Consider the following 57,352-nt stretch of genomic DNA (forward strand, 5'->3'; position numbering starts at 1 on the left):
TGCTGATCACCGGGTGCGTGGCCGACGGCGAAGGCGGCTATGAGCAGGAATGGCAGGCCACCGGTTTCGCCGGGCGCAACGGTTTCGCCCCCGCAGGCCGGATGTGGGAGAACACCTTGTTCTCGCCCACCGGTACCTTTACCGTCACCGAGGCGCTCGGCAGAAAGAACCCCGGAACTGAACTGGAGTACTACACCCTGAACGAGGCATCACGCTGGGGCGGGGAAAAAGGGCCGACCTACAACCAGTACTTCGAGGGGGCCGGCGGTCCGGTAGATGAAAACCTCTGGCGGTACATGAACAGTGGACTCTATGAGCAGGCCGCGGTGATCAACTGGAATCGTCCGCCGGACATGCCTGTCACCCAGGGCGCCTCATTCGCCATCTTCCTGCATGCCGGCAACGCCAGGACCTGGGGATGCATCTCCACGGACCTGCCGACCGTGGAGAGGTTCCTGCGTACCGCGGTCCCGGGCGACAGAATGGTCATGGGAATCCAACCGGACGTGTTTCTCGCTTCCACCGCCCGCTCCGACGCCGCCGCAGCGGCCCGGGAAGCGGAAGGACAGGCCGCCGAAGAACGCGCCGCCGAAGCACGCGCATCGGCTAAAGCCGCCGCCGGACGGGAGGGCGAGGCAGGGGAACCGCACTGGGAACCGTACGCCGTGGTGGGGTTTTCCGTTGCCCTCTTCGCTGCCTATCTGGCGGCCAAGCTGCGCTCCTCCCGGGCGGAGCGGGCGCAGCGGGAAACGCAGGTGCCCCAATAGCTACCTTCTGTGACCGGTCCAGGCGCCGGACGTTCGGCCTCCGGCCGCGCCGCCGCTAGACTTTCACATCATGGGAAACAGCTTCGGAGACCGCCCGGGAACGGGCGAGGGTGGCTCCAGGGTGGGTTACCCGGAGGGGAAAGCCCTGTATGAGGAACGGATGAAGCTGCTTCCGGGCCTCTGGATGCCCCCGGCTCCACCCTGGGACGAGCTCCCGGAAGACACCCGGGCCCGCTGGCAGCGCACCGCCGAAGAGGCCGACCGCCGGACCGGACAGCGGGATAACTAAGGCCGCTCCTACGGCTGACAAAACCGGGACATGATGGCAGGATCAGGCCGCATGCACGCCGCCGATCCGTCCTTCGCAAACTTCCAGCAAGCGCAGTCCCCTTCCAACGGCTATTCCGCCGGCCATGGCCACTGCGAATATGCGGTCTCCCGGTATGGACTAACGCTGGACTACTCAGTGACCGCCAACCTTCTCACCGGGACAGCTGATCTGGAGCTGGTGGCACTGGAGCCCCTGACCGGCGTCGTTCTGGACCTCCAATCTGAGCTGGCGGTCAGCCAGGTGGAAGCCGGCGGGCTGCAGCTTCCGTTCGCTCAGGGCCGGCAGCATCTGCGGATTACCCTGCCGGGGCAGCTGCCGGCGGGCGCCGCCTTTTCCCTGCAGATCCGCTACGCCGGGTTTCCCCAGCCACTGGACGGACCGTGGGGGAGCATCGGGTGGGAGGAACTGACCGACGGCGCACTGGCGGCCGGCCAGCCGGCCGGCGCACCCACCTGGTTTCCCTGCAACGATCACCCAGCGGACAAGGCTTCCTACCGGTTCTTGGTGACGGTGGAGGAGGAGTACCGGGTGGTCGCCAACGGTGCGTGCAGCGGCCAAACGGCGGAAGCAGGCCGGCGCACCTGGGTCTTCGAGCAGCCTGAGCCCATGGCGGCGTACCTCGCCACGGTGCAGATCGGCAGATATGAACAGGTACGGCTGGGGGCGCCGGGCCCGGAACAGGCGCCGGCCGCACCGGTGCAGCTGTTGGCCGCGCCGGCGCGGCTGCTGGCCAAGGCGCGGGCAGCTTTGATGGAGCAGGACCGGATCTTCGCGGCCTTTGAAAACTGGTTCGGTCCGTACCCCTTTGGCAGCTACACGGTGGTGGTGACGGAGGACAAACTGGAGATCCCGCTCGAAGCGCAGACCATCACCGTCCTCGGCCGGAATCACCTGGGCAGGAAATCCCGCCGGCTGCTGGCCCACGAACTGGCCCACCAATGGTTTGGCAACTCGGTCACCGCTTCGGAATGGCAGGACATCTGGCTTCACGAAGGATTCGCCACCTACGCGGAATGGCTGTGGTCTGAAGCCGCCGGACGGGAAACAGCCAACGAGCTGGGACAGGAAGCCTGGCACTGGCTCTCGCACCGGCCGGAGAATCTCTGCCTGGTTTCACCGGGGCCGGAGCGGATGTTCGATGACCGCTTGTACATCCGCGGCGGCCTGGCCCTGCACGCGCTGCGGCGGGTGGCTCCGGACAGCCTGTTCTTCGGCCTCCTGCGGACCTGGACCGCTCAGTTCCGGCACCGCAATGCCTCGACCGCCGACTTCCTGGAACTGGCAGGCCGGATCTATGCCGGCACCGGAATCGATCCCGCTGCGGTGCTGGAACCGTGGCTGGTGGACACGGCGCTGCCGCCCTGTCCCTGAGGGAGGGCTGGTCTGCCTGCCGGCAGGCCCGTTTACCCCGCAGGCGAACCATGGCATGATCCGGTAATGAAAATCAGCAGGCAGGTAGTAGTTTTTGATGCCCCGGACCTCGACGCGGATCCCGCCGGGCACCCGTTCTGTCTCTGCTGGGGCGGCTAGGGCCGCACCTCCGCCGCCTGGGTGCCGGCGTCCTCCGTGCCCGTTCGGGAAGCTCCGGTGGGGTCCAAACCGGTCTCATCGTCCAGGACGGCAGGTTCCCGCCCTGCTCCGCGGACCCACATCCGGTACGCGGCAAAGAGCAGGATAATCCAGACCACGCCCACAATCAGGGCGATCCTGGTCTCCGGCATGATGCCGAGCAGCACCACGATGAAGCCCATAAAGGCCAGGGCCGCGTAGGACGCCACCGGCCAGAACGGCACCCCGAACTCCGACGCCGGAAGACCGCGGCGCTTGATCTCGCGTTTCATGGCGATGTGGGACAGCAGGATCATCAGCCAGACCCAAACGGTCGCGAAGGTGGCGATGGAGGCGATCACCAGGAACAGCGACTCGGGCAGCACGGCATTAAGCACCACACCAACGAGCAGGACGGCGGCCATCACCAGGACTGTCATCCAGGGCACGCCGTGCCGGGAGATCCGCGCGAATCCCGCCGGTGCCTGGCCCTGCCTGGCCAGGGCGAACATCATCCGGCCCGCACCGAAAGTATCTGAGTTGATGGCCGACAGTGCCGCGGTGATCACCACCGCGTTGAGGATGTGCGCGGCCGCCGGAATGCCCAGGGCATCGAAGATCTGCACGAAGGGGCTGGTCTCGCCGTTGATCTGCTCCCACGGGAAGATCATCATCAGGACGGACAGGGCACCGACGTAGAAGAGCAGGATGCGCACCGGCACGGTGTTCACGGCGGCGGGAATGGCCTTCTTCGGGTTATCCGCCTCTCCGGCGGTAATCCCGATGGTCTCAATGCCGCCGAAGGCGAACATCACCACGGAGAAGGAGGCCAGCACGCCCCAGAATCCGTTGGCGAAGAAGCCTCCGGATCCCAGCAGGGTGTCCAGTCCCGGATCCGCGGCGTCCGGCAGCCCGAAGCCGAAGATGATGATCGCGGCGCCGCCGGCGATCATGGCGATGATCGCCGCGACCTTGATGATCGAGAGCCAGAACTCGGTCTCGCCGAACACCTTCACCCGCATCAGGTTCAAGGCGGCGATTAACAGCACGACGGCGAGAATCCAGATCCAGCGTGGAACGTCCGGGAACCAGAAGCCCATGTAGATGCCGAAGGCCGTGACATCGGCGATGGCGACGATGGCCATTTCGAACGCAAACGTCCACCCGGTGATGAATCCGGCGAACGGACCAAGGTAGCGGTTGGCGTACTGGCTGAAGGACCCGGAAACCGGATGCCGCACGGCCATCTCTCCGAGCGCCCGCATCACCAGGAAAACAGCTGCTCCACCGATGATGTAGGCGAGCAGCACAGCGGGGCCGGCCGCCTGGATGGCTGCGGCGGAACCGTAAAAGAGGCCCGTGCCGATGGCCGAGCCAAGTGCCATAAAACGGATGTGCCGGACGTTCAGCCCGCGGGCCAAAGCCTGGGCGAAGGAAGACATGCAAGAACACCTTGGGAGTGGAGGAGGCGCCGCAATGACGGCGCGTCCATTCTACGCCTTGCCCCGCCCCGGCCCTGATGACGCTGGACACAGCAGCGCCCAAAAAAGAGGTGGGGCTGGACGCCTGTGCGTCCAGCCCCACCCTCTGCCTGCCTGCTAAGCCGCAGCCGGTTCGCGGGATTCGTGCAGGAACCGGGCGTAGGCCGGAACGGTCAGGAAGGTGGGAAAGTGTTCGCCGCAGGCGACTTCCTCGAACAGCTCCAGGGCGTCGTCGAACCGGTCGCCGTCGAAGCGCTCCAGGCGGCCGAATTCTTCCTCCAACAGTTCCTGCACCCAGCCCGGGGTGACAATTTCTCCGTCGCTGGTGACGGCTGAGGAATGGATCCACTGCCAGATCTGCGAACGGGAGATTTCGGCCGTGGCGGCGTCTTCCATCAGGTTGTTGATCGCCGCTGCGCCGTTGCCGCGCAGCCAGGATTCGATGTAGCGGACGCCGACCTCGATGTTGCTGCGGATGCCCGCTTCGGTGATCATGCCCGGGGTGGCAGCGATGTTCAGCAGTTCCTTGTCGTTCGGGATCACGTCCTCACGCAGCCGCTCCAGCTGGTTCGGGCGCTCGCCGAGGACTCCGTCGAACACCTCCAGGGCCACCGGCACCAGGTCCGGGTGCGCCACCCAGGAGCCGTCAAAACCGTCGCCGGCTTCACGGGTCTTGTCCGCGCGCACCCGCTCCAGCGCGACGTCGTTCGCTGCCTTGTCTTTGCGGTTTGGGATGAAGGCGGCCATGCCGCCGATCGCGTGGGCGCCGCGGCGGTGGCAGGCCCGCACCAGCTGCTCGGTGTAGGAGCGCATGAACGGGGCCGTCATGGTCACCAGGTTGCGGTCCGGGAGGATGAAGCGCGGGCCGCGGGTGCGGAAGTTCTTGATCACGGAGAAGATGTAGTCCCAGCGCCCGGCGTTCAGTCCGGCGGCGTGGTCGCGCAGTTCGTAGAGGATCTCCTCCATCTCGAACGCGGCGGTGATCGTCTCGATCAGCACGGTGGCGCGGATGGTGCCCTGCGGGATGCCGAGCAGGTCCTGGGCCAGGATGAAGATGTCATTCCAGAGCCGGGCCTCGAGATGGTTCTCGATCTTTGGCAGGTAGAAGTACGGGCCGCGGCCTTCGGCGATGAGCCGGTGCGCGTTGTGGAAGAAGTACAGGCCGAAGTCCACGATCCCGCCGGCGATCGGGGTGTTGTTCACCAGCATGTGCTTCTCCGGGAGGTGCCACCCGCGCGGCCGCACCACAATGGTGGGCAGCTCCGTCAGCCGCGTACCGTTGACCTGGTATTCCTTGCCCTCGGGGGAGGTGAAGGACAACCGGTAGTCCAGGGCGTCGCGCAGGTTGAGCTGGCCGTTGATCACGTTGGACCACGACGGCGTGGAGGAGTCCTCCATGTCCGCCAGCCACACCTTGGCACCGGAGTTCAGTGCGTTGATGCTCATCTTCCGGTCCACCGGACCGGTGATTTCCACTCGGCGGTCTTCCAATCCCGGGGCGGTTGGAGCCACACGCCAGGAGTCATCCTCGCGGATGTGCCGGGTTTCGGCCAGGAACGCCGGGTCGGCACCGTTGGAGATCTGCTGCCGGCGGGCCTGGCGCTCCTGGAGCAGTTCCTGGCGGCGGGTATGCGTGGCCTGGTGCAGCGCCTTAACGAAGTCCAGGGCCTGCGGGGTGAGGATTTCCTCCTGGCGCCTGACCGGCGCTGCAGTGAGTGAAATGCCGTTCAGGGTGATGGGGTCGTTCATGGCGGGCTCCTTGGCGTGTTTCGGGTGGTGCTGGGTCCCTGACTCCCTCCCGGCGCGCTGGCCGGGAGGGAGTCAGGGGGTGATGTTTTTTAGTGGAACTGGGCGGTTTCGGTTGAGCCGGCCAGTGCCAGGGTGCTGCCCTCGGGGTTCAGGGCAGTGGCGATGGCGTCGAAGTAGCCGGTGCCGACTTCGCGCTGGTGCTTGGTGGCGGTGTAGCCGCGGTTTTCGGAACCGAATTCCTTCTCCTGCAGCTCCACGTAGGCGCTCATGCCGTTGCGGGCGTAGCCGTGGGCAAGGTCGAACATGGAGTAGTTCAGGGCGTGGAAGCCGGCGAGGGTGATGAACTGGAACTTGAAGCCCATGGCGCCGAGTTCACGCTGGAACTTGGCGATGGTGTCGTCGTCCAGGTGCTTCTTCCAGTTGAACGACGGCGAGCAGTTGTAGGCGAGCATCTGGTCCGGGAACTCGGAACGGACGGCTTCGGAGAACTTCCGGGCCAGCTCCAGGTCCGGGGTGCCGGTCTCCATCCAGATCAGGTCGGAGTACGGGGCGTAGGCCTTGGCCCGGGCGATGCAGGGTTCGATGCCGTTGCGGACCTTGTAGAAACCTTCCGCCGTGCGCTCGCCGGTGATGAATTCCTGGTCTCGCTCGTCGACGTCGGAAGTAATCAGGGTGGCCGCTTCGGCGTCGGTGCGGGCGATTACCACGGTGGGTGTGCCGGCGACGTCCGCTGCCAGGCGGGCGGCGTTCAGGGTGCGGATGTGCTGGCTGGTGGGGATGAGCACCTTGCCGCCGAGGTGGCCGCACTTCTTTTCCGAGGCGAGCTGGTCTTCCCAGTGCACGCCCGAGGCACCGGCCTGAATCATGGACTTCATCAGTTCGTAGGCGTTCAGCGGGCCGCCGAATCCGGCCTCGGCGTCGGCCACGATCGGCACCAGGTAGTCGTCCACAGTCTGGATGCCCTCGGCGAATTCGATCTGGTCCGCGCGGAGCAGGGCGTTGTTGATGCGGCGGACCACCGTGGGAACGGAGTTGGCCGGGTAGAGCGACTGGTCCGGGTAGGTGTGGCCGGAGTTGTTCGCATCGGCTGCCACCTGCCAGCCGGAGAGGTAGATGGCCTTCAGCCCGGCCTTGACCTGCTGCACGGCCTGGTTACCGGTGAGGGCGCCGAGGGCATTGGTGTAACCCTCATCGCCGGCGTTGCGCACCTGGTCCCACAGCTTCTCTGCGCCGCGGCGGGCCAACGTGTGCTCCTCCTGGACGCGGCCCCGGAGCTTGACGACGTCCTCGGCGGTGTAATCGCGCTCGATGCCGTCCCAGCGTGAATCAGTGGCCCATTCCTGGGTCAACTGCTCAGCGGTGCGTGCTGTGCTTGCGGGGCTGTGTTCCTGCGTCATGGCCGTTGATCTCCTCGGTTGCGGTGCGAGCCGGCTGCTGAAAGCCGGCGTTTCCTTGCTGTGGGATCAACCCTCCGGCAATAACAACCCCCTTTCTAGGGGTTTTCTATGGAAAGAAACGCAGTTCTTCGCTTATTGTGAAATTGTGACCAGTGCAACATGGAACCGGCCCTCTCCTGCCGGCATATCGGACGACGACGGCGCTGCAGGCTCCGCACTCGACGTCATCAGCCTGGGCCGCCGGGTACGCCACCTGCGCAAGGGAAAAGGGATGACGCTCGATGATCTGGGCGCCGCCGTCGGGACCGTGGCCTCACAGCTTTCACTGATTGAAAACGGCAAGCGGGAGCCGAAACTGGGGCTGCTGCAGTCCCTGGCCAAGGCGCTGGACGTGAGCATCGACCAACTGCTGGGATCCGAGCCGCCCAGCCGCCGGGCGGCCCTGGAAATCGAACTGGAACGGGCGCAGCGCGGGCCGCTGTACCAGTCCCTGGGCCTGCCGAAGGTTCGCGTTTCTTCGCGCCTGCCGCTCGATGTGCTCGAATCCTTGGTGGGCCTGCAGTCCGAACTGGAGCGCCGGCTCAACGAACAGGTAGCCACGCCGGAGGAGGCCCGGCGGGCAAACGGGGAGCTGCGGGCCATGATGCGCGAGCGGGACAACTACTTCCCGGAGTACGAGCAGGCGGCGCAGCAGGTCCTGGACTCCGTGGGGCATACCAACGGTCCGCTCTCCCAGCACGTGATTGCGGACATCGCCGCCCACCTGGGCTTCAGCCTGCACCACGTCTCCGACCTGCCGCACTCCACCCGCTCCGTCACGGACCTGAAGAACAAGCGGATCTACCTCACCCAGTCACAGCGCTCCGAGCACGATCCCCGCTCGGTGCTGCTGCAGGCGCTGGGGCATTTTGTGCTGGATCACCAGACGCCGCGCAGCTACGGCGAGTTCCTCAGCCAGCGGGTGGCGACCAACTACTTTGCCGCCGCGCTGCTGCTGCCGGAAAAGGCCACGGTGGAGTTCCTGCAGCGGGCCAAGGCCGCGAAGGAAATCGCCGTCGAGGACATCCGTGACGCGTTCGCCGTGTCCTATGAGACGGCGGCGCACCGGTTCACCAACCTGGCCACCCGGCACCTGGACATCCGGACGCACTTCCAGAAGGTGCACGAAAGCGGCATTGTCTACAAAGCCTATGAGAACGACGGCGTGACGTTCCCGTCCGACCACACCGGCGCCATTGAGGGCCAGCCGATCTGCCGGTACTGGACCAGCCGCGAAGTGTTCTCGGTGCCGGATAAGTTCAGTGCCTACAACCAGTACACGGACACCCCGGCCGGCACGTTCTGGTGCACGGCACGGACCGAGCGCAGCTCCGGCGGGCTGTTCTCGCTGAGCATTGGAGTGCCGTACGCGCATGTGAAATGGTTCCGCGGCCGGGACACCACCGAGCGGTCCAAGTCCCGCTGCCCGGATCCGGACTGCTGCCGCACACCGCCGCAGGAACTGGCCTCGGAATGGTCGGGCATGGCCTGGCCGAGCGCCCGGGCGCACTCGCACCTGCTCGCGGCCCTGCCACCAGGCGCGTTCCCGGGCGTGGATGAGACCGAGGTGTATTCGTTCCTGCAGGCGCACGCGGGGGACTGAACCGGCCCAAAATCTTCCGGAGCGTTCTTACCTGGAGGGCAGCGTGAGGATCTCCGCACCGTCCTCCGTGATGGCAATGGTGTGCTCGCTGTGCGCGCTCCGGGCACCCGTGGCGCTGCGGAGCGTCCATCCGTCCGGGTCCATGGCGAGTGTGGCGGTGTCGGCCATGACCCACGGTTCCAGGGCGAGCAGGAGTCCCGGGCGCAGTTCGTAGCCCCGGCCGGGACGTCCCGTGTTTGGCACGTGGGGGTCCTGGTGCATGGTGGAGCCGATGCCGTGGCCGCCGAACTCGGTGTTGATCGGGTAGCCCGCCTCGCTGAGGACCGAGCCGATGGCGTAGGAGAGATCGCCGATGCGGGCTCCGGGTTTTGCAGCGGCGATACCGGCGGCGAGGGCACGTTCGGTCGCGCTGATCATCGCGGTGCTCTCCGCCGGCTCTGAATCTCCCACGATGAAGCTGATGGCAGAGTCGGCCGCGAGGCCGCCCTTCAGGACCGCGAGGTCCAGGGACAGCAGGTCGCCGTCGGCCAGCGTGTAGTCGTGGGGCAGTCCGTGGAGCACGGCGTCGTTCACCGCTGTGCAGATGTAGTGGCCGAAGGGTCCGCGGCCGAAGGACGGCTCGTAGTCGACGTAGCAGGAGGTGGCGCCGGCGTCGTGGATCATCTCTTTGGCCCAGCGGTCGATATCCAGGAGATTGGTCCCGACCACCGCCCGCTGCTTCAGGGACTGCAGGATGTCAGCAACCAGGGCGCCGGTCTTGCGGGCCTTGGCTACTTCGGCTGGATTCAGGATTTCAATCATGCGCTCTCTTCCGCGTTGGGCCAATAACTATACCGGCCATATTATCCCGGTATGATGGGCGTCATGGTCAGACTGCCGCTTACAGCAGAAGAGGTCCAGCGCGGACAGCGTTTGGGGGCTCTGCTGCGCCGTGCCAGAGGCAGCCGCACGATGCTCGAAACTGCCCTCGACGCGGGTATCTCCCCGGAAACGCTGCGGAAGATCGAATCCGGCCGTGTGGCGACGCCGTCCTTCCCGTCAATTGCGGCGCTCGCCGACGTCCTGGGCCTTTCCCTCGACGCGGTGTGGGCCGAAGTGCGCCAGCCTGAAAACGGTGCCGAACCGGCGGACTCCGGTGTGCTGGTCCGCGGGATGCTGGCTTCCTAGGGCAAAGGGACGCCCCGGGCAAGGGGCCGGGCGGGCCGGGTTCCTGTCTGGATTCGCGCCGCAGCGTTTAGGGTGTAGCCATGCCTGAGATGCCCGAAGTGCAGGGACTCGCTGATTTCCTGCGGACCAAGCTCATCCCGGACGACGCCCCGCCCGCGGTCATATCCGACGTCGAGGTGCTGTCCTTCTCGGTTCTGAAGACCGCCGAGGTGCCGCTGGATGCCTTGACGGACGGGCCGGTGACCGGCGTCGAACGCCGCGGCAAATTCCTGATCATCACCGCCGGGGGAGTGCATCTGGTGATACACCTCGCCAAGGCCGGCTGGCTGCGCTGGTCAGATGCGCTGAAGCCCGGGCGGCTGCGTCCCGGCAAGGGCAGGATGGCGCTGCGGGTCCGGTTCGCGCCTGATCCGGACGGAAACGAGCCGGGCTTTGATCTCACCGAGGCCGGCACCAAAAAATCCCTGGCGGTCTACCTGGTCCGGGACCTTGCTGAGGTTCCCGGCATCGCACAGCTGGGACCGGAAGCGTTCGACGTCGACTATGAGACGTTCGCCGGACTGGTCGCCTCGCACCGTGCCCAGATCAAGGGCCTGCTGCGGGACCAGTCGGTGATTGCGGGCATCGGCAACGCCTACAGCGACGAAATCCTGCATGCCGCTCACCTCTCACCGTTCGCGAACGCTGCCAAACTCAAGCCGGAGGAAGTGCAGCGGCTGTACCAGGCGATGCGGGCCGTGCTGGAATCGGCCATGGCCAATGCCAGTGGACGGCCGGCGGTCGAGCTCAAGGACTCCAAGCGCCGGGCGATGCAGGTCCACGCCCGGACCGGCGAGCCCTGCCCTGTCTGCGGCGACACCGTCCGGGAGGTGTCCTTTGCCGACTCCTCGCTGCAGTACTGTCCCACCTGCCAGACCAACGGGAAGCTGCTCGCGGACCGCAGGATGTCGAAGCTGCTGAAATAGCCTCGATATCAACCACGCGAATACCTGGCATCAAAAAATACGCCTTCCTCGAATAGGTGACACAGGCCACAGTTGGATCAGATCAACTTGGCACCTATTCGAAGGCGAGCATTCCCCGTGGAAAAACTCCTCTCCCACCTGGCACATCTGGAAATCACCAGCCCCGACGTCGAAGCCTCCACCCGTTTCTACGTGGAGAAGTTCGGCATGCGGCTGGTCGACTCGATTGACGGCGCGTCCTATCTACGCTGCTGGGGCGACCACTACCGCTACAGCCTGGTGGTCCGCCACGGCGAGGAACCGACGCTGGCGAACATGGCCTGGCGCACAGCGTCGGCGGAAGCACTCGACGCCGCGGCGGCAGGCATCGAAGCTGCCGGTGTCCAGGGTGAATGGATCCCCGGCGGGCACGCCCACGGCAAGGCCTACCAGTTCACCGGCCCCTACGGACACCCGATGAAACTGTTCTATGAAGTGGACAAGTATGCGGCGGAGCCGGGATTCGAGTCGGTCTACCCGGACCGGCCCGAGCGCCGCAGCAGCCATGCAGCAGCACCGCGCTTCCTGGACCACGTCACCGTGGCCACCAGCGACGTCCGCGGATTCGCCGATTGGTACCACCGGGCCCTGGGCTTCCGCATTATGGCCTTCACCGATCTGGACGAAGCTCCCATCACGGTCTTCTCCGTGCTCACCACCAACGAGAAGTCACACGACCTCGGCGTTGTCCTGGACACCTCGGACCGGGCCGGCCGCGTCAACCACATCGCTTTCTGGGTCGATACCCACGAAGACCTGCTGCGCACCGCGGACGTGATGATGGAAAACGGCACCCCGATGGAATACGGACCCTCCATCCACGGCATCGGCGAGCAGAACTTCCTGTACTTCCGCGAACCCAGTGCCCTGCGGGTGGAGCTGAACTCCGGCGGATACCGCAACTACGTGCCGGACTGGGAAGCCAAGACCTGGAAGCCGTCGGAAGGCTCCAACAACTTCTACCGCAACGGAGCCATGCCGCATTCCATGACCGAATCCTTCCCACCCGCGGAAGGCTTCACCGCCACAGAGGAAGGTGCCTCGGAGGAAATGAAGCAGGCGCTGCTCAACCCGTACGCAGAGCAGGGCCGGGGCTAACCGATGACCTACTCACTGATTACCTTCGCCGACCCCGCCACGGGAGACGCCCGGACCGGACTGGAATCCAACGGCCGCGTCCTGCCACTGACAGCGGACAACCTGGACCTGCCGGAGAGCGCGCCGGTCACCCTGGATAGCCTTATTGGGCACTGGGACAAGGCTGAGGCACAGCTGGACCAGCTCGCGGAACAATCCACAGGGACCGCCGCGCCGGACTGGCTCGACCTCGCGGAACTGAAGGTACTGGTCCCGCTGCGGCCGCGGCAGATCATCCAGGCCGGAGCCAACTACCGCAAGCACGTGATTGACCTGGCCGTGGCACACCGCGACGGCGAAGGAACCGACGATGAAATCCGCGAACGGACCGCCGCGATGATGGATAAGCGGGCCGCCGAGGGCACGCCGTACTTCTTCATCGGCCTGCCGACCGCAATGGCCTCCGCCACCGAGGACCTGGTCCTCCCGGCCTACAGCAAGACCCACGACTGGGAACTGGAAGTCGCCGCCGTCATCGGCAAGCGGGCCTTCCGCGTGACACCGGAGGAAGCGCTCGACCACGTCTTCGGCTACACCATGGTCAACGACATCACCACCCGGGAATTCGTCTTCCGCAAGGACATGCCGGCCATCGGCAGCGACTGGTACCGGGCCAAGAACGCACCGGGTTTCCTCCCGACCGGGCCGCTGGTGCTGCCGGCGAAGTTCGTCGAGAATCCGCAGGACCTGATGGTCACGCTCCGGCTCAACGGCGACATCATGCAGGAGGAATCGACGTCGGACATGATCTTCACCGTGGCCCAGCTGGTGTCCCATGCCTCCGCGCAGATGCCGCTGCTGCCCGGTGACCTGATCCTGACCGGAAGCCCGTCCGGTAACGGCGCGCACTGGGGCCGGATGCTCCGCGATGGCGACGTGATGGAAGGCCAGATCACCGGACTGGGAACACAGCTGATCCACTGCCAGGACGAGGTGGCTCCGTGACCGATGTCCAGGACCAGTCCGGCGAGGTGGTTATCCGCCGAGGGGACACCTTGGCCAGCATTGAAGCCATGGCCGCGGCCCACAACAACTGGGGCCGCTGGGGCGCGGACGATGTGCTGGGGACGCTGAACTTCATCGACGAGGCGAAGCGGGTCGAGGCCGCCCGGCTGGTCCGCACCGGCCAGACCTTCTCCCTCTCCCAGCCCTTCGACACGAACGGGCCGCAAAAGGGCTGGCGGCGCCGCACCAATCCTGTGCACACCATGACCGATACCGGCACGGACGCGGAGTTCGGCGACCAGGGCTTCCCGCACGGCATCGGCGGTGCGGACGACGTCATTGCGATGCCGCTGCAGTGCTCCACCCAGTGGGACGGACTCGGCCACATTTTCGACCGCGGCAAGGCCTGGAACGGCCGCCGCGCCGGCCAGGTGGTGACCAGCGAGGGCGACCAGGTCACCGGCATCCAGACCGCGGCGTCGCGGATCGTTACCAGGGGTGTGCTGCTCGACGTTGGGCGCGCGCTGGGGCCGGAACTCGGATACAACAACGGCGAGCTGCCGGACGGGTTCGCGGTCACCGCGGAACACCTCGAGGCCACGATTCAGAAGCAGGGGGCCAGCTCCGCGGTCCGCCGCGGGGACGTCATAGTGCTGCGCACCGGTCAGTATGCCCGTACGCTGCGGGAAGGCTGGGGCGACTATGCCGGCGGAGCTGCACCCGGGCTCTCCTTCACCACCGCACCCTGGCTGCACCGCAGCGAAATCGCCGGGATCGCGACCGACACGTGGGGCTTCGAAGTCCGGCCGAACGAATTCGACGTCGCGTTCCAGCCGCTGCACCAGATCGCCATCCCGAACCTGGGTCTGTTCCTCGGGGAAATGTGGGATCCGGAAGGACTCGCAGCGTCCTGCGCCGCCGATGGACAGTACGACTTTCTGCTGACCGCCGCACCGCTGCCCATCACCGGCGCAGTGGGATCGCCGGTCAACCCGATCGCCGTCAAGTAAATCGCCAGACTGAAAACAAAGGAGTTTGCACCATGGCAGCTGTGAACACGGTAGGCATTGTTGGTTCGGGAGCGGCGGGGTTAACTGCGGCAGCACTGCTGGCCGACGCCGGCATCGACGTGGAAATCCTGGAAAAGGCCGACGGGCCGTCCCCGCTGGGCTCCGGCATCACCCTGCAGGGGAACGCGCTGCGGATTTTCCGGCAACTCGGTATCTGGGACGAGATCGCGGCCAAAGGGTTCGCCTTCAGCGAGTTGGGCCTGCGCGCCCCGGATCCGGCCGGAACGGTTCTGGCCGTCATGGATGATGCCCGCACCGGCGGTGAGGACCTGCCCGCGACGCTGGGCATGTACCGCCCGGATCTGGCCGACGCGCTCCGGCGCCGCGCTGTGGAGGCGGGCGCCCGGATCAGTTACGGCCGGACGGTTAAGGGTGTGGACCAGGACAGCGGGTCGGTCACCGTCATCACCGACGACGGCGAGCGGCTCAGCTATGACCTGCTGATCGGCGCGGACGGACTGCACTCGGTGGTGCGTACCGCGATCGGGATCGATGTTGCGCCGGAGCCTACCGGAATGGGCATCTGGCGGGCGTTCGTGGAACGGCCCGCCGAGGTGGTCCGCACGGACCTGACGTATGGCGGCCCCTGTTTCATTGCAGGCTACTGTCCGACCGGTCAGGACACCATGTATGCGTACCTGGTGGAAAATGCCCAGGACCGCAGCGTGGAAGACGGCCCGCAAATCATGGCCGGCCTCGCCGCCGCCTACGGTGGGCCGTGGAAGGAGATCCAGGCCAGCCTGGACCACAGCGCCCGGGTCAACTACACCCGGTTCACCAAGCACTTTGTGGATGGTCCGTGGAACCGCGGCCGGGCCGTGATCATTGGCGACGCCGCCCACAGCTGCCCTCCCACCATCGCCCAGGGGGCGGCCATGGCCGTTGAAGACGGTGCCGTGCTCGCGGAACTGCTGGTGGGGCGCGGGCAGCTGGATGACGCCCTCTGGGACGAGTTCACCGAACGCCGGATGGAGCGCGCCCGGACCGTCGTCGAAAGCTCTGTCCAGCTGGGCCAATGGATGCTGGATGGGCAGATCCGGAACGCCGATGTGCCAGGCCTCATGGGCAGGGTCGCCGCCACCGTGAGCTCTCCCGCATGAGCGATCCCCAGTTTTCGTCCGTACAGCCTGCGTCCGCAGCATCCGCGTCCGTGCAATCGGCAGCCGCACAGTCCGTGTCCCCTCAATCCGCAGCCAGTCAATCCACCGCCCCGGGCGCCGTCGTCGACGTCCATGCCCACGTACTGCTGCCCGCGCTGGCGCAGTTCGTGGCGGCGTCCGCTCCGGCGGACTTTGCCGCCGCTCAGCAACTGGATGCCCGGCGGCAGGGACCCGAATCTCTGACGAACTCCGGTGCCATGATCAAAGAACGCTGGCCGCAGCTGGTGGATCTGTCCCGCAGGCTCGCGGATATGGACGCCGCCGGTGTCGACGTTCAGCTGGTCTCGCCGTCGCCGTCGCACTATTACTACTTCGCCGGGCAGGAGTTGGCTGCGGATATTGCCCGCCACGCCAATACCGCGGTGCAGGGGCTGGTTGCCGCCGCTCCCGGACGGCTGGCCGGGCTGGGACTGGTTCCGCTGCAGCACCCGGAGCTGATGGTGGCTGCGCTGGAGCATGCGGTGCAGGACTGCGGGCTGCTCGGCGTGGAACTCGGTTCCTACGCCCCGGGTGAAGGTTCCGGCAGCGACGCCGGGACGGTCTCCGGTCCGAACGCCGGGACGGTCTCCGGTCCGAACGCCGGGACGGTCTCCGGTCCGAACGCCGGGACGGTGGAACTGTCCGATCCGCGGCTCGAACCGTTCTGGGCGCGGGCTGAAGAACTCGGGGCGCTCGTCTTCCTGCATCCCTTCGGCTGCTCGCTGGACGAACGGCTGGACCGGTTCTACCTTTCCAATACCGTGGCCCAGCCCGCCGAAAACGCCGTCGCGCTCTCCCATCTGATTTTCGCCGGGGTCCTGGACCGGCATCCCGGCCTCAAACTGATTGCCGCCCACGGCGGCGGCTACCTGCCCACCACGCTGGGGCGTTCCGACCGGGCCTGGAAGGTCCGGCCGGAGGCACGCGGGTGCGCCGCACCGCCGTCGTCCTATCTTCGGAAAATCTGGTTCGATTCGCTCATCCACAGCCCGTCCGAACTCCGGGCGCTGGCTGAGGCTGCCGGGGCGGACCGGGTTCTGCTTGGCTCCGACTACCCGTTCGACATGGGTTCGGAAGACCCGGTGGGTGAAGTCCGCGCAGCCGGCCTCACCGGCCAGGACGAGCAGCTGATCCTCGCCGGCAACGCCGCAGCCCTGGGCATCAGTGCCGGGCTGTCGGCTGAACACATCCCGGTTCCCTAAGCCGGGCAGGAAAGGAAAACGATGGTCAAGATTGCACGATGGAACGACGACGGCGAGGTCCGCTCCGGCTTTATCCACGCGGACCACGCATACCCGCTTCCCGCCGGGATGACCACCAACGACCTGCTGGCGGCAGGCCTGGAGGAAACCCTGCGGATTGCCGGGCAGATACTTCCGGGTCCGGCCGCGGGCGGCGGGGATACGGGCACGGACGACAGCGCACCCAGGCCGCTGTCCGGCGTCGTGCTGCTGGCACCGCTGGTGCCCGCCACGGTCCGCGACTTTGTGGCATTCGAAGAACATGTGGAGGGAATGCGGATCAGCATCGACGGTGCCGCCGGCGTTGTGGAGGAGTGGTACCAGGCACCCACGTTCTACTTCACCAACCCACACACCATCCGGGCCACGGGCGAGGAAATCCCAATCCCGGCCGGCTGCAGCCAGCTCGACTTCGAGACCGAAGTCGCCGCTGTCATCGGCCAGGTTCCGGGCAGCTCCGGCAGCGACCTCACCGCCGAGGAAGCCCACCGGCACATCTTCGGCTACACCGTTTTCAACGACTGGTCCGCCCGCGACCTGCAGCGCCGCGAAATGAAGGTCAGCCTGGGTCCGTGCAAGGGCAAGGACTTCGCCGGCACCCTGGGCCCGTGGATCGTGACCGCTGACGAATTCGCGGACCGCCACGACGCCGAGGGCTTCCTGGGCCTGCGGATGAGTGTGGAGGTCAACGGGGAGCGCATAGGGGAGGACCTGCTCTCCAACATGGGCTGGCCGTTCGCCGAGCTGGTGGCCTACGCCTCGCAGGACTCACGTGTGGTCCCGGGCGACGTGCTGGGCTCCGGCACCTGCGGCAGCGGCTGCCTGGCCGAGCTGTGGGGGCGCAACGGTGCGCAGACCCCGCCGCCGCTGAAGACCGGTGACACCGTGACCATGCACGTGGAGGGGATCGGGGCCATCACTAACACCGTGGGTGCCCGCCGCGAGGCCCAGACCCTGGTGAGGGCCCGCCCCCGGCCGCAGCTGCGGCGGGACTACGGCGCAGTGGTGGGCGGGGCCTGAGCCGCTTGGGCAGCAACCCATTCGCCCTGGAAGGCCGGGTAGTCGTGGTCACCGGTGCGGCGCAGGGCCAGGGTGCAGCGGCCGCGGGGATGCTGCACGCTTACGGGGCCCAGGTGGTGGCTGTGGACCTGGCCGGGGAACCTGCTCCGGAGCTCAGCGGGCTGGACTACCACCAGCTGGACGTGGCCGATGAAGCCGGGTGGGCTGCGCTCGCCGGGCACCTCCGCGGGCAGTATGGCCGGGTGGACGGCCTGGTCAATAATGCCGGTATCACCGAACGAAAGCGGCTGGGCGAACTCTCCGCGGCCGACCTGCACCGGGTCTACGACGTCAACGTGGCCGGCGCCCTGCTGGGAATCCAGTCCCTGGCGCCGCTGATGGAAGCCGGCGGCTCAATCGTTAATGTCGGGTCCGCCGCCGGACTGACCGCCCACTATCCGCTGGCTTACACCGCCAGCAAATGGGCGCTGCGCGGGCTGTCCAAGGTAGCAGCAGGGGAGCTCGGGCCGCGCGGCGTCCGCGTCAACATGGTTCACCCCGGCTTCATCGAAACGCCCATGACGGCCAGCGCCAAACCGGCCTTCCGGGAAGCGAACCTGGCCGAAACCCCACTGGGCCGCACCGGGCAGCCCGAAGAGGTGGCCAGCGTGGTCGCTTTCCTGCTCAGCCCGCTCTCCTCCTACGTCACCGGCGCTGAGATCCCGGTCGACGGCGGCCAGACCTCCCACGGCGGCGCCAAGTCCATCTCCGACGCGCTGCGCTGATTGCTGCTGCCGGAGCCCGGTTGGATCTCGAGAGAACTAAGTGGGGCCCTTTCCTCACGGAAGGGCCCCCCTTAGTTCGCAGCCTATGACTCAGTGGACACGGCCACCTGATCATCGAACCCGGCGCCGCCCGCCGGGACGCGGTCGAACCGGGGCAGCGTCAGCAGCACTGCTGAGCCGAGCACCAGGAAAGCCGCTGCAATGATCAGGGGAGTGTTGTAGGACTTCTGCGCGTCGAACAGGTATCCAGCCGCGACCGGGCCGAAGGCGCTGCCGATCATGAAGGCACTGTAGACGTAGCTGTAGAGCGCGCCGAAGTCCCGCTGGCCGAAGTAACGGGAACTGAGACAGGACATCAAATCGATCTCCGCGCCGAAGCCGATGCCAATCAGCACAGCCGTCAGCGGAGCGAATTCCGCCCCGCCCAGAAGCAGCAGCAGGCAGCCGGCGGCAGCTGTCAGGAACAGCGGGACGGCAACGTACGTGGCATAGAACCGATCGAGGAGCCAACCGACAATCGGCCGGCCGATGACTGTTCCAACACCGATAAGTGAGGACAGCAGCGCTGCTTGAACCGGTTCGATGCCGTTGTCGATGAGCATCGGCACGAAGTGGGGAACCATGGTCAGCAGCGCCCAGCCGAGGACGAAAAACGCGGCGATCAGGGTCCAGAATTCGCGGTTGCGCACCGCTTGGCCACGGGTAAGCCCTGGCAGGTGCCCCAGCTGGGAAGCGGGCGCAGGCCCGTTGGAGCTCTCTTCGGGACGTGGGAACCTGACGACAGCCAGGATGAGCAGCGGTGCGAGAGCTAGAACACTCATGGTGAGGTAGGCGCCGCGCCATCCGTAAGTGGCGATCACCGTTCCCATGAGCGGCGGCAGCAGCAGTCCCGCCGCCCCGAGCCCGGTGGCCATAATGCCCAATGCCAGTCCGCGGTGATTATGGAAGCGTTCCACTACGGCCTTGGAATAGGTGACGGCTGAGGTGCCGACGCCGATGATTCCGGCCAGCGCATACAGGGTCAGGAAGAGAAGCAGCGTCGAGTCGAACCGGCTGAGCACGAACAGCACGGCGGCGAAAAGGGGCAGCGAGATCCACGCAACCCGCCGAACGCCATAGCGGTCCAGAAGGCGGCCCAGCAGCGGCAGGGCAGCAGCCATCCCCAACGAGCTCCACAGGCTGGTCTGGGTGATTTCTCCACGGCCCCAGCCAAATTCTTCCTGCAGTGGGACCACGAGGGGGCCGAGGATATAACCGAGGCAGCTGAACCCGACGCCAGCCCCCACGGTAGCGAACAGCAGAGCCGGCCAGCCGGTAGTAAATTCGTGTCTGTTAGGTGCCGTATTTGCGCGTGAGAGCACTGGTTTCATCGTTGAAACCTTTCTTTTGGAGGGATATTCCCGGCTCAGCCGGGCAGCACTGCTGACCAGCCGCCGTCGACCATCAGATTGGCGCCGGTGACGTAGGAGGCTTCGTCCGATGCGAGGAACAGCGCACACCTGGCAACTTCGTCCGGGGCACCGATGCGGCCCAGGGGGATATGCTCGGCGATCCTGTTCATGGGGTGGTCCGGAGCGAGCAGGTCCCCCTCGGTGGCGGGAGTGCGGATCATACCGGGGCTGACAGTGTTGACCCGGATGCCGAGCGGGGCGCCTTCCGCCGCGAGCTGCCTGGTCATGGCGACAACGGCGCCCTTGGCAGCGGTGTGAGCCAGGCGGCCGTTGGTCACCGATCCGGTGACGCCCGCAGTGGAGCCGACCAGGACAATCGCCGCGTTGCCGGCCGCCGCCAGCTGCCGCCAGAAGTACTTCACCGGCAGGAAGACCACATCCATCTCGTGCGCGACGTTCCACTGCCAGTCGGAGAACGTGAGGTCTTCGACCGGCGCGAACCGGGTGGCGGCTGCATTGGCATACAGAATGTCCAGGGACGGGTGCTCTGCTGCCGTCCCGGCGGCCCAGGCGGCCACAGCCTGTTCGCTGGTGAGGTCCAAGGGATGCGTGCTGCTCATCCGGCCGCCTGCCTGGCGCACCTGCCTGACGGTCTCTTCGGCGCCGTCGACGTCAACGTCGCAGCCGATGACGGTGGCACCTTCCGCCGCGAAAGCCAGAGCAGCAGCGCGCCCCTGTCCGCTGCCGGTACCGGTGATAATGGCGGTCTTGCCGGCCAGACGGCCGGAAGGTTCCGGTCCGCCCGAACGCGAGGAATCGGTCATGTGCTGAACAATGCCAGCTGCCGGGCATCCGAAGAATGCCGTTTTTGATCTACCGGGTATCGACGCCGTCGATAGTCGCCTGGCGGATGACGGTGTCGCTCTCGAGGTTCTCGTGCAGCTGGGCACAGGCCCGCTGAACCACCGAGCGAAGCCACAGATTGGCTGGATCTTCGGTGCGGCTGGGATGCCAGAACATCGCCTCGACCAGCACAGGTTCGGATTCCACCGGAAACTCGACGAGGGTGATGCTGGCTCCCCGCTGCGCCTTCAGCGCCAGCATCTTGGGAACCAGTGCAACCAGGTCCGTGCCCTCGACCAGCAGCGGCAGCGCCAGGAGCCCGGAGACGTGGGCAGCGACCTTGCGTTCGACCCCCTGGACCTCCCAGAAGAGATCCGCCGGAGTCTTGATGGATTCGCCGAAGTAGCCCACGGCGTGCGGCAGCCTGCCCAGCTCCGCGGCGGGCAGCGGATTCCGGCCCAGGACCGGATTGCCGGAATCCACGACCGCCACAAAGCTGTCCCGGAAAACGGCTTTTTTGTCCCCGGGGAATGAGTACCCGGTGGGACCCACAATCAGGTCCCAGCGGGTGAAATCCGACTGGTCCACCCGCACCATCGATGTGGGGATGATGTCCACACTCACTCCGGGCGCCTCGAGCTGCAGGACGCGGCGCAGCGGTTCAGCAATCATGGCCGCCACGTAGTCCGAAGCCGCGATGACGAATTCCCGGTCGCTGGTTGCCGGATCAAACCGGCTCCGGATTCCGGTCACCCGATCCAGGCTCAGCAGCGCCTCATCCACCAGCGGAACCAGGTCCTGGGCCAGCGGCGTCAGCTCGTAGTGCCTGCCGGCCCGGACCAGCAGCTCGTCGTCGAAATACCGGCGCAACCGGGAGAGTGCGGCACTGGTAGCCGGCTGGCTGAGCTGCAGATGTTCCGCGGTCCGGGAAACATTGCGTAGCCGCAGCAGGATCTGAAGCGTCGGCAGCAGATTCAGATCGATGGACTTCATGGCAGCCAGCTTAGGCGAGCTTGGGGCAGTTTCTGCCGATGCTGCGCCGCAGCGCCGGCCGGAACCGCCCTGCCCCGCCAGCTTATGTGCCCTGCCCGGACCTGCGCCGGCCCAGATAGCTGGAGAGCCCGACAGCGACCAGCAGCGCCACACCGTTGAACACCTGGTCCACCCAGTTCGCAGCCCCACTCAGGGTCAGCCCGCTGACGCTCACCGCCACGAACAGGACCCCAAATACCGTGCCGACCACGTTAAAGCGGCCGGGCAGGATCGCGGTGGCACCCAGGAACACCGCTGCCAGCGCGGGGAAAAGCAGGTAGGTGCCGTTGTCCGCGTTCGCTCCACCGGTGCGCGCCGCCAGGATCACTCCCGCGAGTCCCGCCAGGGTGCCGGAGAGGATGAATGCTGTCTGGGTATAGCGGCGCAGGGGCAGCCCCACCAACACCGCGGCCCGGTTGTTGGAGCCGATGGCGTAGAGCGAACGGCCAAAGGGGGTATGGGTCAGCAGATACCAGGCCAGGAACACCAGAACCGCCACCACAAACACCACCCGGGGCAGGCCCAGCCAGGTACTGCTGCCGAAGGTGGTGAAGGCCGGATCGACGCCGATAATCGCCAGCCCTCCCGTGTACCACTGGATGAGCCCGCCCAGCAGTGTTGCCATGCCCAGAGTCGAGACAAAGGCGTTCATTCGAAAGCGGGCGACAAGCAGTCCGTTGACCGCTCCCACCAGGGCTGCGGCGGCCACTCCCAGCAGGCAGGAAAGCCAGAGCGGGAGCGCAAAATGTGCCATGGACGCTGCGGTCACCACACTGCTCATAACAGCGATGCCGCCGACTGAGAAGTCGAAATGACCGGCTACGAGGGGAAAGATCAGGGCGATGGCAACCAGCGTCACTACTGACTGATTGGCCAGGACCACCGAAACGTTTGCGGTGCTGAGGAACACCGCGGAACTGGCCGGAAAGACGCCGAAGAACGCGATGATCAGGACCAGCAGCAAGGGAAGGGCGAACCGTTCAAGCTGCGCGCCCAGCGGTGTGCGGGCGGGCTTGCGCCGGCCCGGCAGGGTACCGGGCGCCGCCCCGGAAGCCCCGGGGGCCGGGTCCTGCCGGGTTTCGCTGGGTGTGGCCGGGGGCGTGTGGATGGCGTCCATTAGTCAACAGATCCTTCGTGAGTGGCGCGGCGGCCGGGGGCGGCGGACATCACTGCTGTAGCCAGTTCGCCGCGCCCGGCATCTTCGGGGCTGAACTCGCCGGCGACCCCGCCGTCGACCAGGACCAGCACGCGGTCGCAGAGTTCAATCAGTTCATCCAGGTCGCTGGACGCCACCAGGATCCCGCAACCCTGGCCGGCGAGGCCGCGCAGGGTGCGGTAGATATCCTGCCGCGACATCACATCGACCCCTTGGGTCGGTTCATCCAGCAGGAGCAGCCGGAGGTCCCGGCGCAGCCAGCGGGCCATGATCACCTTCTGCTGGTTGCCGCCGGAGAGCTGCCCGATGGGAATTTCGGTTCCATTCGTCCGGACGGAATGCTCGCGGATAAGGCGTTCGGTGTCGGACCGTTCCAGCCGCAGGTCCATCATGAGCCGGCGCCAATACCGTCCGATTACTGTGGCGGAGGCGTTCTCCCGCACCGCGAGGTCCAGGAAAGCGGCGTCCCGGTGCCGGTCTTCCGGAACGAAGGCAATCCCGGAGCGGACGGCATCTGCCGGTGAGGACGGGGTGTGCGGGGCACCGTCCAGGCTCATCGTTCCGCCGGTCAGGGCGGTATCGCCGAAAATTGCGCGCAGTACGGTGGAGCGGCCCGAACCTGCCAGCCCGGCCAGGCCCACGATTTCCCCAGCGGACACTGCAAGGTTCACTCCTGCCAGCGGGTGCCGGGTCAGGTTCCTGCCCTCAAACACGGGGGAAGCAGAGTGTGGCGGCGCAGGCGCAGCTTCCGTGGCTGCGCCGGGGATTGCTGTGCGGGGGACGGTTTCACCGGCCATCATTGAGACGATGACCGGTGTGCTCATTTCCGCCACCGGTCCGAGGCCGGCCACGGAACCGTCGCGGAATACCGTCACATGATCGGCGACCTCGGCTATCTCGCCGAAGCGGTGCGTCACCAGCACAATCGTCTGGCCGAGGTCCGCGCGGCCCCGCAGCGCCGCCATCAGCTCCCGGGATTCATCTTCGGGCAGGGACGCCGTGGGCTCATCCAGCAGCAGCACATACTCGCTGTCCTGCTGGTCAGCGAGTGCACGGGCAATTGCAACCATGGTTTTCTGGCTCGGGCGGAGTGTCCCCAGTGGATCGGTGGCCCGCGCCGAAATACCGTAAAAGTCCAGTAGTTCGTCCGCGCGGCTGCGTAGTTCCCGCCAGCGGATTCCCTGGAACGGGTTCGTAGGGAACCCGGAGTCCAGGGCAAAGTTTTCGGCGATTGTCAGTGAATCGAACACTGCAAGATCCTGGTGGACAAAGCGCAGCCCGGATTCGCGTGCCCGGCGTGGGGTCATCTGACGTGCCGGAACGCTCTCTCCTTGCACGCTGATGGTTCCGGCGTCGGCTTGGTAAACGCCGGCCAAGCACTTGATCAGGGTTGACTTGCCGGAGCCGTTGCCGCCGAGGAGGGCGTGAATACTGCCTCGTTCCACGGCCAGGTCCACCCCGGCCAGGGCGGCCGCATCGCCGAAAGTCTTGGTAATCCCCTGCGCCGCCAAGGCGGTCACCACCGCCGTGTCATGCGCACCTCCCGTGCCCGCGGAAGCCGCGGACACGGGAGGGCGGAACTTGTTAGAAGCAGTCACTACTTGCCCCATGCCTCCAGGTAGGCCTGCTTGAAGTCGATCACCGGGTCGTAGGCAAACGCGGCGCCGCCGGCTGGCATGTTCGTCTTCGCATCCACTGCCTGCATTCCGACTCCGGACGGCAGGATCTCCTGCTCAGCCAGCAACCGCAGGGCGGTGTCCACACCTGACCAGCCGTTCCACTCCAGGCTGAAGGCGATCGAGGCATCCTGGCCCTGGCCGGCAGCGATCAGGTCCAGGTTGCTGCGCTGGCCGAAGGCGCCGACGACGGCGAGATCATCGGACCGCTGGGAGGAAACGATTGCCTGAGACAGTCCGGCCATGAACCAGCCGTCCAACGGAACAGCAACTGCATTCGCTTCGGGCGCCTGCAGCAGTGCCGTGGAGAGCTTTTGCGCCATGGCTCCGCTGGCCGCGTCCTGGTTGCTGAGCTGCAGGGTTGCAACGACTTCACAGCTGTCGCACTTTTCGAGTTCGGCGTTCAATCCGTCGCTGATCCAGGGGCCGAACCGGGTGTCTGCGAAGGTGACTTCCAGAAGCTTCACGTCGCCGTCGGTCTGTCCGATCAGCCATCCGGCCTGCAGCTCGCCGAGCTTGTTCCACCACTGCTCGTTGTCCATGCCGTCCAGCTGTTTGGTGATGCCGGTGAACAGCGGCTCGCCGCCGTCGACGTCGCAGTCATTGGCGCCGACGCCAACGGTGGTGATTCCGGCAGCGCGGGCCTCTTCGAGCGGGCCCTGGAAGCTGGAGCAGTCCTGACCGATCACAAAGATGACGTCGGCGTTGGCGGCCACCCCCTGGCGGATGCAGTTGGCCCAGCCATTGGGGTTGAGCTGGCCGTCGCAGATGTTGCTCTGCCATCCGATTGCCTCGGCTGCATCCGCGGCGCCCTGGGCAGGTGTTGAACAGGTGACCTGGGACTGTCCGCAGGAAACCACCCAGGCAGAGAGGCCCTCTGGCACCGCCACGGATTCGGTCGGTGGGGTCCCAACAATGCCTTCGTAGGCCGCCGCCAGAGCTTCGGAGCCGGCCGGCGCTGAGGCCTCGGTGGAAACGGAGGCTTCAGGACTGGGAGCGTCTGCTGCGGGGGAGGAGCTACAGGATGCCAGGGCGAGGCTGGCAATAAACAAGGCGCTGAGGGCGCCCCTGGCCTTGGTGCTCGAACTTCTGCTTCTCATCAGGTCTCCATCGACAGTCAAAGGGCGGGAAAGTGATTCAGATCACGCTGTTCTCACCACTGTGATGCGGGTTGGATATTTGGGGAAGCGAGTTATTGGGATAGCTGCTATCTGCTGGATGGATAGTGCGGGGTTGTCGAGGGAAGATCCGGCTCCGCGGAAGCAGGGACGGACTGGGCCGGCCTCCGTTGTCGGAGGCCGGCCCAGTCCGTCTATTTACTTGTATTTTCTGGGTGAGACCCGGTCAGATGGTCATATCCAGCGCGGCCCGTGGCCCCAGCCATTGCCGGGCTGGCTTCAGCCGTGCCCGCCGCCGGTTCAGGGCCTGCCTCCACCGTGACCTCCACCATGGCCGCCGCCGTTGCCGGGCTTGCCGCACTTCTGCGCCTCAAAGGCAGCCGTGTAGCTGGCCTTCTCGGGTTTGCCCTTGCCGGTAAAGGTGTAGTTCACGGTGACTTCGCCGGCCTTGATCGAGGAGTCCTTGGTCTTGATGACCACGGTCTTGGACTGGCCCGGGTTCAGATTGTTGGCTTTGGCCGACCCGTACTTGGACTTGACCTCGACGTTGGCTTTCCGGGTGCCGTCGTTCTTCACGGTCACGGCAATCTCGACGCCGGACTTCGTGCACTTGCTCACGGCCGACACCGGGCTGACCGGAGCCGGGGCCGGAACAGTAACCGGCAGCACCTCGGCCCGGCCGCCCAGACCGGCGGTGCCGCTCAGGTCGCCCGTGGCATTGTGCAGGTGCAGGAACAGTGCCGAGGCCTCGGTGGTGTCCTTACTGCGGTTTACCGTGAGCTTGCCGCCGTCGACGTCGGCAAACAGGGCGTCTGCTGAGCCTCCGGCGAACCACAGCGCCGGGTTGGCGGCGTCGAACTCGATGAACTCCGTGGAATCCACCGGAACCGTGGTCCCGGTGTCATCCACGTTGTAAAGGCTCCAGGTCACCACTTTGTACTGGATCGGCAGCGACTCCGCCGCCGGATCCAGACCCAGGGCCGCCACGGACACCGGAAGCGTCACCGTGTTGGAGTCGAAGGTGTTGGAGTCCACGTTGCCGAGCAGGCCGTTGGCCCCGGTCTGGTCCACCAGGGTGCGTGAGCCGTCCGCGTTCAGGCGGTAGGTGTTAACCAGCACCAAGTCCAGGTCATCGGCACGGCCGGTAGCCACGAGGTAGTCAGCCGTGCCGTCCTTGTTGGTGTCGATCTCAACGTTGACCTCGTTGTGCCCGCCCAGGATGGGCCAGTTCTCCCAGGTGCTCAGGCCGAAGTTCAGCACCGCGCCCGCCGGATCTCCGCCGGCAGCCTTCACCGCAGGGAGCGTTGAGGAGGCCCCCACCGCCGAGAGATCCATGGCCTTCATGGAGTCCAGCGCCAGGTTATCCAGCTTCGGGCTCTGCCCGCCCAGCACCAGCGGCGACACCAGCGACAGGTAGGTTGATGCCCCGGAGCCCTGCACCAGGCCGCGCCCGGTGAGGGTCACCTCGGCAGCCAGGGCCTCGGAATCAGCGAAGCCGATCCCGGTGCCCGCGGTCAGGTCCGACGTCGGCTTCGGGGCCGAATACACCGGCACACGCAGCGTCGGCACACCGGCGCTGGCCAGCTGGACGCGTCCGGAGACATCGGCCAGGAACTGGCGCGGCAGCCCCAGCTGTTCGGTGTCCGCGGCCGGGTCGATCGTTTTGGCCAGCGCCGCGGGATCGGCGACCGTGAGGGTGACGTCCACGGTGGCCTTGGCGTTCGCGCCCACGCTGACGCTCGGAGCCGTGGTGATCTCCACCCCGGGCATCGTCGACGCCGGCAGGTAGCTGACCGCGAAGGTCCGCGGCGAATCGGATTTGTTCTGGACCGTCACCTTCCGGGTCACGGTGAGGGCGTCGGCGCCGAGTTCCAGCACCCCGAAGTTGACGCTGGTGAGCGTCTGGTCCTCGGCGTCGTAGGCCAGGGCCTTGTTGTTCACGGCGTCCAGGACATCAACGCGGCCGGAGCCGACCCGGTTGGGTCCGTGCACCGCGCCGTTGGCGGCGAGCACGTCATGGGTTGCGGTGTTCATGATGGCGTTCTTGACCTCGTACGGCGTGTAATCCGTCGCCGCGTACAGCAGTGCGGCCAGGCCCGCCACGTGCGGTGTGGCCATGGACGTGCCGCTGCTCACCGAGGCGCCGTTGCCGGACCCCACGTTGGCGGAGCCGATCGAGGAACCGGGAGCAGCGACGTCGGGCTTCACCACTCCGTTGGAACCGTGCAGGCCGCGGGAGGAGAAGGAGCTCACCGTATCCAGCGAGTTCGAGGGGCCGGTGGCCGTGCCCATGTAGGCCGGGTCCAGGCGCACGGTGAGGGTGCCGTCGACGGCGGCTGGACGCAGCCGATCGGAGGCCTCGCGGTTGAGCTGGATGCCCGGGATGGCCGCGTTGCCACCAATACCGGCGTCGAACACGTCCCGTGGGGAATCCAGGACGACGCCGGTTGCGCCGGCGGCCTGCGCGTTGTTGAAGCGGGCGCCTGAACCGCAGGGGAACGCGCCGTTCTCTTCCCACTGGATCCAGACCCATTTGCCGGTCAGCGAGCCGGCGGGGAAGGCCGCGCAGCCGAACTTGTTGTCAGCCGGAGCCGCCACCACGCTGCCGGTGAGCCGTTCCGGCGTCAGGGCCGGATCGGAGTAGTTGAAGTTGGCGGAGTACTGGCCGGCGGCGGAGCCCTCGAGCCCGGCCGGAGCCAGGACATCGGCACGGTCCAGCGAGATCTGTGAGCCGATGGAGCTGGCCACGGTCAGCGCCGAGCGGGCGTTTCCGGGGGAGCCGCCCACGTTGTAGACGTCGCCGGCGTTGCCGGAGGCGACCACGGACAGGATGCCCTGCTCGGTCAGCTTGTCCACAATGTCGTTTTCCGGGTCATCGACCGGAGCGTAGTCGGAGCCAAGGGACATGTTCACGACCTGCGCGCGGTCGGAGAAATCGCCGTCGCCGTTGGGGTCCAGCACATAGTCCAGAGCCTGGCCGACGACGTCGGAGGAGCCGGTGCAGCCGAACACGCGGATGCCGACCAGCTGGGCTTCGGGAGCCGAGCCGGGGCCGATCCGCAGGTCATTGACCGTCTGCGCGGTCAGGGAGGAGAAATCGCCGTCGAACGTGGTGCCGTCGGCGTTGGTCCCATATCCGGCGGCGGTGCCGGCGACGTGTGTGCCGTGGCCCTGGCAATCCAGCGGGTTGAGGTCCGGCTTGGGGATCGGCTGGTAGTCCGCGGCGGTCGGGTCGGCGTTGTAGTCATCGCCCACCAGGTCATAGCCGCCGATGAACTTGTCCGGATCGATCAGGCCGCTGCCGGCGTCGGGAATGCCGGGCGAGGCCTGGGCAGCTTCAAACGCCTCCACCGTGCCGGGGCCGCCGAAGTCGCTGTGGGTGTAATCGATGCCGGTGTCCAGCACGGCGATGGTGATGCCCTTGCCGGTTTGCTGGCGTTCCACCCAGGTGTTCAGCGCCCGGGTGTCGATGTCCGCACCCTTGTTGTCGATCGTTTTGGGGACAATCCGGGTGATCTTGGCGACGTCGCCGCGGTCCGCCAGCGCTTTGATCGCGTCGGCATCACCCACGATGGCCACGCCGGGAAGCGTGTTCGTGGTGGTGTATATGGTGCTGGCAGCGGCTTCCTGGGCCACAGATTCGGCCTGGGATTCGATGTCCGCCCGGATCTGCTGCACCCGCGGTGCGTCAACCACCGGTTCCTGCTTGCCCGCCTTCACGGCTTCCGGCTGGGTCTGCTCGAAGGCCCCTTCGCCGGTGAACTGGACGAAAACGGAGACCTCGCCGCTGATCCCGCGAAGGCTCGGCGAGACCTTCTGCTCCGCAAACTTCTCGACCGCGAATCCCTGGAGGGCGTTTCCGGGGTCAGGACTGGTTTCGGTGGCCTGGGCCGGCAGGCCCAATCCCGCTGTGAGTGCCAGGCCGGCGACGGCGGCAGTTGCCACCACTCCCGGCCTGCGATGAATGGACCGTCTCATTGTGCTCCTTGAACATTTCCGCCGCGTGCTGCCGGAGAAACGCCGTCAGAGACCTGTTGCACTAGAGACCTGAACCGCCGCCCGCCGGCTGCTGACACACGTGACAGCTTTCCGTTGTGCCCCCAACCCCCGTTGTGGAGTGTCAGCTATGCACCTTCGGCCCCCAATTGCCCGCAGCCGTAGGCACACCCTAAGCGAGCATTTCGGCAGGTCAAAGGTTCACGGTTTTGGGCCGCGATTCGTTCAGCGGCTATTGACGGGAACGGCTGTGCAGGGCTTAAATCGCGGACTGAGCTGGCACGAAAGGACGGATCCCAAGGGAAAAGCTCCGGACGTTCACGGGAAAAGCGAAACGGACGGCGGCACCGTTTCCGGTGCCGCCGTCCGCCGTAGTCAGGGACTTGAAAGGGTTAGAGCGCCGGGCCGTTGCCCGCGCCGCCCTGCCAGAGGGCATCGAACGGCGTGTGGGAGGAGACCCGGTTCCGGATGCCTTCGGTGACGAACGCCTTGGCGGTACGGGCGGCCTCGAGCGGTGATGCACCCTTGGCCAGTTCGGCAGTGATCGCTGCGGCGAGCGTGCAGCCGGCACCGCTGACGGCAACGTCACCGACCTTCGGTGCACGCAGCACCTCCACGGTCTGGCCGTCATAGAAAACGTCGACGGCGTCGTCGCCTTCCAGCCGCACCCCGCCCTTGGCCAGCACGACGGCGCCGGAGGCTTCATGGATCCGGCGGGCCGCTTCCTGCAGATCTTCGACGGATTCGATGGAATCCAGGCCGGAGAGAGACAGGGACTCGAAGTGGTTCGGGGTCACGAACGTAGCCAGCGGAAGGATCTGGGCCTTGAGCGCCTGGTCGGTGTCCAGGGCAGCGCCCGGTTCCTGCCCCTTACAGATCAGGACCGGGTCCAGAACGATGTTCTTCCAGTCCTGGCTCTGCAGCGCCTTGGCCACGGTGTCGATGGTGGCGGGCGTGCCAAGCATGCCGATCTTCACGGTTTCCAGGTCATAGGCCGTCTGAATGGCCTCGAGCTGGTCCGCGATGACCTGCGGTTCCACCGGAACGAAGCGGTGGTTCCAGTTGTCCTTCGGGTTGAAGGAAACAATGCAGGTCAGGGCAGCGATGCCGTAGGTGCCCAGTTCCTGGAACGATTTGAGGTCTGCCTGTGCGCCCGCTCCGCCGGTGGCTTCCGAGCCGGCAATGGTGAGCGTGACGGCCGGAGCCGAGTGTGTGTGTGAAGACATGTTTCCATCTTCTACCTTTAGCGGGGCGGGCCGCCACCTGCGACATGGCCGGAACGGAACGCGTCAGGTGCGGACATCCATCAGGCGCCATACGGCAAGCCGTCCGATGGCAGCCGAGCAGCCGATCGCCAGCGCCATCAGCAGCGGCACCCCGATGGATCCAGCGATCAAGCCGATGACCAGCCAGGCCAGCAACATGGGCACCACGAAAAACGCGAGGACGTGGAGCCACTGATTGGGGATGCCCCGCAGCAGCAGCCCCAGCGCCAGTCCCACCGGTGCCGCAGTGAGCAGGCCGAGGCCTCCGGCATAAAAGGCAGCGATCACGATGATCCACAGATAGCCCCAGAAATCACGGGAGGTGCCCCAGCCGATGGCAATGGTGGCCATCGCGGCCACGAGCAGGCAGGCGATCCCATAACCGGTGACGAACGCGATGGGGCCGAAGGTCACGCGGGGGGTCAGGACCAGGTGCCTTTCCGGCGCGCGGGTGCCGCTGGATGGCCCGGCTGGATCAACGTCGTCGTCGTCCGCAGTTTCAGTCATGTGATCGCGCTCCTCGCAGCAGCTTCACCACATCTTCCACAATATTCCGGACAACCGGTAGGCGGGAGAGGATCACCAGCTTTGCGACCAGGGGAGCGATGTTCGCCACCAGCCGCCTGGAGCGGGCCTGCCCGGGGGAGGAGTCATAAACCCAGAACAGGGTGACGCCCATGTGCACGAGCCACAGCAGCTCCGGCAGATCATCCCGGATGGCCAGCGGTGGCTGCGGCCGGGCGGTCTGGACGGCCTGCCGGTACACGGCAATCGACTTGCCGCGGCCGATCTGGGCGGCGTCCGGTGCGGGGGCAGGGTCGGGTGCGGGTGCCGGGGCATCCGGCTGGGCTTCGGGGGAAGCCTCGGGGGAAGCTGACGCCGGAACCGGCGCCGCTGCCGCCGTCGCACCTGTTGCTGCCGCCGTCGTCGTCGTACCTGCTGCCGCCGCCGCCGCGCGGGCCGCGTAGCGGGTGCCGCCCGGAACCGGCAGGGCGGCGTTTTTCAGGAACTGGTGGCCCAGGCCGTGGTACGGGGACAGGACATCGAGGTTGGCCAGCAGGATCACGCGGAGGTGCTCGCCGAGGTTGTGTCCCTCGCGCAGCAGTGGCAGGGCAACGGAGCGGTGTTCGTCCTGCAGTGAGCGGTAGAGCTCCGCCACGAGCGCGTCTTTAGACTCGAAGTAGTAGTACGCGTTGCCGACGGAGACGCCGGCGGCTTCGGCGATGCCGCGCATGGTGGTGCGCTCGTATCCCTGTGCGCGGAAAAGCGCTGTTGCGGTCTCGACCAGCCGTTGCCGGGTGGTTTCGCTCTTTGCCCCGGCGGCCATCGAACTCCTGTTCCTACTTCTCATCGACATTAGAACACGGTTTTGAACAGGTTCAGAAATGTGACGCTGGCTGGCTGGGAGCGCTTCACTGATGGAATCCGGAGCCCCGGGGCGTGTGAAACATGGCAGAATGAACGCTGGTCCTTTGGGCCGCCCGGGACAGCGGGCAAGTGCTAATACAGCCGGCGAAAGCTCAGGCGAACCACTAACCGAACGGGAATACCCATGTCTTCATCAACCCCGGGCGCTGCCGTCCAGGCGCCACAGGCTCCCAGCTACGCCTCGCGCGGCAGCTCCCATTACGATCTGATCCTCACCCTCATGTGCGTGGTGATCATCATCTCCAATATCGGGGCTTCCAAGGGTGTGGTCCTCGGCCCGATCTTCGGAGACTTCAGCATTGTCACCGACGGCGGTTTCTTCCTCTTCCCGCTGGCCTACATCCTCGGGGACGTCATCAGCGAGGTGTACGGATTCAAGGCTGCCCGCCGGGCCATCTATATGGGCTTTGCGATGGCCGCGTTTGCGGTGCTGGCGTTTGCGGTGATCATTGCACTGCCAGGGTTCGACGACGATTTCGGGCTTGAGAAGCAATCGGCACTCGAGGTGGCGCTGGGTCCGGTCTGGCAGATCGTGGTTGCCTCACTGCTGGGCTTCCTGGCCGGGCAGCTGCTGAATTCGCTGGTCCTGACCCGGATGAAAGCGAAGTTCAAGGAGCGTGCCCTTGCGGGCCGGCTGATGGCTTCCACCGGTGCGGGCGAGTTTGCCGACACCCTGATTTTCTGTGCGATTGCCGCCCCGGTGATCGGCATCAGCGACGCCGGCCAGTTCGTGAACTACGTGATCTTCGGCTTTGTGTACAAGACTGCCGTGGAGTTCCTCTTCGTCCCGGTGACCTCTGCCGTGATCAAGGCGATCAAGAAGCGGGAACCAACCTATGGGCAGGTTTCCGCTAGCTGAACTGGGCCGAACAAGTGCACAGCTTCCCAGGCTTCAGCTCAGCTGCAGTACCTGAAAAGCTGACCTGTCAGCTGTAGTACTTGCCCAGGACCTCGTCCTTGAACTCGAAGAACGTGCCGTCCTCGAGGGCCAGCCGGGCGTCGTCGACCAGTTTCACGGTGAAGCGTTCGTTGTGGATGGAGATCAGCGTGTGGCTGACCATCTCATTGGCCTTGAACAGGTGCTGGATGTACGCACGGGAGTAGTTGGCGCAGGCGTAGCAGTCGCAGCCGTCCACCAGGGGGCCGAAATCGCGCTTGAACCTGGCGTTGGAGAGGTTCTTCCGGCCGTACGGCGTGTAGAACGCGGAGTTGCGGGCCACCCGGGTGGGGGAGACACAGTCAAAAGTGTCCGCGCCGTTCTCGATCGCCGTAAAGATGTCGTCCGGCTCGGAAATGCCCAGCAGGTGCCGCGGCTTGTCCTCCGGCAGTTCCTCGGAGCACCAGCGGACAATCGTGCCGAGGTTTTCCTTCTCCAGCGCGCCGCCGATGCCAAAGCCGTCGAAGTCCATGGCTCCGAGGTCGCGTGATGCCTTGCGGCGCAGGTCCTCGTACTGGGCGCCCTGCAGCACGCCGAACAGTGCCTGGTACGGCCGGTGCGACCGCTCTTCGGTGAGCCGCCGGTGCTCGATGATGCAGCGTTCGGCCCACAGCCGGGTGCGCTCCAAGGAGCGTTCCTGGTAGCCGCGCGAGTTCAGCAGGGTAGTCAGCTCGTCGAACGCGAACATGATGTCCGCGCCGATCTGGTGCTGTACCTGCATGGAGATCTCCGGCGTGAAGCGGTGCTTGTCCCCGTTGAGGTGGGACTTGAACCACACGCCGTCGTCGTCAATATGGGCCAGGCGTTCCTTGCCGGGAGCGACGTCGTCATCCGCCCCGGTGGCGTGGGTGGTGCCGTCGGCATTCATGTTGATGACTTTCTTGAAGCCGGCGCCCAGGCTCATGACCTGGAATCCGCCCGAGTCAGTGAACGTTGGCCCGGACCAGTTCATGAACTTGCCGAGGCCGCCGGCTTCGTCCAGGATGTCCGCGCCGGGCTGCAGGTACAGGTGGTAGGCGTTGGCCAGGACTGCCTGGGCGCCAAGCTCCGCGACCGATTCGGGGAGCACCGCCTTCACTGTGGCCTTGGTGCCTACAGCGATAAACGCCGGCGTCTGGATTTCGCCGTGCGGGGTGGAGATGGTGCCGGTACGGCCCTGGAACTCACCGCCGTTGGCCTGGGCGCGGGACGCTGAGTCGGGAGTGGTTTCGCGCAGGCGCTTACCGAGGGCAAAGGAAAAACCAGTGGAGGACACCCCTCCATTTTGCCTTACCCGGACACCGGGCGGTCCGGCCGGGAGACCGGGCTGGCCGGAAGGCCTTGAACCCCCGCCTCGCGGGGGAGGCGGCGAGACCTGTCCCACAGAAAACATTTGCTGTCAACGACGAAGCGTAAGGTTGGTTGGTGGGATTTTGGCTCCTGCCCGGCTGGCCTGCTCCCGCCAACCGACCCCCTATTTCCCGGACTCCCGGATGACAGAAAGGCCGTTGAAGTCCCCTTGAAGCACCTGCGCGAAATGTTCAGCATTGCTCCCGCCCAGAACGACCATCATGCGGGGATCCGCTGCGGCATCGGCGTTGGGGTTCCGTTGTTCACCCTGCTGCTGCTGGGCCGGATCGATCTGGCCATCTTCGTGGCCTTCGGCGCCTTTACCGGAATCTACGGCCGGAACGAGCCGCACCGGCAGCGCCTGGGACACCAGCTGCGCGCGGGAGCGCTGATGTTCGCGGTCATCCTGGCAGGGGCACTGACTTCCCGGCTGGGCCTTGATGCCTGGGGGATCGTCCTGGGCACCACCGTGGTGGCCGGACTCGGCACGATCGCCACCGGCTTCTGGCGGCTCCGCCCGGCAGGGTCGCTGTTCCACATCTTCGCGTACGCGGCCATTTCCTCGGTCCCGGGCCAGCCCCCGCTGTGGCAGGCGCTGCTGGTGGCTGCGTTGACCATTGCCTTCGCCGTCCTGCTCGGGTTATCGACGATGGCCTGGCCCCGGTACCGGACCGAGTGGGAGAAGCCCGTCCGGCCGCGGTTCTCCCCGGCCCAGCGCAAAACCATATATGTCGACGGCGCCCTGTACGCCACCGCGGCGGCGGCGGCCGGTTCCATTGCGACACTGCTGGGAATCGGGCACAACTACTGGGCGATGGTCGCTGCCACGGTGCCGCTGGTCGGGGCCACGCTCCGGAACCGGATGCACCGCGGGCTGAACCGCATCCTCGGCACTTTCGGCGGACTCGCTGTTACTGCGGCCATCCTGCTGGTCGGACTGGCACCCTGGCAGCTGGTGCTGGTGATTGCGGTGTTCCAATGCTGCGCGGAGCTGTTTATCGCCCGCAACTACGCACTGGCCCAGGTGGTCATCACCCCGCTGGCCCTGCTGAGCACGGAGCTTTCCCATCCCAGCAATCCTGCGCTGCTGATTCAGGACCGGGCGCTGGAAACCGTGATCGGCGCCGCCGTCGGCATGGCGCTGGTTGCGCTCGTGCAGGTGCGGACCACACGGATCCGGGCAAGAAACACCGGCAGGGCTGAAGCTGACCCGGTAGCGTGAGGCTGGGCGCCGGGGTTGCGCTGGCGGTCCGGGTGTTAAAGGTCCAGGTGCTGGCGGTCCGGGTGTAAAGGTCCAGCCGCTAAAGGTCCAGGTTGAGTCCGCGGATCGCGCTGAGTTCGTTGCGGATCCGGCGCTGCAGTTCGGCGTCGCTGTAGGCCTGTGATCCGCCGTGGGCGCGCAGGTAGAGCAGGGTGTTCAGCCGCAGAATCCGCCAGTCGCGTTCGCTCAGCTCATCGCCGGCTTCGGCCGCCCGCTGGACTTCCCGGTCATAGAGGTTCGGTTCGTTGAGCTGGCGCTGCAGCAGTTCCGCGGAAAGCTTGGCCTTCAACGGATCGGATTCGGCGTGGTCACCGGCGCGCACCGCCTGTGCGTAGGCAGTGGAGGTCTCCATATCGCCGGCGTCGTGGGTAATGTGCGCGGCCAGGGACAGCGCACCCTGAATCCAGTTCCACCGTCCGTAGTTACCGTCGAATCCCAGCCCGGTGATCAGCCCGCACACCGCCAGGGCGTTGTCCGCGTCCCCCAGGTCGACGTAGAGGGTGTACGCCAGGTCCCGGACGTCCTGCAGGTTGCTGCCAGCTTTGACGTTCAAGCCGCGGCTAAGCCGGGTGATGATTTCCTTGACCGTGCGGTCATCCGGGTGGGCAGCTTGGGCAGCTGCCAATACCGCGGCATAGGTTTCTTCATCGGTGGGAACGCTGCGGACGGCTTCGGACGCATTCTGTTCCGGTGCCGGAGCAGCCACCCGCACCACCGAACCGTAGGCGATGCGCAGCGTGCCGCCGTCTTCCAGCTCGGCAAGCACCAGTGCTGGGGTGCCGAAGTCGTCTTCCTCGATGCGCAGGTTCGCCAGCGGGGCCAGGGTCAGTTCATCCAGCACCAGTTTCTGCCCCGGGACGAGCAATTCGGCATTGACCCGGAAGGCATACGTATCCGGCACACTCTCTGACATGGCTGTTCCCTTTGCGGTTGGTGCATCGACCCCCAGTATATAAAGACTTGGTAACGCCCTACCGACCCCAACCGGCGGTTGCGAGAGCCTGGCGCAGCAGATCGCCCCGGCCGCCGGAAAACTCCGAATAGACCGCCGGGCTCAGCGCCTCTTCGGGCGTCAGCCAGGACAATTCCAGCGCGTCCTGCCGGGGATCGCACTCGCCCGTGACGGGAATCAGGTACGCCAGTGCGACGGCGTGCTGGCGTTCGTCGGTCAGCCCGGTCTGCGAGGGGGAGGGGAAATACTCCGCGACGGTAAAGGGAACCAGGCTGGGCGGCAACTGGGGCAGCGCCATGGGGCCGAGGTCCTTCTCCAAATGCCGCAGCAGGGCCGCGCGGATCGTTTCGCGGTACATGACCCGGCCGGAGACGAAGGTGCGCACCATCTGTCCTTCCGGCGTCGCCTGCAGCAGCAGTCCCACTTCGGTGACGTACCCCAGCGGATCGCACCGGACCGGTACAGCTTCCACGTAAACCATGGGAAGCCGCTGTCTGGCTTCGTGCAGGTCCTCCTCCGAAAGCCAGCCGGGATACGGGTCAGGAGTGCGTACGTTCATAGGAGTGTTCTACCGCAAAGCTGCAGCAGGAGTCATTCGACGCGCTCCGCTTCGGCCAAGGGCTGAACTGCCTTCCAGCCTTTCAGCCGGTACCTCCGGGGCCTAGGATTAGGCGCATGAAGCCCGAGCTCCCGGAACTGCTGCTCCCCGATGCAGCAGCATGGCGGGACTGGCTGGAAGAACATCATCTGCTCTCGGCCGGCGTCTGGCTCGTCGTTGGGAAACAGGGCGGCAGCGTCACGGCGCTCACCCGGCAGAGTGCTCTCGACGAAGCGCTGTGCTTCGGCTGGATCGACGGGCAGGCCGCACGCCGGGACGAGGAAACCTACCTCCAGCGCTACACCCGGCGGGGGCCGCGCAGCGTGTGGTCGCTGCGGAATGTGGGCCATATCGGCAGGCTGGAGGCAGCCGGCCGGATGCGCCCGTCGGGACGCGACGCCGTCGACTCGGCAAAGGCGGACGGGCGCTGGGACGCGGCCTACGCAGGGCCGGCCGATACCGAGGTGCCCCAGGACCTGCTGGACGCCATCGCAGCCGATCCCCGGGCGCAGCAGATGTTCGACGTGCTTTCCTCGCAGAACCGCTTCGCCCTGGCTTACCGGCTGGGCCGGCTCAAGACGCAGGCCGCGCGGGAGCGCAACATCGCGGGCTTCGTGGAGATGCTCAGCCGCAGAGAGACGTTCTATCCGCAGAAGCAATTCCCCGACTAGGAGTCCACCATGTGCCGGCTTTTCGGAATGCACGCAGGTCCCGCCCCTGTCAGCGCAACGTTCTGGCTGCTGACGGCGCCGGACAGCCTAGCGGAACAGAGCCACAGGATGGCGGACGGGTTTGGGCTCGGAGTGTTCAATCCGGAGGGCAAGGCCGTGGTGGACAAGGCACCGATCGCTGCCTATGAAGACCGCGCCTATGCCGCCGCGGCCCGGAAGCTGAAAGGCACCACCTTCATCGCGCATGTCCGATACGCCAGCACCGGGGGCGACACTGCGGTGAATACGCATCCGTTCCTGCAGGACGACCGGTTGCTGGCCCACAACGGGGTGGTGGAGGATCTGGACCGGCTGGATGACCGGCTCCGGCAGCTTGAGGTCATGCACATTGTCAAAGGAGAAACGGACAGCGAACGCGTCTTCGCCCTGATCACCGGCCTGGCCCGGCAGAACGGCGGCGACCTGGGGGCGGCCATTGAGGAGGCCCTGACCTGGATTGCGCAGAACCTCCGGCTGTACGCGGTGAACCTGGTGCTCACGACGCCGACGGATCTTTGGGCCGTGCGCTATCCGGATACGCATCCGCTGTACGTTCTGCAGGAAGGCGCGGATTCGCCCCATCACGGCAAGCACACCACCCGGATCAGCGTGAAGAGCGACGAGATGGAGCAGAACCAGGTTCCCGCGCTGCTGGTGGCCACCGAGCGGATGGATGAGAATCCCAACTGGCGGCTGCTGGACGCCGGCGAGGTGCTGCATGTGGACCGGGACCTGGCCGTCCGGCGGTCCTTCCCGCTGCCGGAGCATCCCCAGCATCTGCTCACCCTCGCGGACCTGGATCCGCACGCCGCCGCTTCGCAGCACCCGCTGAAAACAGTCTGAGCGGCGCCGCGGGTTAGGGCGTTTCCGCTGCCGGGCCGGTATCCAGCCGGGCCACGCGCACGGAGGCTTCCAAGACCATCCAGGCCTGGAGCTGGGTGGAAAGTTCGACGCCGGCTCCCGCCGGGTAGCTTTCGTCTGCGGTCCTGCGCGGGTCGGGGGAAAAAACGGCCAGGTTGTTCCTGGTTGCGCGGCCTTTCCACAGCCGCTCCGCCAGTTCAGTGACCAGCGTGCCCGCCAGCCGCCGGGTCTGCCGGTCCAGGGTGGGTGCAGCAGCAGCTTCCGCGAGGTAGCGGCTGAGGATGCCGGTGAAAAGCCCGCCGTCACCGCTGCCGTGGGTGCGCAGCAGCGGGGCATCGTCGTCGTACACAGCGCCGTCGTCGTACACAGCGCCGCCGCCCGCAGCATCGTCGTCGTACACCAGATGCGCGGCTGTGGCCTGGATCAGTGCCGTGGCCCGGTCCAGATTGGCCGGACCGCCGAGTTCCAGCAGTGCGCCCAGGACCGGGCCTTGGTTGTAGGTGTAGATCGGGGTCTCCACCAGCAGCCGGTCACCTTCCCGCCGCACACCATCGAAGTAGAGTCCCGTCTCCGGGTCCAGCAGGACTGTGTTGAGCCAGTCGATGAGTGCCTGCGCGCGCTCGCGCTCCCCGCGGCGGGCGAAATACAGGGCGGCAGGTGCGGTTGCCGGGGTGTTCTTGAAGTTTCGGCTGCGGTTCCAGAACAGGCCGCCGCCGAATTCCTGGGTATGGGCTGAGCGCAGGGCCGAGCCCAGCGACTCCCGCAGCCGCTGGTGCCGCGGCTTGGTCCCTCGCGGCGGGCCCGGCAGGGAATCCACGCGCAGGGCTGCCAGCGCCAGCCAGGCCATGTCGTCGTAGAAGCTGTTGGTGATCCGTCCGCCGTTGCGCAGCCGGATCGTGCGGATCAGGATGTCCGCCAACCGGATCGGATCAACACCGGAGAAACCCTTTCCGGAGAGGGGAGCGCGGCTGCGCAGGCCGGCATCCACCAGCAGATCGACGTAGTGGGCCTGCCACCAGTAATGCCACGGACCGGCTCCGCGCGGCAGGGGCTGCGGAGCCCGGACAGCGCCCAGATGCGTGCCGGGGATGCCGAACAGGGGGCCGCCGAACGCCGTGGTGACAGACTGGGCTGCCGTATCGGCGCGCAGCTCGGCGTTACGGACAGTCTGTGCGGCAGGCATGCGAACCACCCTAGACCCGCGGGCCCGTGCCGTCACGGTGGACGGGGCTCGGATAACCCGGGCGCGGGATGCGGCGTGCTGCGCGTCACAGTAGGCTCGTGGGACCGCACGCACACCCGCGCACCCAGATTCCAGGAGGACAGATGCAGTTATCCGGCGCTTCAGCCATTGTCACGGGAGCAGCATCGGGGCTGGGCCGGGCCACTGCCCGCCGCCTGATCGATGCCGGCGCCGAAGTGGTGCTCGTGGACCTGCCGCAGTCCGGCGGCCTGGCCTATGCCGGAGAGCTGGGGGACAACGCACATTTCGTCCCGGGCGATGTCACGGACCCCGGGCAGATGCAGGGCGCGGTGGAAGCTGCCATGGCTGCGGCTCCGCTGCGGGTGGCGGTCAACTGCGCCGGCATCGGAACCCCGGGCAAGGTCCTGGGCCGGAACGGTGTCCTCCCCCTGGAGGACTTCACCCGGGTGATCCAGGTGAACCTGATCGGCACCTTCAACGTGACCCGGCTGGCTGCTGCCGCCATGGCCGAAACCAGTCCGGTAACGGACGACGGCGGCACCTTGGAGCGCGGCGTCATCGTCAACACGGCGTCGGTGGCCGCCTTCGACGGACAGATCGGGCAGCCTGCCTACGCCGCTTCCAAGGGCGGGGTCGCCGCGATGACCCTGCCGCTGGCGAGGGAGCTCGCGCGGCACCAGATCCGCGTGATGACCATCGCGCCGGGCATTTTCGAAACACCGATGATGGCGGGCCTGCCGCAGGACGCCCAGGATTCGCTTGCCGCGCAGATTCCGCACCCCTCACGGCTCGGCCGCCCGGACGAATATGCCTCCCTGGTCAGCCACATCATCGCCAACCCCATGCTGAACGGGGAGACCATCCGCCTGGACGGTGCCATCCGGATGGGACCGAAATAGGGTGTGCTGATGCTTCCGGACGCCGATTTCTTCTCCTTTGAGCAGCTCCTGAGCCCGGAGGAAACCGCCAAGCTGGCCCAGCTGCGGACCTTCCTGGCAGCGGAAGTCACCCCGCATGCCGTCCGCTGGTGGAACGAGGAGCGTTTTCCCACCGGGCTGCTGCCAGGTCTGGCCGGCCTGGAACTCTCCACGCCGGTGCAGCGCGGCTACAGCCCGCTGTTCGCCGGCCTGGTGATTGCCGAAATGACCCGGGCCGACACCTCAATCGCCACCTTCTTTATGGTCCACCATGACCTCTTTGTGGAAGGGCTGCACGCCTTCGGCTCCGCGTCCCAGAAGGAACGGCTGCTGGCCGACGCGCAGGCCCTGCGGATCACCGGCGCCTTCGCCCTGACGGAACCGGACCACGGTTCGGATGTTGCCGGCGGGATGGCCACCACTGCGGTGCGCGACGGCGGCACCTGGATCCTTAGCGGCACCAAGCGCTGGATCGGTAACGGGACATTCTGCGACTGGATGCTGCTCTGGGCCAGGGAACCGGCCACCGGGAAGGTGCGCGGGTTTCTCCTCGACGCCTCGCTGCCCGGGATTAAGCGGTCCCGGATCGAACACAAGACGGCGCTGCGGACCGTGCAGAACGCGGACATCGAACTCACCGAAGTCCGGGTCGCCGAAGCGGACAGGCTGGCCGGGATCGACAGTTTCGAAGACACCAAGCACCTGCTGCGCGGCTCCCGGATCATGGTGGGCTGGCAAGCGGTGGGCCAGCAGCTGGCGGCTTTCGACGTCGCCCGCGCCTACGCCGTCGAACGCAGGCAGTTCGGCCGTCCGCTGGCGGGTTTCCAGCTGGTGCAGGAGCAGCTGGTGCGGATGCTCGGCAATACCGTGGCGTCCACCGGGATGCTCGCCCGGGTGACAGAGCTGGAGCAGGGCGGATATGCCCGCGTTTCCGTCGAGGGGTCAGCGCGCGGGGAGATGGCCCGGGCTGCGCTGGCCAAGTCCTACGCCAGCCGGCTGATGCGTGAAACGGTGTCCCTGGGACGGGGACTGCTGGGCGGCAACGGAATCGTCACCGATTACCGGATGGCGAAGATCTTTGCCGATGCCGAGGCCATCTATACCTACGAGGGTTCCTACGAGATCAACAGCCTGATCACCGGGCGGGAGATCACCGGGATTTCGGCGCTGCACTGAAATGACGTGCAGCGAAACGGGCTGCCCTGAATCGGCGCAGCCTGGAAACGGCGCTGCACCTGGAACTCCCTGAGCTTCCACAGTCAGCGCGGCGCCGGAACCTGGCCTAGAGCTTCCACTCATCCTTGTACTCAAGGAGGTTGATCCGCGCGCCCACGTTGAAGATGGTGAGGCTGAGCAGCTCCCACCTGATCAGCGTGAGCTTGGCGGACCCGCTGAGGCCCAGTGCAAGGAAAATGCTGGCTTCGATCGCGGCCTCGGTGGGCGGGATGCCGGTGGTGGACAGTTTGGCCCTGTAACCGGACTTGGCAGAGAGCGTGATGTCCGGCCCTGCAAAGGTGTAGATGCGGCTTTGGTAGGACATCTCCGGCCCGGCCGCGATCTCGCCTTCAACGGAGAACGAGGTGTTCCCTGCCATCTGCCGGGGCTTCGGGAGGACATACTTCGTGGGAGTGTCCTCCTTGATGCGCACCATGCCAGCGGCGCTGGTGTATTTGAAACCGAAGGTGTCCGCCCGCTCAATGCCGATTGCCGGGATCTCCGCTTCTGCCCGCAGAGTGCCCGTGAACGCTATGGCGAAGTTCAGCCGGTTGGTAATGGCGACGGGCACCGGACCCGCCATGAAGGTGGTGGTCGGAAGGGCAACCTCGGCGACCTTGAGATTCACATTCCAGCGGCTTTGGGTCTGCACCCAGGCCTGGACCGAGGCTGAGGCTTTCAGCTTCGAGTTGAACTCAATTCTGAACTCCTCAATGCTTACCCCCTTGGGAATGACCTTCCACTTGAACTGCAGCTTGGTCTTCAGGACAAAAGCAAAGCCCAGGTTCAGTTCACCGCCGCCGCGGATGGCTACTCCGGCCTCATCGCCGCGTTCCTTCGCGGCCCAGGATTCGAATTCCCAGGGCTCCTGTTTCTTTCCGGCGGTCCTGATCTTCGGCACACCGTTTTCGACGACGAAGACCATGCCGGCATCAACCTTGGTGGTCCAATCTGCAGACAGGGAAGCGCCGGGTCCTTTCAAGGGGCCACCGCAGGAGCCGTCGCCCGGTGCGGGGGCTGCCGGCGCTACCCACTCACCGTTCTCATCAATGTCCTCGCCTCTGGGTTCCTGCCCGTCGGTTCCCGCCAGACGGCAGGACGTGCTGAAGTCAGAGGGGCTGTCCAGGTTGAATTCGTCGCTGCTGAGTTCGAGATCGACGTCGTCCCCGCTCACGACTTCCGCGTAGGTCCCGGGCGCGGGCGAGTGCGGGTTTCCGGCGTCGTCAACAATTTCGACCTCCGCTACCGGGATCTCCGGGCCTGACGTGCCGTCCTCGTTCTGCAGTGCAAACGTTCCGGAGACAACATCCAGGGGATTTCCGGCCTGGGCGAGCAGATCGTGGGCAACAACATCCTCACCCTCGCCGTAGTCCACGCTTTCATCGACGTCGACCTGCAGGAAGAGCTCTTCCAGCGGCACCTCAACCGTAGCAACCTCCCACGCTCCGGAGACGAGGTCCATATGGGACATCCGGCCGAGGAAACCGGAGGGAGCCGATGGCACGGGCGCGCTGACGATGATGTCTCCGGGTTCCAGCTCCGGCCGCTCAGTGAACCGCAGGAGATTCTCGGTGAGAACCTCGAAGTCCAGCTCTGTCGTGTCCAGATGGAACACCTCCGCCTCCGGGGACACCACAGTGTCCCCTTCTTCGGCCACGTCGAGGGTGAGCCGGACCCGGTCGGAAGCTCTCGCAGCGCCGGGATCGGAGCGGTCGAAGACCGTGGCGGCGTAGTCGAAGTCTCCGTCTTCCGGAGCCAGTGATCGGAAGCTCCACGTGATGCTCCCGCCAACGGGATTCAGCTCCGCCAACCCGATGAAACCGACGCTGGGCGAACTGATCTCAATGCGTTCGACGGCATTGATCCCGGTGGACACCGTGCCTTCAAGCGTGAAGTAGCCGGTCTCGGTGAGGTCCAGGCTTTGCGAGTCGCGGGGGGAGGTGATCTCGATAGCCGCCGGGTCAGTCTTGTCATAGGGGACCGGTTCGCCCAGGAAGCTGCCAAGCGGCTGGACGGCCGCCACGGCAGAGCCCCGGCGGATCGAGAGCTGGGATTCACCTCCGGTGACGGGAACGAGTGCGAGCTGGGGCTGGGCGCCTGCCACCCGGTCTACTGCTTCGCCGCTGGCACGGCCGCTAACGCGGGGTCCCCAGGACAGTGTGGTGGTACCGCCTCCGGCGACGCCACCGGCGGAGGCAAGCACGAGGGCGTAGGCACTGTCGTGGTCATCGGCCAGAGCGACCGGCTTCGGCTGCTCTGCGGCGGCGACCGGCACCTCTACCTGGTTCCGCTGTTCCGTGTTGACGACGTAGCTGCCCCGGTGGTTCGTTTTGGCAGCGTCTTCGCCGGCCTCTGCTACCCAGCCGGTGACGGTGGCCGTCAGCGATCCGGAATTACCGCCGGTTTGAAGTGCGACTGTTGTGCCGCCCTGGTCTTCCGCATCCACAATGGTGGAAACGATCGTCCGGCCCGCCGGAAGCGGCAGGCGCTGGCCATCGCCGAGCAGGACTGTGTCCGGGCGGTCCAGTGTCACATCCAGAACTGCATAAACGCTGCGCGCCAAGGTGCTGGAGACGCTGCCCTCACCCGTCAGTCCTACCCAGAGGGGCTGCTGTCCCAGCGACCCGCCGCCCACATTCCGGCTTGTGTCGGCCCGCCGGACCGGATTCGCCAAAGCGATGGTGGCGCCGCCTGAGGCCTCCGTTCCGTCGAAGTAGGCAAGGACTTCAAGTCGTGTGTCCGCAGCGGTGTCCGCCCAGAGCGGTACGCTGCCGCGGACGAGGGGAAGCAGCAGGGTGGTGGAGGCAGTAATCCCGGCCCGGGTATGCAGCACCGCTGTGTCCGCAGATGTGTAGGCCGTGGCATCGGCGGCGGGTTCGAACATGGTCAGCCGGACAAGAGCGGCTGAATGCGCTTCGGCCGCGGCACCCAGATGCACCGCACCTGACGGATCGGTGCCGAGCGGGTTCCCGCGTCCCACGGAACTGTCCACCACCGGCACGCTGGCGCCGGACGGAACGAAGCCCGGTGCGGGGGCCCCGACGACGGCGCCCAGGTTGGTGAGCGCATCGCGGGAGACTGCGGAGGCGGGTGGAGGTGTGAAGACAAGCATCATCCCGATGGCGGTCAGGGCAGCGACCGCAGCCTGGATGCCTCGGCGCTTTAGTCCTTGGATAGTGTCCGTTCCCTGTCCCGGCGCCTGCACTGCCCGGCACGGGCTGAAGATGCCGCTCACGGGGTATCCCCGCCGTCTGATTCCACGGCCGGAGCCGCTGTGCTGCGCCGCAGGACCAGGAATAAGCCGGTACCAATCGCCAGTGCAGCCGCGGCCAGTGCTCCGATGAGGAGTGCCGGTGAAGCACCGGTCTGCCCCAGGGCCTGAACTCCGGGGCTGCTGCCGGCGCCAGCAGGATCGTCGCGGCCGGCCGGTGCTGCGTTCTGGCCGGGAGGTGTACCGGTGCCGGGCACAACTTCCACATCCGCCGGGGATCCCTGTGCGAGGTCCGGCCAGGTGATCCAGCCGCCGTTCGCCTGTGTCGGTTCGAAAGCTGCTTCCCGGATCCGGTGTTCCGCCAGCACCACGCCGTTGGAAGCGACGAAGGAGACAATCACATCCGCGGAAAACCGGCTGGACACCAGGAACCTGACTTCACTTGCCCCGGGCACTGCAGCCGCGATGCCAGTAGCGCCAAAAACGGTGCGGGACACTTGGAGCTGGTTCCAGGGGCCTGCGCTTTGACGCCAGGAGATGGACCCAATTCCGCTGCGGGCGGTGTCGGATTCAACATCTATCCACACTTCCGCTGTAGCAGCGGGGGCTTCGAGATCCGAAGTGACCGCTGCGGGGACTGTGGCGGTGGCAGGTGCTGTGGCATGGGCAGGGGAGGGGGCCAGCCAACCGCACACCATAAAAAGGGCGATGGCGAAAAGTGTCATGACTGACCTGGTCAGGGCTCCCGCAGGCCAGACTCCGGCAGACCGGCCCCCAGCGGGCCGTCCGGGCAGTAAATGTGAGTGCACTAACGTAAACTAACAGCCAAACTTGGATTGAGTCCAAGTTTGGCTGTTGGTTACGCTGCTGACCTATTTCGCGGCGGCTGGCTGCGCTGCTGTTTAGTTTCGCGGCAGTAATTTCGTAGCAGTGTCTGCGCAGTTGGTGCTCCGTACCTGGTTACAGGCCGGACCCCGGGATCCCCTGAACCTGCGAACCCGCGAGGTGGGCAATGTTCGCGATCGCCTCGACCCAGTCAGCTGGGGACAGCTCAACATCCTGGAGTCCGCCGTCGGCGCTCAACCGCAGCAGGAGATCCTCCAGAGCCATACCGACGATCCCCACGAGGAGCTTGGCCTCCCGCCTGGCCGGGCCGGCCCCGGCCTGCCTTTCGGGGTGGGCCTCGAGCCAGTCCCCCGCCACATCGGCCAGGTCATCGAAAACCTGGGTGAGTGGACCGCGCACCAGGATCTGGGTTTCCGGATGCTGCTGCATGAGCTGGTAGCGTTTGCCCGCCACCTCCGGATTGACCGCGGTGTTTTCGATCACGGACATCACCACACCAAGCAGGGCTGAAGAGAGCGGCAGGCCCTCAGCTGCGTCGAGCATCGCCGCGATTTCCCCGGGGACCAGCCTGGGATAAGGCCGGCCGAAAATTGCTGCCTCCAGGGAGGGCATGTAGTTGAAGAAGGTGCTGCGTGAGACTTCCGCGCGGTCACAGATCTTCGCCACGGTGACCGTCTCAAGGCCCGATTCCAGGGCCAGCTCTATGCCCGCCAGCTCGATGGCGGTTTCAGTTTGGCGCTTCTTTCGTTCCCGTAAACCCTCTGGTTTCACAATCGACCCCAGCCTGGTGGGGTCCACCTCCTCATGGATCGAATTCGTTGCCGCTTTAATCAGGCTACCTTTACTCCGGTTGGACCAGCGGGTTCCCCAGCCGGCCGGAAAACTGCAGCCCGCCGGAGGGATCGCTGATGTCCAGCATCTGCTGGTTGTTGCGCAGCTGCAGCCGGTTCAGGCAGGACCGTGCGAAATCCGGCGCAAAAAGATCGTGCGCGGCGAAGTCCGCTGCCAGCTCCGGGTGCCCGGCCTGATAGACGGTAATCACCTCCGCGGTCACCTGCCAGAAATCCTCCTGCGCCAGCTGCCCGTCCTCATGCAGCACAGCTGCAAGGAAACGGAAGAAGCAGTCCAGCACATCCGTAAAGACAGAGAGTACCTGCTCGTCCTCCGGGACCTCTACCCGGACCCGGGACACCTCGGCCGGCAGCTCCACCTTGTCCGCCATCACGATGATCTCTTCTCCAATGTCCTTCATCAGCACCCGCTGCGGAACCCCGTCCTTGAGGATAAGGATCAGGTTCTCCCCGTGTGGCATAAACGCCAGCCGGTAGGCATAAAAACAGTGCAGCACCGGAATCAGGTATGCCTGCAGATAGCGGGCCAGCCAGTCCCGGGCCGGGAGCCCCGAACGGCGGATCAAGGCGGACACGAACGGGGTGCCGGCGGGATCGGTGTGCAGCAGCGAGGCCATGGTGGCCAGCTGTTCCCCGGCTTCCAGCTTGGGCAGCGGACTTTCCCGCCACAGTGCCGCCAGCATCTTGCGGTACGGGGAGCCCTTGGGGGCGGCGGCGTCGTAGTAGGTATTGCGGTACCCGATGGCGGCGGTCTCCCGCAGGATCCCGAAGCCTCGGCCGGCCAGGGTGGAATCGGATGTCACGAGGTTATCCACCCATTCGTTGATCGCGGGGGTGGGCACCATGTACTCGGCGGAGAGTCCGCGCATAAAGCCCATGTTGACCACGGACAGCGCGGTCTTGACGTAGCAGCGGCTGGGCACATCCCGGTTGAAGAACGTCCGAATGGACTGCTGCGCCTGGTACACGTCCGGTCCCGGCCCCAGATGCACCACGTACTGCTGGGCAACGTCTGCCGCGAAGGTGACGCTGAGCTTGTTCTCCCACTGCCATGGATGCACCGGCATCAGCAGGTAAGCCTCCGGTGCCAGACCCCGGGCGCGCAGATCCGCCTCGAACCCGGCCTGCACGCCGGGATCCAGTTCCGCGGCCAGCAGCGCCGCATAGTCCAGGCCGGAGACGGCGGTGAATCTGGCCCTGTCCTTGGCTACTGCTATCCAGTGCAGGCGGATGGCGGCGGCGGTTTCCGGTGCATAGGCGAGGTAGTCCGCCGATCCGAAGCCCAGCCGTCCGTTGTTGGCGACGAAGCAGGGGTGGCCTTCGGTCATGGAGGCCTCGAGTGCCTGGAAGTCCGCGGCAGGATCGCGGCCCTGCGTGATTCCGGCCGCGAGTTCTCCGGAGGTGTGGAAAGCCCCGGTGTGCTTGAACGCGTGGGAGGCCAGGGTGCTGGAGATTTCCTCCAGATACACGGGGAGCATCTGGCTGTTGATCCCCAGGGTCCCGGCGAACTCAGTGATAAAAACCAGGGCGTCGAGCCCGGTCTCCACGCCCTGCACCGTACGGACGATGCTTTCAGCCTGGATGCTCCAGTGTTCGAGTTCCAGAACGTCCGCCTCGAAGCGGTAGGTGGCACCGCCGTCGTCGGACGTCAGTTCATAGCGGCCCGGCGCGGTGGCACGCGGGGTCAGGATGCGTTCGTGGGCGAACTCGGCGAGGGCCTTTCGAAGCACATGGCGGTTGGCCGCCGCCCAGCTCTGCGGCGTCAGATGCGCGCTGGGATTCGTGGCAGGGACTGGGCCGGCAGGGGGCAGGGCTGTGCGGACGGAATTTTCTACGGTGGTGCTCATCGGGTGGCTCCTTCGGGGGATATCTGTTCGGGGGAAAGCTGCCCGCTGGCGGTGGTGTTGCCGGTACCGGTGCCAGGCTGCCCGCGGCTGGTGGAGTTGAGGTAAGTGGCATCGCGGAATTGGGTGCGGGTGCAGAAAGACAGCAGAGCGGTTTTATCCGGCAGCGTGATGTTTTCCTGGGGTTCGAAGCCCATCCGGGCATTGAGGCGGTGGATTTTGGTGTTGCGCACATCCGGTTCCACCACCACCCGGTCAACTGACGGATCGGCGAACAGGAACTCCATCACCGCTTGGAAAGCGGCCGCTGTGTAGCCGCGGCGGGGCGCGTCCGGCGGGCCCATCAGCAGATGCATCCCGCGGTCCCCGGGGAGTATGGGGTAGGTGCCGGCGAGCGGCGAGTGGGCCGGAGCGTAGCTTTCCATCAGGAAGGCCGGTGTACCGGCGTCGTGCACCAGCCACGCATCGTGGTGCGGGTTCGCGGCGATCCCGGCGTACTCGGCCCGGACGTCCTCCACGCTGGCGGAATTCATCCCCCAGAAGACGGCGTACTCCTGCCGCATCCAGCTGTGCAGCAGGCCGGCGTCGGCCTGGGGGTCGACGGGGTGGAACTCGAACTTCATGCCAGTGCTCCTTCGCTGTGGGCCGGGGCGGGCTGCGGGGTGCGGGGTCCGGCCAGCCCGAATTCCTGGAACGTGGTGCTGGTTTCCACCGGGTAGTACTCCCAGCCAAGGATTTCCCGCAGGATGGCCGAGTTCCGGTAGGCCGCCATTCCAAGGTCCGGGGAGGTGAAGCCGTGGGTGTGCAGTTCGGCGTTCTGAACGAAGATCTCCGCCGGTGCCACTCCGATCCCGTAGCCGCGGTCCACCTCCAGGCGGCCCCGGCTGTCGCGCCGGATCCGGTGGCTGATGCCCTGCAGGAACTCCGGCTCCTGATAGGAATAGCCGGTCGCGAGGACGACGCCGCCCGTTGCCAGCCGGGCGGAGCTGCCCTGTTCGGCGTGGTGCAGTTCCAGCACATGCTGCCCGGTGGCCGGGTCATAGCTGGTGGCTGTCACCTCGGTTCCGGTGAGCAGGCGGACCGCGGGCGGGCCGTTGAGGCTCTTGGCATACAGTGCATCGTAGATCTCGTTGATCAGGGCGGAATCGATGCCCTTGTAAAGGTTCTTCTGCGAACTGATCAGCCGGTCCCGGGTGGGTGCCGGCAGCGCATGGAAGTAATCGATGTAGTCCGGCGACGTCATTTCCAGGGTCAGTTTCGTGTATTCCAGCGGAAAGAACCGCCCTGAGCGGGTCACCCAGTTCAACTGGTACGTGTCCGGTCCGCTGCCGGGCAGCAGATCGAGGAATACCTCTGCAGCGCTTTGGCCGCTGCCCACCACCGTGATGCTCTCCTGCGCCTGCAGGCTGGCCTTGGAATTCACGTAGTCACTGTTGTGCACGGCTGTGCCGGGACCGTTCAGGAGTCCGGTGCACGACGCCGGCACCTCGGGCTGGGTGCCGGTGCCCAGTACCAGCCGCCGCGCCGCGTGGACCTGGGTGCCGCCGTCGCCTTCGGTGCGGACCAGGTAACGTCCGCCGTCGTGCGCTGTGTGCTCATAGTCGACGCCGGTGACCCGGCTGCAGAAGCGGACGCTGGGCAGCTGCCCGGAAACCCAGCGGCAGTAGGCATTGAACTCCGCACGCAGCGGGTAGAAGTCCTCGCGGATGTAGAAGCGGTAGAGCCGTCCGGTGGACTTGAGGAAGTTCAGGAAGGAATACCGCGACGTCGGATCCGCCAGGGAGACAAGGTCTGCCATAAACGGGACCTGCAGGTGGGCGGTTTCCAGCATCATGCCCGGATGCCAGTCGAAGTCCGGGCGGCCGTCCAGGAACAGGGCATCGAGCTCCGCGATGGGCTCGCTCAGTGCGGCCAGGCCCAGGTTGAACGGGCCGACACCGATGCCGATGAGGTCCCGGATGGGCTGGTGGGTGTTGGTGCTGGTGTGGGTGCTGGTGGAGCTGGTGCCGGTCCCGGCGTTGGTGGCGCTGGCGGTGTTGTTGATGTTGGCGTTGCCGTTCGGGCGGTTCATGCGGTTCATGCGGCCACTCCGGCAGTTTCGGGTGCTGAGACCGCGTTTGCCGCCGCGGTCGTTTCCGTTGCCGCGAGCCAGGCCGTACCCGTGATGCGAATGAGGGTGATGATGTGGATGATGTCCTCGAGGGTGGCCGTGGGGTTGAGCAGCGTGAACTTCAGATAGTTCCGGCCGTTCACCATGGTGCCGGCGATGACAGCGTCGCCGGCTGCCGCCAGCCGGGTGCGGATCGCGCGGTTCATGGCGTCGCAGGTGTCCTCGTCCAGTCCATCGGGCCGGAAACGGAACACGGCTGTGCTCAGCTGGACGGGAGCGGCGAGCTCGAAATCTCCTGCCCGCTCGAGCTGCAGCCCGGCGCTCTGCGCGAGGTCGACCGCAGAATCCAGGAGCCGTCCGATTCCGTCTGCTCCACTCACCCGCAGGGTCAGCCAGAGCTTGAGGGCATCAAAGCGCCGTGTCGTCTGAATGCTGTGGTCCACCTGGTTTGGAATGTCCGGATGGGCAGCGGCCTCGGGATTGAGGTAGTCGGCGTAGTGCCGGATATGGTGCAGCTCCTCCGAGTTCCGCACCAGTACAGCGCTCGCGGAAACCGGCTGGAAGAAGGTCTTGTGGTAGTCCACGGTCACGGAATCGGCTGCCTCGATCCCGGATAGCCTGTCCCGGTACTTCAGCGACGTCACCAGTCCGCCGCCGTAGGCCGCGTCAACGTGAAGCCAGGTTCCGAACTCGGCAGCCAGTTCCGCGCAGTCGGTCAACGGGTCGATGCTGCCAAAGTCCGTGGTGCCGGCGGTGGCCACGATCGCCATGGGAATTTCGTTTCGGCTGCGGCTCTCCACCAGGGCCTTCCGGAGGGCCTGCGGGTGCATCCTGCGGTTGCTGTCGCTCGGAACCTGATACACGGCATCCTCACCCAGCCCCAGCAGTGCCGCTGACTTGCGGATGCTGAAGTGGCTGGCCTCGGACGCGAAGATCCGGAGCTGGCCGAGCAGTGAGGGGAGACGTTCGCTGGGCTGGGCTGTGGTTTCGGGGCTGGTTCCTGTCCCGGTGCCTGCCGTGCTGCGCAGCTTGGCCACCGCGTGGTTCCGGGCAATCAGGAGGGCCTGCAGATTCGACGTTGTGCCCCCACTGGTGAACACGCCGTCGGCGGCTGGTCCGAGCCCGAGCCGCTCCGCAGTCCAGCGCAGCAGGCGCCGTTCGATGAGGGTTGCGCCTGCGCTCTGATCCCAGGTGTCCATGGAGGAGTTGACGGCGCTGAGGATGGTTTCGCCCACCAACGCCGGGATGGCGACGGGGCAGTTCAGATGGGCCGCATAGCCGGGGTTGTGGAAGTAGACGGCGTCCCGGAGGTACAGGGGTGCCAGCTCGTCCAGGGCGGCCCTGGTTGTGCCGAGCGGCTGGTCCAGGTCCACCGCATCGACTTCCGGAGCGAGATCGGCGGGATGCCGTCCGGTGCAGGGTCGAGTGGCTGAACCGATCGATTCCGCAACCGAGTGCATACCCTGCTGGTTCTCCGCGAGGTAGCGCTGGATCGAGTTGCCGGTCAGCAATGCGGACAGATCGGCAGCTGTCGCCGCGCTGGCAGCTATTTCCGCACTGGCGGAGGTTGCCGCAGTTCCCGCGGTTGCCGCCGAGGCTCCGGGTTCCCCGGCGGAAGGCTGCGCCCAGCCAGACTCCAACTGATCTGCAGGTTCCGGCTGCTGTAAAGGGCTCACTAGGCACTCCTTCGAAGGTCTCAAAAAGGTAACGGGGGTAAGCCTTTCCTGCCTTTCGGTATTACGTCAAACTTTTGTGTCTTAATTCGGTCCGATGCGGTGGAATGCGGGATTGGAGTGCAAAATCCCGCGTCGGCACGGTAAACGCGGATGCGCGCGTGGGAGCGCACGTGGGAGGTGGGAGTGACTTCGCAGATCGGTCCTCAGTAGGCTTAGTATCGAGATATGACGTTTCCGCGTCCCGATCGAAAGGTGCGACCCTGATGACTGAACAGAACCCGGACCACAGCGACAACCCGGCCCTGGCTGATGATCTGGAGGCGGTAGTGACACCTGACGAGGTGTCGATCATTTCAGGCGAGGAACTGCTGGACGACGATGACCTCATGGCTGAAGAGGCGCTTTCCTACCCCGGCGCAGCCGAGGACAACCCCGATGCATGGCAGGACGATCCGCTGATCAACGAGGAACCGCTTGCCGGTCAGCCCGGTGCGGATTCGGACCAGACCCTGCGGGATGAGACCGAGGAGGAACGTTTCGAAGAGGGTGATTCCCAGATCCCGCCGGACGAACCCACCATCGGTGAAGCCTCCCGCGACGTCGACTTCGGGGATCCCAGTGTTGACCCGATGGAAGACGGCAGCGATGACCCGGCCCACGGAGGCGGCGATCCGCTTTCCTCCTTCGACCCGGAGGACCAGGAACTCTAGGCGGGTGCCTTTCGGGGCCGGACCTGGGCGCTTGGGTGCGTGGCCGGGACCCGGGGGTGCTGCCCGCGGCGCTGCCCGGGGCGGGAGGCCGCCGTCGAGGTCCAACGTTGTCGCGGTCTAACGTTGGAGGATGCCTTCCTTCCGAGTCCAACTGAACATCCTTGGGCTGCGGCCCGGAAATCCGCCGGAGGCGGTCATGAACGCCGCCGTGGAAGCGCTGGAGGCGAGCCACCATGTGGAGGCGAACCAGCTGGATATTGTGTCCGGAGTTCCACGGATTACCCTGCGGTTCATGGTTCCCGCCAACGAGTACGGCGTGGAAAACTCGCAGGCACGGCGCGCTGCCATGAACATGCGGCACGCCGTCGAGCAGGTGGCTAGGTGCGAGCAGCTTCGGGTGCTTCGCCGGCAGCGGGGCCGCTGGACTCCGCTTTGAGCTGCTGGCGGTCCGCCAGCCGGCGGGCATGATCCACCTGCTGCCGGCGTGAGCTTGCCGAAACGATGATGAGGAAGGCGGCCACGAAGGCGCCCACTGCCGGCCACACTGCGGCCGGGTCCTCCAACAGGCGGGCCACGCCGATCCAGCCGAGCCCCCACACCACGGTAAGAGCGACGGACAGGTGCCCACGGTCCGTCATACAGATGGTGGTGACGCCCACAACCACGGAAACCAGGGCGACGAGGGTCCACGCTTCCCCGCCCCACCCGCCGACGTCGGCTCCGGACTGCACCAGCCAGCTTCCCAGAGAGGCGAGCAGCGCCAGGACGGAAACGCCTAAAAACGCGCCGGCGGGAACATCAGTTATGAGGTGTTCGGCGCGGGTTGACGGGGGCCAGCCATTAATCCTGTGGACTACGGCCAGGCCTGCCAGTACCAGAATCACTGCAATCCATGTGGCTGCCGCAGGATGTCCTTCTGTTGCGGCCCACAGCCAAAGCGTTCCCAGTACGACGGCGGTGATTGCCGCCCAGCCTGCCCACTCGTGGCGCGGGTTCAGGCGCTGCGCGGGAAGCCATTGGTAGACCGTGTAGGCGAGGGCTCCCACAAAAACCGGCAGCCAGGCGGCCCACACGACGGGGACTGCCGCCAGGAAGGAACTGGATTGGTCGAGGAATCCGGGACCTGCCGGCAACGCGGGGTAACCGTTTGGGTCTCGGATCAGGAAATATGCGGAGGCGGCAGAGCCTGGGATCACGACTGTGGCAGCCACCCGGCGGACCAAGGCGAGGGAGCTGCTGCTGGTTGCACCGTTCGAGCGCTGCAGCCATGCCTCGAGGTCTGTCCGCAGTGTTCGTGAGGGATTTCGAACGGCCCCATCGGAGGGGGCTGTGCCGGGTCGTGCATCTGATCCGGGGCCTTCGGCTGCCCGCTTTGCTGTGTCTCGGAGGCCAGTGTTGGGGAGACCGGGGTCGGGGGAACCGGTGGCTGCTCTTCGGGTATCAGGCGTAGCCGACACACGCCGGTGCTGCACTGTGGGTGGGCTCGACGGAGGTGGCGACGGTGCCAACGGCGGAACGAAAGCGTGCCCAGCTGATCCGGCCGAAATACCCGCCGTTGTGCTGGCAGTCTGTCCCGCTTGCACGACTCTGCCCGTCGCGGAAGTGGCTGGTTCGGTCTGGCTCTCTGCCGCCGTCGCACGGGCGGTCTGTCTCTCCTGTGTGCCCGCCGTCGTCGTGTTGGCGGTCTGTCCCGCCTGCGGTTCTCCCGTCAGCGGTCCAGTTCCGGCAGATGCCGGTCGTCGTGACGGTGGCTTGGCGGGCATTGAAGGCTGGGGGTGCATGCCGGATTCCTTACCTCGACGGTGACGGCCCGGTCATGCCATCCGGGCAGGTGGCCCTCAGCCTACCTCTCAGGTCAAGGCCGGGGAGGAGGAAGGCACGCCCGTCGCTGCTCCCGCCCATACGGCTGTCAGTGCGGCGGAAGGTTCGCTGGGTAGGCGTCGAGGGAGAGCCGGCTGCGGTATTCCACGGGCTCGCCGGTGAGCGGATCGGTGAATCTGACCGAGCGGGCCAGCAGCTGCATTGGCCGGCTGTAGTCATCAGGTGCCTGCTCCAGCAGGACAGGGTAGAAGGGGTCGTTCAGGATGCCGATTCCCAGCGACGCCATATGAACGCGCAACTGATGCGTCTTACCGGTGTGGGGCAACAGCCGATAGCGGCCAATCCCACCGGATTCCTCGATGAGCTCCACTCTGGTCTCCGCGTTCGGCTCACCGGGGACTTCCTGGGCCAGGAGATAGGTCCGTGACTTCACCATCCGGCTGCGTACAACCATCGGAAGCTCAAGATCCGGACGTACCGGTGCGACGGCCTCATACTCTTTCTCGATGCGCCGCTTCTCGAACATGACCTGATATTTGCCGCGGGTTTCCGGGTTTGTTGAAAACAGGAGGACTCCAGCAGTCATCCGGTCCAGCCGGTGCATGGGAATCAGGTCGGGGATTCCGAGGGCGACCCGCAGGCGGATAAGCGCAGATTCGGCAACGTACATTCCGCCCGGTGTGGTGGGCAGGAAGTGCGGTTTGTCGACGACCAGCAGGTTTTCATCCTGATGCAGAATCCTGATCTCGACAGGCAGCCGCACTTCCGGCGGCAGCTCCCGGTAGTACCAGATGAAGGTGTGTTCGTTCAGCGGAGTCGTCCGGGACAGGGGGATGCCGCCGATTCCGACGACCTCACCGCGGTCGAACCGGTCGATGATGCCGTCCGGATCCACATGCCCGAAGCGATCCAGCACGTAGTCCATGGCAGTCTCCCACGCTCCTTCTTCAGGCAGCCGGAGCCTGGTCGCATTGACTCCGTTGCGGACGGGAAGAGGGGATTGCATCACTCTCCTAGGGTACCGGCGCCAGGATACCGACCGCTTGGATACCGGCGCCGGCGCCGGTGGTGCGGGCGGGGCTGGGGTCCTGGGCTGTCTTTCGGGGCGAGGGCCGGGGTCAGGGCCGGGGCCGGGGCCGGGGCCGGGGCGAGGACCTTTCAGGACTGCGTAGTGAGGGCTGCTGCCCGGGGTGGGCTGGGACGGCGTCCTGGATTGGAATGGCGGGATCTGGCTCGGCCGCTGCTGTACACCTCAACTCTGATGCTCCGGAAACTCTGATGCTCCGGATCCGCTAAAAAGGAGGAGGGTCAGAGTCTGATGCAAGCGACGTGGGTGCAGCACTGCCGCCGTCAGGCCGGCCGGGCCCATAGTGCAGCTGGGGAGCCGTTCGGTAAACCCGTCCCAGTGGTGAGATCCACTCAAGAAATCCAGGTTCCTTTTGCCGGGCACTCCAAAACCCAAGGGTCTTGTATCGGTGGTGCTTGGGGCAGAGATTTGCGAGGTTGCCATGCTCTGTAAGGCCGCCGCTGGCCCAAGGATGAGTGTGGTCGATTTCGGCCCGTGCTGGACCAACCCCACACCCCGGAAAGCGGCAGGTCCCGTCGCGGGCCTGGAGCCAGCGTTTGAGGCCAGCGGGCATTTTTCGGCGCCGTCCTACCGCCAGAATTTCTCCAGTCGATGGGTCTTGCACCAACCCGGTCCAGTGTCGGGCGTGCTCAGCCAGCCGTCGACCGGTCTCTGCAGAGATCGGGCCAACGCCGTTGAGTTCTGCGTAGCTGTCGCTGGTTCCAAACAGTGTTTCTGCGCTGATGAGAACCATGATTTCGGCCTTGATGCCAGCGGCGTCATCCCATTCGGTACTCGTGCCGTGTGCATCGCCGGCACCCGTGTAATTTCGGTCGGCGGGGGAGTTCCCGGCGCTGGAGCAGTAGTCGCCGCCCGCCGGGCGGTCTTCCTTCGCCTGACAGTCCTCGGTCGCCGGGTGGTCTTCG

Annotated in this window: 49 protein-coding genes (2 of these 49 only partly in view); 21 read left to right on the plus strand and 28 right to left on the minus strand. The window is 66.0% G+C overall.

Annotation, left to right across the window (positions count from 1 at the left end; translation table 11 throughout):
- From ArtHe_RS16730 to ArtHe_RS16740, 3 genes are all read left to right on the plus strand, one after another.
- Window positions 1-767, plus strand: the 3' portion of a protein-coding gene (locus tag ArtHe_RS16730) for a hypothetical protein (protein ID WP_248317983.1). Its footprint begins 280 nt before the window's first position; 767 of the gene's 1,047 nt are visible here — the last part of the coding sequence; the start codon falls outside the window, past its left edge; the stop codon is at window positions 765-767.
- Window positions 768-837: 70 nt separating this feature from the next.
- On the plus strand, window positions 838-1,056 hold the full coding sequence (locus tag ArtHe_RS16735) for a hypothetical protein (RefSeq protein ID WP_248317985.1): 219 nt from the start codon (window positions 838-840) through the stop codon (window positions 1,054-1,056).
- A gap of 51 nt (window positions 1,057-1,107) precedes the next feature.
- Window positions 1,108-2,469: a M1 family metallopeptidase gene (locus tag ArtHe_RS16740; protein ID WP_248317987.1), complete on the plus strand. Its 1,362-nt coding sequence runs from the start codon at window positions 1,108-1,110 to the stop codon at window positions 2,467-2,469.
- 155 nt (window positions 2,470-2,624) lie between these two features.
- Here the strand turns inward: ArtHe_RS16740 and ArtHe_RS16745 are convergent, their stop codons facing one another.
- The 3 genes from ArtHe_RS16745 to aceA all read right to left on the minus strand — a co-directional run bounded on the left by ArtHe_RS16745 (window position 2,625) and on the right by aceA (window position 7,273).
- Complete coding sequence (locus tag ArtHe_RS16745) at window positions 2,625-4,088, minus strand: amino acid permease (protein WP_248317988.1); 1,464 nt, start codon at window positions 4,086-4,088, stop codon at window positions 2,625-2,627.
- 156 nt (window positions 4,089-4,244) lie between these two features.
- Window positions 4,245-5,876, minus strand: coding sequence for a malate synthase A (gene aceB / locus ArtHe_RS16750; protein WP_248317990.1), 1,632 nt, complete (start codon window positions 5,874-5,876; stop codon window positions 4,245-4,247).
- Window positions 5,877-5,965: 89 nt separating this feature from the next.
- Window positions 5,966-7,273 (minus strand): isocitrate lyase, encoded by a 1,308-nt coding sequence (gene aceA / locus ArtHe_RS16755; RefSeq protein WP_248317991.1) that lies wholly within the window; start codon window positions 7,271-7,273, stop codon window positions 5,966-5,968.
- Between aceA and ArtHe_RS16760 the strand changes: the two genes are divergently transcribed.
- Entirely contained in the window at window positions 7,272-8,915 is a 1,644-nt protein-coding gene (locus tag ArtHe_RS16760; protein ID WP_248317992.1) for a helix-turn-helix transcriptional regulator, read from the plus strand. The genes aceA and ArtHe_RS16760 overlap by 2 nt on opposite strands.
- A 27-nt stretch (window positions 8,916-8,942) precedes the next feature.
- Here the strand turns inward: ArtHe_RS16760 and map are convergent, their stop codons facing one another.
- On the minus strand, window positions 8,943-9,716 hold the full coding sequence (gene map / locus ArtHe_RS16765; protein ID WP_248317993.1) for a type I methionyl aminopeptidase: 774 nt from the start codon (window positions 9,714-9,716) through the stop codon (window positions 8,943-8,945).
- 63 nt (window positions 9,717-9,779) lie between these two features.
- On the opposite strand from map, the gene ArtHe_RS16770 reads away from it, so the two are divergent.
- The 9 genes from ArtHe_RS16770 (at window position 9,780) to ArtHe_RS16810 (ending at window position 18,402) form a co-directional block, all read left to right on the plus strand.
- Window positions 9,780-10,082, plus strand: a complete 303-nt coding sequence (locus ArtHe_RS16770; RefSeq protein ID WP_248317994.1) for a helix-turn-helix transcriptional regulator — start codon at window positions 9,780-9,782, stop codon at window positions 10,080-10,082.
- Between the two features lie 80 nt (window positions 10,083-10,162).
- Complete coding sequence (locus ArtHe_RS16775) at window positions 10,163-11,047, plus strand: DNA-formamidopyrimidine glycosylase family protein (protein WP_248317995.1); 885 nt, start codon at window positions 10,163-10,165, stop codon at window positions 11,045-11,047.
- 117 nt (window positions 11,048-11,164) lie between these two features.
- The gene (locus ArtHe_RS16780; protein WP_248317996.1) at window positions 11,165-12,184 is read left to right on the plus strand and encodes a VOC family protein; all 1,020 of its coding nucleotides are present in this window, start codon (window positions 11,165-11,167) and stop codon (window positions 12,182-12,184) included.
- A gap of 3 nt (window positions 12,185-12,187) precedes the next feature.
- Window positions 12,188-13,168 carry a fumarylacetoacetate hydrolase family protein gene (locus ArtHe_RS16785; protein WP_248317997.1) on the plus strand — a complete coding sequence of 327 codons (981 nt, stop codon included), beginning with the start codon at window positions 12,188-12,190 and terminating at the stop codon, window positions 13,166-13,168.
- A 68-nt stretch (window positions 13,169-13,236) separates the two neighbouring features.
- The gene (locus ArtHe_RS16790; protein WP_248319833.1) at window positions 13,237-14,178 is read left to right on the plus strand and encodes a cyclase family protein; all 942 of its coding nucleotides are present in this window, start codon (window positions 13,237-13,239) and stop codon (window positions 14,176-14,178) included.
- A gap of 32 nt (window positions 14,179-14,210) precedes the next feature.
- Window positions 14,211-15,338: an FAD-dependent monooxygenase gene (locus ArtHe_RS16795; RefSeq protein ID WP_248317999.1), complete on the plus strand. Its 1,128-nt coding sequence runs from the start codon at window positions 14,211-14,213 to the stop codon at window positions 15,336-15,338.
- Window positions 15,335-16,579, plus strand: a complete 1,245-nt coding sequence (locus ArtHe_RS16800) for an amidohydrolase family protein (RefSeq protein ID WP_248318000.1) — start codon at window positions 15,335-15,337, stop codon at window positions 16,577-16,579. The genes ArtHe_RS16795 and ArtHe_RS16800 overlap by 4 nt, the downstream gene beginning before the upstream one ends.
- Window positions 16,580-16,600: 21 nt before the next feature.
- Window positions 16,601-17,638 (plus strand): fumarylacetoacetate hydrolase family protein, encoded by a 1,038-nt coding sequence (locus ArtHe_RS16805; protein WP_248318001.1) that lies wholly within the window; start codon window positions 16,601-16,603, stop codon window positions 17,636-17,638.
- A 5-nt stretch (window positions 17,639-17,643) separates the two neighbouring features.
- Window positions 17,644-18,402 carry an SDR family oxidoreductase gene (locus ArtHe_RS16810; RefSeq protein WP_248318002.1) on the plus strand — a complete coding sequence of 253 codons (759 nt, stop codon included), beginning with the start codon at window positions 17,644-17,646 and terminating at the stop codon, window positions 18,400-18,402.
- 83 nt (window positions 18,403-18,485) lie between these two features.
- On the opposite strand, the gene ArtHe_RS16815 is transcribed toward ArtHe_RS16810, so the two are convergent.
- From ArtHe_RS16815 to ArtHe_RS16860, 10 genes are all read right to left on the minus strand, one after another.
- Window positions 18,486-19,772 (minus strand): MFS transporter, encoded by a 1,287-nt coding sequence (locus tag ArtHe_RS16815; protein ID WP_248318003.1) that lies wholly within the window; start codon window positions 19,770-19,772, stop codon window positions 18,486-18,488.
- A gap of 35 nt (window positions 19,773-19,807) precedes the next feature.
- Window positions 19,808-20,617: an SDR family NAD(P)-dependent oxidoreductase gene (locus tag ArtHe_RS16820; RefSeq protein ID WP_248318004.1), complete on the minus strand. Its 810-nt coding sequence runs from the start codon at window positions 20,615-20,617 to the stop codon at window positions 19,808-19,810.
- Window positions 20,618-20,666: 49 nt separating this feature from the next.
- Entirely contained in the window at window positions 20,667-21,629 is a 963-nt protein-coding gene (locus ArtHe_RS16825) for a LysR family transcriptional regulator (protein ID WP_248318005.1), read from the minus strand.
- An 82-nt stretch (window positions 21,630-21,711) separates the two neighbouring features.
- Window positions 21,712-22,785 (minus strand): ABC transporter permease, encoded by a 1,074-nt coding sequence (locus tag ArtHe_RS16830; RefSeq protein WP_248318006.1) that lies wholly within the window; start codon window positions 22,783-22,785, stop codon window positions 21,712-21,714.
- Window positions 22,785-24,422: a sugar ABC transporter ATP-binding protein gene (locus ArtHe_RS16835; RefSeq protein WP_248318007.1), complete on the minus strand. Its 1,638-nt coding sequence runs from the start codon at window positions 24,420-24,422 to the stop codon at window positions 22,785-22,787. Before ArtHe_RS16835 ends, ArtHe_RS16830 begins: the two co-directional genes overlap by 1 nt.
- On the minus strand, window positions 24,422-25,600 hold the full coding sequence (locus ArtHe_RS16840) for a substrate-binding domain-containing protein (protein WP_248318008.1): 1,179 nt from the start codon (window positions 25,598-25,600) through the stop codon (window positions 24,422-24,424). Before ArtHe_RS16840 ends, ArtHe_RS16835 begins: the two co-directional genes overlap by 1 nt.
- 318 nt (window positions 25,601-25,918) lie before the next feature.
- A complete protein-coding gene (locus tag ArtHe_RS16845) occupies window positions 25,919-29,596 on the minus strand; it encodes a S8 family serine peptidase (RefSeq protein WP_248318010.1) in 3,678 nt (1,225 codons plus the stop codon).
- Window positions 29,597-30,006: 410 nt separating this feature from the next.
- Entirely contained in the window at window positions 30,007-30,840 is an 834-nt protein-coding gene (thiD, locus tag ArtHe_RS16850; RefSeq protein ID WP_248318011.1) for a bifunctional hydroxymethylpyrimidine kinase/phosphomethylpyrimidine kinase, read from the minus strand.
- A gap of 63 nt (window positions 30,841-30,903) precedes the next feature.
- Window positions 30,904-31,386 (minus strand): hypothetical protein, encoded by a 483-nt coding sequence (locus ArtHe_RS16855; RefSeq protein ID WP_248318012.1) that lies wholly within the window; start codon window positions 31,384-31,386, stop codon window positions 30,904-30,906.
- Window positions 31,379-32,206 carry a TetR/AcrR family transcriptional regulator gene (locus tag ArtHe_RS16860; protein ID WP_248318013.1) on the minus strand — a complete coding sequence of 276 codons (828 nt, stop codon included), beginning with the start codon at window positions 32,204-32,206 and terminating at the stop codon, window positions 31,379-31,381. Before ArtHe_RS16860 ends, ArtHe_RS16855 begins: the two co-directional genes overlap by 8 nt.
- Window positions 32,207-32,431: 225 nt before the next feature.
- Between ArtHe_RS16860 and ArtHe_RS16865 the strand changes: the two genes are divergently transcribed.
- Window positions 32,432-33,166, plus strand: a complete 735-nt coding sequence (locus ArtHe_RS16865) for a queuosine precursor transporter (protein ID WP_248318014.1) — start codon at window positions 32,432-32,434, stop codon at window positions 33,164-33,166.
- Between the two features lie 67 nt (window positions 33,167-33,233).
- Here the strand turns inward: ArtHe_RS16865 and tgt are convergent, their stop codons facing one another.
- Window positions 33,234-34,499, minus strand: coding sequence for a tRNA guanosine(34) transglycosylase Tgt (gene tgt, locus ArtHe_RS16870; RefSeq protein WP_248318015.1), 1,266 nt, complete (start codon window positions 34,497-34,499; stop codon window positions 33,234-33,236).
- A gap of 261 nt (window positions 34,500-34,760) precedes the next feature.
- Here tgt and ArtHe_RS16875 point away from each other — a divergent pair, with 261 nt between their 5' ends.
- Window positions 34,761-35,795 (plus strand): FUSC family protein, encoded by a 1,035-nt coding sequence (locus ArtHe_RS16875; protein WP_248318016.1) that lies wholly within the window; start codon window positions 34,761-34,763, stop codon window positions 35,793-35,795.
- A 79-nt stretch (window positions 35,796-35,874) separates the two neighbouring features.
- Here ArtHe_RS16875 and ArtHe_RS16880 read toward each other — a convergent pair whose 3' ends face one another.
- Both ArtHe_RS16880 and ArtHe_RS16885 read right to left on the minus strand, forming a co-directional pair.
- The gene (locus ArtHe_RS16880) at window positions 35,875-36,747 is read right to left on the minus strand and encodes a DUF6707 family protein (protein WP_248318017.1); all 873 of its coding nucleotides are present in this window, start codon (window positions 36,745-36,747) and stop codon (window positions 35,875-35,877) included.
- 58 nt (window positions 36,748-36,805) lie between these two features.
- Window positions 36,806-37,345, minus strand: a complete 540-nt coding sequence (locus ArtHe_RS16885; RefSeq protein WP_066299800.1) for an NUDIX hydrolase family protein — start codon at window positions 37,343-37,345, stop codon at window positions 36,806-36,808.
- A gap of 116 nt (window positions 37,346-37,461) precedes the next feature.
- Here ArtHe_RS16885 and ArtHe_RS16890 point away from each other — a divergent pair, with 116 nt between their 5' ends.
- Both ArtHe_RS16890 and ArtHe_RS16895 read left to right on the plus strand, forming a co-directional pair.
- Window positions 37,462-38,055, plus strand: a complete 594-nt coding sequence (locus tag ArtHe_RS16890) for a YdeI/OmpD-associated family protein (RefSeq protein ID WP_248318019.1) — start codon at window positions 37,462-37,464, stop codon at window positions 38,053-38,055.
- A gap of 9 nt (window positions 38,056-38,064) precedes the next feature.
- On the plus strand, window positions 38,065-38,937 hold the full coding sequence (locus ArtHe_RS16895; RefSeq protein ID WP_282568695.1) for a class II glutamine amidotransferase: 873 nt from the start codon (window positions 38,065-38,067) through the stop codon (window positions 38,935-38,937).
- A gap of 13 nt (window positions 38,938-38,950) precedes the next feature.
- Here ArtHe_RS16895 and ArtHe_RS16900 read toward each other — a convergent pair whose 3' ends face one another.
- Window positions 38,951-40,138, minus strand: a complete 1,188-nt coding sequence (locus ArtHe_RS16900; protein ID WP_248318020.1) for a glycoside hydrolase family 76 protein — start codon at window positions 40,136-40,138, stop codon at window positions 38,951-38,953.
- Between the two features lie 143 nt (window positions 40,139-40,281).
- Here ArtHe_RS16900 and ArtHe_RS16905 point away from each other — a divergent pair, with 143 nt between their 5' ends.
- Window positions 40,282-41,058 (plus strand): SDR family NAD(P)-dependent oxidoreductase, encoded by a 777-nt coding sequence (locus tag ArtHe_RS16905; protein WP_248318022.1) that lies wholly within the window; start codon window positions 40,282-40,284, stop codon window positions 41,056-41,058.
- A 9-nt stretch (window positions 41,059-41,067) separates the two neighbouring features.
- On the plus strand, window positions 41,068-42,252 hold the full coding sequence (locus ArtHe_RS16910; protein WP_248318024.1) for an acyl-CoA dehydrogenase family protein: 1,185 nt from the start codon (window positions 41,068-41,070) through the stop codon (window positions 42,250-42,252).
- Between the two features lie 106 nt (window positions 42,253-42,358).
- Here the strand turns inward: ArtHe_RS16910 and ArtHe_RS16915 are convergent, their stop codons facing one another.
- The 7 genes from ArtHe_RS16915 to ArtHe_RS16945 form a co-directional block, all read right to left on the minus strand.
- The gene (locus ArtHe_RS16915) at window positions 42,359-45,526 is read right to left on the minus strand and encodes a hypothetical protein (protein ID WP_248318025.1); all 3,168 of its coding nucleotides are present in this window, start codon (window positions 45,524-45,526) and stop codon (window positions 42,359-42,361) included.
- The gene (locus tag ArtHe_RS16920; protein ID WP_248318026.1) at window positions 45,523-46,227 is read right to left on the minus strand and encodes a hypothetical protein; all 705 of its coding nucleotides are present in this window, start codon (window positions 46,225-46,227) and stop codon (window positions 45,523-45,525) included. Before ArtHe_RS16920 ends, ArtHe_RS16915 begins: the two co-directional genes overlap by 4 nt.
- Window positions 46,228-46,462: 235 nt before the next feature.
- On the minus strand, window positions 46,463-47,119 hold the full coding sequence (locus ArtHe_RS16925) for a hypothetical protein (protein WP_248318027.1): 657 nt from the start codon (window positions 47,117-47,119) through the stop codon (window positions 46,463-46,465).
- A 70-nt stretch (window positions 47,120-47,189) separates the two neighbouring features.
- On the minus strand, window positions 47,190-49,046 hold the full coding sequence (locus tag ArtHe_RS16930) for an IucA/IucC family siderophore biosynthesis protein (RefSeq protein ID WP_248318028.1): 1,857 nt from the start codon (window positions 49,044-49,046) through the stop codon (window positions 47,190-47,192).
- Entirely contained in the window at window positions 49,043-49,666 is a 624-nt protein-coding gene (locus tag ArtHe_RS16935; protein WP_248318029.1) for a GNAT family N-acetyltransferase, read from the minus strand. Before ArtHe_RS16935 ends, ArtHe_RS16930 begins: the two co-directional genes overlap by 4 nt.
- Window positions 49,663-51,123 (minus strand): SidA/IucD/PvdA family monooxygenase, encoded by a 1,461-nt coding sequence (locus ArtHe_RS16940; protein ID WP_248318030.1) that lies wholly within the window; start codon window positions 51,121-51,123, stop codon window positions 49,663-49,665. Before ArtHe_RS16940 ends, ArtHe_RS16935 begins: the two co-directional genes overlap by 4 nt.
- Window positions 51,120-52,673 (minus strand): aspartate aminotransferase family protein, encoded by a 1,554-nt coding sequence (locus ArtHe_RS16945; RefSeq protein WP_248319835.1) that lies wholly within the window; start codon window positions 52,671-52,673, stop codon window positions 51,120-51,122. The genes ArtHe_RS16940 and ArtHe_RS16945 overlap by 4 nt, the downstream gene beginning before the upstream one ends.
- Window positions 52,674-53,092: 419 nt before the next feature.
- Here ArtHe_RS16945 and ArtHe_RS16950 point away from each other — a divergent pair, with 419 nt between their 5' ends.
- Window positions 53,093-53,539 carry a hypothetical protein gene (locus ArtHe_RS16950; protein WP_248318031.1) on the plus strand — a complete coding sequence of 149 codons (447 nt, stop codon included), beginning with the start codon at window positions 53,093-53,095 and terminating at the stop codon, window positions 53,537-53,539.
- 130 nt (window positions 53,540-53,669) lie between these two features.
- Window positions 53,670-53,975, plus strand: a complete 306-nt coding sequence (locus ArtHe_RS16955; protein ID WP_248318032.1) for a hypothetical protein — start codon at window positions 53,670-53,672, stop codon at window positions 53,973-53,975.
- Here ArtHe_RS16955 and ArtHe_RS16960 read toward each other — a convergent pair.
- The 3 genes from ArtHe_RS16960 to ArtHe_RS16970 all read right to left on the minus strand — a co-directional run.
- A complete protein-coding gene (locus ArtHe_RS16960) occupies window positions 53,917-54,750 on the minus strand; it encodes a hypothetical protein (RefSeq protein ID WP_248318033.1) in 834 nt (277 codons plus the stop codon). The two genes, ArtHe_RS16955 and ArtHe_RS16960, sit on opposite strands and share 59 nt — an antisense overlap.
- 698 nt (window positions 54,751-55,448) lie before the next feature.
- The gene (locus tag ArtHe_RS16965) at window positions 55,449-56,366 is read right to left on the minus strand and encodes an RluA family pseudouridine synthase (protein WP_248318034.1); all 918 of its coding nucleotides are present in this window, start codon (window positions 56,364-56,366) and stop codon (window positions 55,449-55,451) included.
- Window positions 56,367-56,652: 286 nt separating this feature from the next.
- Window positions 56,653-57,352 carry the end of an HNH endonuclease signature motif containing protein gene (locus ArtHe_RS16970; protein ID WP_248318035.1) on the minus strand. Its footprint extends 1,022 nt past the window's final position, so only the last 700 of its 1,722 coding nucleotides appear in the window; its start codon lies off the right edge, out of view; it ends in the stop codon at window positions 56,653-56,655.

The organism is Arthrobacter sp. Helios (genome assembly GCF_023167125.1).
Classification (GTDB): domain Bacteria; phylum Actinomycetota; class Actinomycetes; order Actinomycetales; family Micrococcaceae; genus Arthrobacter_B; species Arthrobacter_B luteolus.

Coding starts and splice junctions, on each gene's coding strand:
- ArtHe_RS16735 (WP_248317985.1), top strand. CDS start 838: ATGGGAAACAGCTTCGGAGACCGCCCGGGAACGGGCGAGGGTGGCTCC.
- ArtHe_RS16740 (WP_248317987.1), top strand. CDS start 1,108: ATGCACGCCGCCGATCCGTCCTTCGCAAACTTCCAGCAAGCGCAGTCC.
- ArtHe_RS16745 (WP_248317988.1), bottom strand. CDS start 4,088: ATGTCTTCCTTCGCCCAGGCTTTGGCCCGCGGGCTGAACGTCCGGCAC.
- aceB (WP_248317990.1), bottom strand. CDS start 5,876: ATGAACGACCCCATCACCCTGAACGGCATTTCACTCACTGCAGCGCCG.
- ArtHe_RS16760 (WP_248317992.1), top strand. CDS start 7,272: ATGGCCGTTGATCTCCTCGGTTGCGGTGCGAGCCGGCTGCTGAAAGCC.
- aceA (WP_248317991.1), bottom strand. CDS start 7,273: ATGACGCAGGAACACAGCCCCGCAAGCACAGCACGCACCGCTGAGCAG.
- map (WP_248317993.1), bottom strand. CDS start 9,716: ATGATTGAAATCCTGAATCCAGCCGAAGTAGCCAAGGCCCGCAAGACC.
- ArtHe_RS16770 (WP_248317994.1), top strand. CDS start 9,780: ATGGTCAGACTGCCGCTTACAGCAGAAGAGGTCCAGCGCGGACAGCGT.
- ArtHe_RS16775 (WP_248317995.1), top strand. CDS start 10,163: ATGCCTGAGATGCCCGAAGTGCAGGGACTCGCTGATTTCCTGCGGACC.
- ArtHe_RS16785 (WP_248317997.1), top strand. CDS start 12,188: ATGACCTACTCACTGATTACCTTCGCCGACCCCGCCACGGGAGACGCC.
- ArtHe_RS16790 (WP_248319833.1), top strand. CDS start 13,237: ATGGCCGCGGCCCACAACAACTGGGGCCGCTGGGGCGCGGACGATGTG.
- ArtHe_RS16795 (WP_248317999.1), top strand. CDS start 14,211: ATGGCAGCTGTGAACACGGTAGGCATTGTTGGTTCGGGAGCGGCGGGG.
- ArtHe_RS16800 (WP_248318000.1), top strand. CDS start 15,335: ATGAGCGATCCCCAGTTTTCGTCCGTACAGCCTGCGTCCGCAGCATCC.
- ArtHe_RS16805 (WP_248318001.1), top strand. CDS start 16,601: ATGGTCAAGATTGCACGATGGAACGACGACGGCGAGGTCCGCTCCGGC.
- ArtHe_RS16815 (WP_248318003.1), bottom strand. CDS start 19,772: ATGAAACCAGTGCTCTCACGCGCAAATACGGCACCTAACAGACACGAA.
- ArtHe_RS16820 (WP_248318004.1), bottom strand. CDS start 20,617: ATGACCGATTCCTCGCGTTCGGGCGGACCGGAACCTTCCGGCCGTCTG.
- ArtHe_RS16825 (WP_248318005.1), bottom strand. CDS start 21,629: ATGAAGTCCATCGATCTGAATCTGCTGCCGACGCTTCAGATCCTGCTG.
- ArtHe_RS16830 (WP_248318006.1), bottom strand. CDS start 22,785: ATGGACGCCATCCACACGCCCCCGGCCACACCCAGCGAAACCCGGCAG.
- ArtHe_RS16840 (WP_248318008.1), bottom strand. CDS start 25,600: ATGAGAAGCAGAAGTTCGAGCACCAAGGCCAGGGGCGCCCTCAGCGCC.
- ArtHe_RS16845 (WP_248318010.1), bottom strand. CDS start 29,596: ATGAGACGGTCCATTCATCGCAGGCCGGGAGTGGTGGCAACTGCCGCC.
- thiD (WP_248318011.1), bottom strand. CDS start 30,840: ATGTCTTCACACACACACTCGGCTCCGGCCGTCACGCTCACCATTGCC.
- ArtHe_RS16855 (WP_248318012.1), bottom strand. CDS start 31,386: ATGACTGAAACTGCGGACGACGACGACGTTGATCCAGCCGGGCCATCC.
- ArtHe_RS16860 (WP_248318013.1), bottom strand. CDS start 32,206: ATGGCCGCCGGGGCAAAGAGCGAAACCACCCGGCAACGGCTGGTCGAG.
- ArtHe_RS16865 (WP_248318014.1), top strand. CDS start 32,432: ATGTCTTCATCAACCCCGGGCGCTGCCGTCCAGGCGCCACAGGCTCCC.
- ArtHe_RS16875 (WP_248318016.1), top strand. CDS start 34,761: ATGTTCAGCATTGCTCCCGCCCAGAACGACCATCATGCGGGGATCCGC.
- ArtHe_RS16880 (WP_248318017.1), bottom strand. CDS start 36,747: ATGTCAGAGAGTGTGCCGGATACGTATGCCTTCCGGGTCAATGCCGAA.
- ArtHe_RS16885 (WP_066299800.1), bottom strand. CDS start 37,345: ATGAACGTACGCACTCCTGACCCGTATCCCGGCTGGCTTTCGGAGGAG.
- ArtHe_RS16890 (WP_248318019.1), top strand. CDS start 37,462: ATGAAGCCCGAGCTCCCGGAACTGCTGCTCCCCGATGCAGCAGCATGG.
- ArtHe_RS16895 (WP_282568695.1), top strand. CDS start 38,065: ATGTGCCGGCTTTTCGGAATGCACGCAGGTCCCGCCCCTGTCAGCGCA.
- ArtHe_RS16900 (WP_248318020.1), bottom strand. CDS start 40,138: ATGCCTGCCGCACAGACTGTCCGTAACGCCGAGCTGCGCGCCGATACG.
- ArtHe_RS16905 (WP_248318022.1), top strand. CDS start 40,282: ATGCAGTTATCCGGCGCTTCAGCCATTGTCACGGGAGCAGCATCGGGG.
- ArtHe_RS16910 (WP_248318024.1), top strand. CDS start 41,068: ATGCTTCCGGACGCCGATTTCTTCTCCTTTGAGCAGCTCCTGAGCCCG.
- ArtHe_RS16920 (WP_248318026.1), bottom strand. CDS start 46,227: ATGACACTTTTCGCCATCGCCCTTTTTATGGTGTGCGGTTGGCTGGCC.
- ArtHe_RS16930 (WP_248318028.1), bottom strand. CDS start 49,046: ATGAGCACCACCGTAGAAAATTCCGTCCGCACAGCCCTGCCCCCTGCC.
- ArtHe_RS16935 (WP_248318029.1), bottom strand. CDS start 49,666: ATGAAGTTCGAGTTCCACCCCGTCGACCCCCAGGCCGACGCCGGCCTG.
- ArtHe_RS16940 (WP_248318030.1), bottom strand. CDS start 51,123: ATGAACCGCATGAACCGCCCGAACGGCAACGCCAACATCAACAACACC.
- ArtHe_RS16950 (WP_248318031.1), top strand. CDS start 53,093: ATGACTGAACAGAACCCGGACCACAGCGACAACCCGGCCCTGGCTGAT.
- ArtHe_RS16955 (WP_248318032.1), top strand. CDS start 53,670: ATGCCTTCCTTCCGAGTCCAACTGAACATCCTTGGGCTGCGGCCCGGA.
- ArtHe_RS16965 (WP_248318034.1), bottom strand. CDS start 56,366: ATGCAATCCCCTCTTCCCGTCCGCAACGGAGTCAATGCGACCAGGCTC.